The organism is Massilia sp. 2TAF26 (assembly GCF_052115005.1).
In the GTDB taxonomy this organism is placed as follows: Bacteria; Pseudomonadota; Gammaproteobacteria; order Burkholderiales; family Burkholderiaceae_D; genus Telluria.
In genome coordinates this window covers 1-57,671 of the sequence record NZ_JBFRFV010000032.1, presented here as the reverse complement: position 1 = coordinate 57,671, position 57,671 = coordinate 1, and the positions used below count along the sequence as shown (strand labels likewise).

46 protein-coding genes and 1 tRNA gene (1 of these 47 running past the window's edge) are annotated in these 57,671 nt (G+C 64.8%); 7 read left to right on the top strand and 40 right to left on the bottom strand.

Annotated elements, in window-relative coordinates; genetic code table 11:
* The 22 genes from AB4Z32_RS23795 to AB4Z32_RS23690 all read right to left on the bottom strand — a co-directional run.
* On the bottom strand, positions 1-1,462 hold the 5' portion of the coding sequence (locus AB4Z32_RS23795; protein WP_442124346.1) for an alginate lyase family protein. Its footprint begins 521 nt before the window's first position; 1,462 of the gene's 1,983 nt are visible here — the first part of the coding sequence; it begins with the start codon at positions 1,460-1,462; the stop codon falls past the left edge of the window.
* Positions 1,462-2,535, bottom strand: a complete 1,074-nt coding sequence (locus AB4Z32_RS23790; protein ID WP_442124345.1) for a glycosyltransferase family 4 protein — start codon at positions 2,533-2,535, stop codon at positions 1,462-1,464. Before AB4Z32_RS23790 ends, AB4Z32_RS23795 begins: the two co-directional genes overlap by 1 nt.
* An 84-nt stretch (positions 2,536-2,619) precedes the next feature.
* Positions 2,620-3,942, bottom strand: a complete 1,323-nt coding sequence (locus AB4Z32_RS23785) for a phenylacetate--CoA ligase family protein (RefSeq protein WP_442124344.1) — start codon at positions 3,940-3,942, stop codon at positions 2,620-2,622.
* 9 nt (positions 3,943-3,951) lie between these two features.
* Positions 3,952-5,199: a glycosyltransferase gene (locus AB4Z32_RS23780; RefSeq protein WP_442124343.1), complete on the bottom strand. Its 1,248-nt coding sequence runs from the start codon at positions 5,197-5,199 to the stop codon at positions 3,952-3,954.
* 45 nt (positions 5,200-5,244) lie between these two features.
* Positions 5,245-6,099, bottom strand: a complete 855-nt coding sequence (locus tag AB4Z32_RS23775; protein WP_442124342.1) for a beta-1,6-N-acetylglucosaminyltransferase — start codon at positions 6,097-6,099, stop codon at positions 5,245-5,247.
* 109 nt (positions 6,100-6,208) lie between these two features.
* Positions 6,209-8,440, bottom strand: coding sequence for a DUF4962 domain-containing protein (locus tag AB4Z32_RS23770; RefSeq protein ID WP_442124341.1), 2,232 nt, complete (start codon positions 8,438-8,440; stop codon positions 6,209-6,211).
* A gap of 317 nt (positions 8,441-8,757) precedes the next feature.
* Positions 8,758-9,516, bottom strand: a complete 759-nt coding sequence (locus tag AB4Z32_RS23765) for a glycosyltransferase family 2 protein (RefSeq protein WP_442124340.1) — start codon at positions 9,514-9,516, stop codon at positions 8,758-8,760.
* A gap of 2 nt (positions 9,517-9,518) precedes the next feature.
* A complete protein-coding gene (locus tag AB4Z32_RS23760) occupies positions 9,519-10,730 on the bottom strand; it encodes a glycosyltransferase family 4 protein (RefSeq protein WP_442124339.1) in 1,212 nt (403 codons plus the stop codon).
* A complete protein-coding gene (locus AB4Z32_RS23755; RefSeq protein WP_442124338.1) occupies positions 10,727-12,244 on the bottom strand; it encodes an oligosaccharide flippase family protein in 1,518 nt (505 codons plus the stop codon). Before AB4Z32_RS23755 ends, AB4Z32_RS23760 begins: the two co-directional genes overlap by 4 nt.
* A gap of 1 nt (position 12,245) precedes the next feature.
* Positions 12,246-13,715 carry an O-antigen ligase family protein gene (locus AB4Z32_RS23750; protein WP_442124337.1) on the bottom strand — a complete coding sequence of 490 codons (1,470 nt, stop codon included), beginning with the start codon at positions 13,713-13,715 and terminating at the stop codon, positions 12,246-12,248.
* 9 nt (positions 13,716-13,724) lie between these two features.
* Complete coding sequence (epsI, locus tag AB4Z32_RS23745) at positions 13,725-14,417, bottom strand: exosortase-associated protein EpsI, B-type (protein ID WP_442124336.1); 693 nt, start codon at positions 14,415-14,417, stop codon at positions 13,725-13,727.
* Complete coding sequence (gene xrtB, locus AB4Z32_RS23740; protein ID WP_442124335.1) at positions 14,414-15,319, bottom strand: exosortase B; 906 nt, start codon at positions 15,317-15,319, stop codon at positions 14,414-14,416. The genes epsI and xrtB overlap by 4 nt, the downstream gene beginning before the upstream one ends.
* Position 15,320: 1 nt before the next feature.
* Entirely contained in the window at positions 15,321-16,190 is an 870-nt protein-coding gene (gene epsG / locus AB4Z32_RS23735) for a chain length determinant protein tyrosine kinase EpsG (protein ID WP_442124334.1), read from the bottom strand.
* 13 nt (positions 16,191-16,203) lie between these two features.
* Positions 16,204-17,610, bottom strand: a complete 1,407-nt coding sequence (gene epsF, locus AB4Z32_RS23730) for a chain length determinant protein EpsF (protein WP_442124333.1) — start codon at positions 17,608-17,610, stop codon at positions 16,204-16,206.
* A 57-nt stretch (positions 17,611-17,667) separates the two neighbouring features.
* Positions 17,668-18,456: a polysaccharide export protein EpsE gene (gene epsE / locus AB4Z32_RS23725; RefSeq protein WP_442124332.1), complete on the bottom strand. Its 789-nt coding sequence runs from the start codon at positions 18,454-18,456 to the stop codon at positions 17,668-17,670.
* A 33-nt stretch (positions 18,457-18,489) separates the two neighbouring features.
* The gene (locus AB4Z32_RS23720; RefSeq protein WP_442124331.1) at positions 18,490-19,554 is read right to left on the bottom strand and encodes an EpsD family peptidyl-prolyl cis-trans isomerase; all 1,065 of its coding nucleotides are present in this window, start codon (positions 19,552-19,554) and stop codon (positions 18,490-18,492) included.
* A gap of 146 nt (positions 19,555-19,700) precedes the next feature.
* Complete coding sequence (fcl, locus tag AB4Z32_RS23715) at positions 19,701-20,681, bottom strand: GDP-L-fucose synthase (RefSeq protein ID WP_442124330.1); 981 nt, start codon at positions 20,679-20,681, stop codon at positions 19,701-19,703.
* A 3-nt stretch (positions 20,682-20,684) separates the two neighbouring features.
* Positions 20,685-21,800, bottom strand: a complete 1,116-nt coding sequence (gene gmd, locus AB4Z32_RS23710) for a GDP-mannose 4,6-dehydratase (RefSeq protein WP_442124329.1) — start codon at positions 21,798-21,800, stop codon at positions 20,685-20,687.
* 164 nt (positions 21,801-21,964) lie between these two features.
* On the bottom strand, positions 21,965-23,344 hold the full coding sequence (locus tag AB4Z32_RS23705; RefSeq protein ID WP_442124328.1) for an undecaprenyl-phosphate glucose phosphotransferase: 1,380 nt from the start codon (positions 23,342-23,344) through the stop codon (positions 21,965-21,967).
* 20 nt (positions 23,345-23,364) lie between these two features.
* The gene (gene epsL, locus AB4Z32_RS23700) at positions 23,365-24,573 is read right to left on the bottom strand and encodes an XrtB/PEP-CTERM-associated polysaccharide biosynthesis outer membrane protein EpsL (protein ID WP_442124327.1); all 1,209 of its coding nucleotides are present in this window, start codon (positions 24,571-24,573) and stop codon (positions 23,365-23,367) included.
* A gap of 39 nt (positions 24,574-24,612) precedes the next feature.
* Positions 24,613-25,338 (bottom strand): CAAX prenyl protease-related protein, encoded by a 726-nt coding sequence (locus AB4Z32_RS23695; RefSeq protein WP_442124326.1) that lies wholly within the window; start codon positions 25,336-25,338, stop codon positions 24,613-24,615.
* Between the two features lie 50 nt (positions 25,339-25,388).
* The gene (locus AB4Z32_RS23690; protein WP_442124325.1) at positions 25,389-27,305 is read right to left on the bottom strand and encodes an ATP-binding cassette domain-containing protein; all 1,917 of its coding nucleotides are present in this window, start codon (positions 27,303-27,305) and stop codon (positions 25,389-25,391) included.
* A gap of 144 nt (positions 27,306-27,449) precedes the next feature.
* Here AB4Z32_RS23690 and AB4Z32_RS23685 point away from each other — a divergent pair.
* Positions 27,450-27,524, top strand: a tRNA-Arg gene (locus AB4Z32_RS23685).
* A gap of 136 nt (positions 27,525-27,660) precedes the next feature.
* On the opposite strand, the gene AB4Z32_RS23680 is transcribed toward AB4Z32_RS23685, so the two are convergent.
* Both AB4Z32_RS23680 and AB4Z32_RS23675 read right to left on the bottom strand, forming a co-directional pair.
* Complete coding sequence (locus tag AB4Z32_RS23680) at positions 27,661-28,470, bottom strand: LuxR C-terminal-related transcriptional regulator (RefSeq protein WP_442124324.1); 810 nt, start codon at positions 28,468-28,470, stop codon at positions 27,661-27,663.
* 785 nt (positions 28,471-29,255) lie between these two features.
* Positions 29,256-30,707 (bottom strand): tyrosinase family protein, encoded by a 1,452-nt coding sequence (locus tag AB4Z32_RS23675; RefSeq protein WP_442124323.1) that lies wholly within the window; start codon positions 30,705-30,707, stop codon positions 29,256-29,258.
* A gap of 161 nt (positions 30,708-30,868) precedes the next feature.
* Here AB4Z32_RS23675 and AB4Z32_RS23670 point away from each other — a divergent pair, with 161 nt between their 5' ends.
* Positions 30,869-31,168 (top strand): hypothetical protein, encoded by a 300-nt coding sequence (locus AB4Z32_RS23670; protein ID WP_442124322.1) that lies wholly within the window; start codon positions 30,869-30,871, stop codon positions 31,166-31,168.
* Here the strand turns inward: AB4Z32_RS23670 and AB4Z32_RS23665 are convergent, their stop codons facing one another.
* The 7 genes from AB4Z32_RS23665 to AB4Z32_RS23635 all read right to left on the bottom strand — a co-directional run bounded on the left by AB4Z32_RS23665 (position 31,169) and on the right by AB4Z32_RS23635 (position 42,541).
* Positions 31,169-33,280, bottom strand: coding sequence for a PAS domain-containing protein (locus AB4Z32_RS23665; RefSeq protein ID WP_442124321.1), 2,112 nt, complete (start codon positions 33,278-33,280; stop codon positions 31,169-31,171).
* 109 nt (positions 33,281-33,389) lie between these two features.
* Positions 33,390-34,094, bottom strand: a complete 705-nt coding sequence (locus AB4Z32_RS23660) for a response regulator (RefSeq protein ID WP_442124320.1) — start codon at positions 34,092-34,094, stop codon at positions 33,390-33,392.
* A 56-nt stretch (positions 34,095-34,150) separates the two neighbouring features.
* Positions 34,151-38,467 (bottom strand): two-component regulator propeller domain-containing protein, encoded by a 4,317-nt coding sequence (locus AB4Z32_RS23655; protein ID WP_442124319.1) that lies wholly within the window; start codon positions 38,465-38,467, stop codon positions 34,151-34,153.
* Positions 38,468-38,527: 60 nt separating this feature from the next.
* Positions 38,528-40,309 carry a gamma-glutamyltransferase gene (gene ggt, locus AB4Z32_RS23650; RefSeq protein ID WP_442124318.1) on the bottom strand — a complete coding sequence of 594 codons (1,782 nt, stop codon included), beginning with the start codon at positions 40,307-40,309 and terminating at the stop codon, positions 38,528-38,530.
* A 131-nt stretch (positions 40,310-40,440) separates the two neighbouring features.
* Positions 40,441-41,208, bottom strand: a complete 768-nt coding sequence (locus tag AB4Z32_RS23645) for a 3-hydroxyacyl-CoA dehydrogenase (protein ID WP_442124317.1) — start codon at positions 41,206-41,208, stop codon at positions 40,441-40,443.
* A 93-nt stretch (positions 41,209-41,301) separates the two neighbouring features.
* Entirely contained in the window at positions 41,302-42,078 is a 777-nt protein-coding gene (locus AB4Z32_RS23640) for a hypothetical protein (protein ID WP_442124316.1), read from the bottom strand.
* A gap of 76 nt (positions 42,079-42,154) precedes the next feature.
* The gene (locus AB4Z32_RS23635) at positions 42,155-42,541 is read right to left on the bottom strand and encodes a VOC family protein (protein WP_442124315.1); all 387 of its coding nucleotides are present in this window, start codon (positions 42,539-42,541) and stop codon (positions 42,155-42,157) included.
* A 136-nt stretch (positions 42,542-42,677) separates the two neighbouring features.
* Here AB4Z32_RS23635 and AB4Z32_RS23630 point away from each other — a divergent pair, with 136 nt between their 5' ends.
* The gene (locus tag AB4Z32_RS23630; protein WP_442124314.1) at positions 42,678-43,976 is read left to right on the top strand and encodes an acetyl-CoA hydrolase/transferase family protein; all 1,299 of its coding nucleotides are present in this window, start codon (positions 42,678-42,680) and stop codon (positions 43,974-43,976) included.
* Between the two features lie 90 nt (positions 43,977-44,066).
* Complete coding sequence (locus tag AB4Z32_RS23625; protein ID WP_442124313.1) at positions 44,067-44,591, top strand: DsbA family protein; 525 nt, start codon at positions 44,067-44,069, stop codon at positions 44,589-44,591.
* Here AB4Z32_RS23625 and AB4Z32_RS23620 read toward each other — a convergent pair.
* From AB4Z32_RS23620 to AB4Z32_RS23585, 8 genes are all read right to left on the bottom strand, one after another.
* Complete coding sequence (locus tag AB4Z32_RS23620; RefSeq protein ID WP_442124312.1) at positions 44,515-46,689, bottom strand: sodium-translocating pyrophosphatase; 2,175 nt, start codon at positions 46,687-46,689, stop codon at positions 44,515-44,517. The two genes, AB4Z32_RS23625 and AB4Z32_RS23620, sit on opposite strands and share 77 nt — an antisense overlap.
* Before the next feature lie 147 nt (positions 46,690-46,836).
* Entirely contained in the window at positions 46,837-47,493 is a 657-nt protein-coding gene (gene adk / locus AB4Z32_RS23615; RefSeq protein WP_442124311.1) for an adenylate kinase, read from the bottom strand.
* A 180-nt stretch (positions 47,494-47,673) separates the two neighbouring features.
* Entirely contained in the window at positions 47,674-48,426 is a 753-nt protein-coding gene (gene kdsB, locus AB4Z32_RS23610) for a 3-deoxy-manno-octulosonate cytidylyltransferase (RefSeq protein ID WP_442124310.1), read from the bottom strand.
* A gap of 8 nt (positions 48,427-48,434) precedes the next feature.
* Positions 48,435-48,608: a Trm112 family protein gene (locus AB4Z32_RS23605; RefSeq protein WP_442124309.1), complete on the bottom strand. Its 174-nt coding sequence runs from the start codon at positions 48,606-48,608 to the stop codon at positions 48,435-48,437.
* Entirely contained in the window at positions 48,589-49,632 is a 1,044-nt protein-coding gene (gene lpxK / locus AB4Z32_RS23600) for a tetraacyldisaccharide 4'-kinase (RefSeq protein ID WP_442124308.1), read from the bottom strand. Before lpxK ends, AB4Z32_RS23605 begins: the two co-directional genes overlap by 20 nt.
* 74 nt (positions 49,633-49,706) lie before the next feature.
* Positions 49,707-50,159: an ExbD/TolR family protein gene (locus tag AB4Z32_RS23595; protein WP_442124349.1), complete on the bottom strand. Its 453-nt coding sequence runs from the start codon at positions 50,157-50,159 to the stop codon at positions 49,707-49,709.
* Positions 50,159-50,764 (bottom strand): MotA/TolQ/ExbB proton channel family protein, encoded by a 606-nt coding sequence (locus AB4Z32_RS23590; protein ID WP_442124307.1) that lies wholly within the window; start codon positions 50,762-50,764, stop codon positions 50,159-50,161. The genes AB4Z32_RS23595 and AB4Z32_RS23590 overlap by 1 nt, the downstream gene beginning before the upstream one ends.
* Positions 50,765-50,812: 48 nt before the next feature.
* A complete protein-coding gene (locus AB4Z32_RS23585; RefSeq protein WP_442124306.1) occupies positions 50,813-51,277 on the bottom strand; it encodes a hypothetical protein in 465 nt (154 codons plus the stop codon).
* A 737-nt stretch (positions 51,278-52,014) separates the two neighbouring features.
* Between AB4Z32_RS23585 and xseA the strand changes: the two genes are divergently transcribed.
* Both xseA and AB4Z32_RS23575 read left to right on the top strand, forming a co-directional pair.
* Positions 52,015-53,376 (top strand): exodeoxyribonuclease VII large subunit, encoded by a 1,362-nt coding sequence (gene xseA / locus AB4Z32_RS23580; protein WP_442124305.1) that lies wholly within the window; start codon positions 52,015-52,017, stop codon positions 53,374-53,376.
* An 81-nt stretch (positions 53,377-53,457) separates the two neighbouring features.
* A complete protein-coding gene (locus tag AB4Z32_RS23575) occupies positions 53,458-54,036 on the top strand; it encodes a superoxide dismutase (RefSeq protein ID WP_442124304.1) in 579 nt (192 codons plus the stop codon).
* On the opposite strand, the gene glpD is transcribed toward AB4Z32_RS23575, so the two are convergent.
* Complete coding sequence (gene glpD, locus AB4Z32_RS23570) at positions 54,037-55,611, bottom strand: glycerol-3-phosphate dehydrogenase (protein ID WP_442124303.1); 1,575 nt, start codon at positions 55,609-55,611, stop codon at positions 54,037-54,039.
* A 531-nt stretch (positions 55,612-56,142) separates the two neighbouring features.
* Between glpD and AB4Z32_RS23565 the strand changes: the two genes are divergently transcribed.
* On the top strand, positions 56,143-57,671 hold a 1,529-nt coding region (locus AB4Z32_RS23565), incomplete at its 3' end, for a polysaccharide biosynthesis protein (protein ID WP_442124302.1).

Here is a 57,671-nt window from a genome sequence, read left to right as displayed (position 1 = left end):
CGCGGAAGTAGTCTCGCCACTTGTGCTCCTGCCAGTAGGAATAGGTGCCGGGGTCGACCAGGCATTCCTCGCCGCCGACCGACAGGTTCAGCGCCAGCGCGTCGGCGTGGCCGTGGGCGGCGATCCCGAGGTAGCCGAGCGGCCCGCAGTCGACCATGCCCTTGATCTCGTTGGCTTCGCCGAAGTGGGAGCCGAACAGCAGGTAGCCGCCGTCCGGGAAGGCCCAGCCGGTCTCGGATTCGTGCGGATCGGTTTCCGGGCGCTTGCCCGGCAGGGTGTGCAGCAGCCAGCGCACGCCCGGATGCTCGCTCGCATACGCGCTGTCGTGGCGCCGCAGCACGGCGTCGCCCAGGGCCAGCAGCTGGGCCGCGCGGTCGCTGCCCGGGGCGTCCAGGCGGAACACGATGCCGTCGTCGGCGTCGCCCACCATCGGCACGTTGCCGCCGACGTCGCGCAGCGACCGTAAGAATCGTAATGCGCGCTGCAGGCTGGCCCAGTAGGCGCGCGAAAAAGGCTGACTGCGGGGATGGCCGCAGGCCTGGCCGACCAGGCCGGCGACGAACAGGAACTCGGACGAGAAGATGTGGTAGGCGAAGGCCTGCTCGCGGTTCACGCCGTCGCGCGAGAACTGGGCCTGGGCCTCGTGTTCGAGTTCGCGCCTGGCTTGCTCGAGCCAGGCCCCGGACGACTTCCAGCAGGGCCAGATCGAGGCGCCCACATACAGGCCGGCGAGTTCGCCGATCAGGTGGTTGTTGGCCGAGGAATGGCGCGACAGGTGGCGCGCGATCGCGCTGCAGTGGGCGTGGATGGAATCGAGCCAGTCGGCGCGCAGGCGCTCGCCGTCCTCGCCGGCGAACAGGCCGCTGCCCTCGCCGCCGATCAATTGCCAGACCAGGCTCCAGTTGATCAGGCGGATGCCCAGTTCCAGCGAGCTGGTCCAGTTGGGGCCGACCAGCGGCGGACACTGGTCGAGCCAGCTGCGCAGCTGGTGGTGCAGGGCGTGCAGCCAGGCCACGTCGTTGGTCGCGGCCCAGGCCTGGCCCAGGCGCACGAGGTGCAGGTGGCGGTTCAGTTCCCAGACATGCTTGATGTCGCCGACCTGGTCGCGGTTGGTGATGGCGATGTCGCCGGCGTAGATGGCCGGTCCGGTCACGCCGCTTTCGGGATCGCGGTTCCACAGCGGCGGCATGCCGACGTCGAAGCGGCGTTCGGCGAACAGGACCACGTGGCCGGCGCAAATGCTATCGGCGTCGGCCAGCAGGGCTTCGCGCTCGGCCGCGCTCAAGGCGGGCGCGCCATGGATGGCGAAGGTGCGGGCGCGCGGCAGCGGCGGCGCGGCGCGCTGCCTGAGCCGTTTCGCCACCCCTTTCGCCGCCGCCTGCTGGATCCGGTAGCCGACCTCGGCCACCGACATGCAGCGCAAACGGTTCACCAGCCAGACCATGCCTGTCGCTTCGCTCATCATTGTGTCCCCGCCAAGTCACGGTAGATCGCGGACAATTGCCCGCACACTACCTCGGTTGAGTAATGCTGCTCGATGGTTGCGCGCGCCCGCTCCGCCAGCCGTGCACGCAGGGCGTCGTCGCCCAATACCCGCTGCAGCGCCCCGGCCAGCGCCGCCTCGTCGCGCGGCGGCACCAGCAGGCCGTTGTTGCCGTCGACGAGGGTTTCCGGAATCCCGCCCACGCTGCTGGCGACCACCGCCCGGCCGGCCGCCATCGCTTCCAGCATCGACATCGGCAATCCCTCGGCATGCGAAGGCAGGCAGAATACGGCGGCGCGCGCCAGCTGCCCGTCGCGTTCGCGCGGGCCGAGCCAGCCGGGCAGTTCGATGCGCTCCAGGATGCCGAGCTCGGACGCGCGGCGGCGCAATGCTTCCGCATCGCCCTCGCCGCCGAACACCAGGCGCAGGTCCGGGAAGCGCGTCGCCAGCCGGGCGCCGGCGCCGAGCAGTTCGAACACGCCCTTGGTTTCCTCGATGCGGCCGAGGAAGAGGACGCGCTGCGCTTCGCCGCGAATGCCGGAGGGCGCCGGCAGCGGCACCGAATTCGGCACCACCGCCACCCTGGCCTTCGGCGCAAAGGCGCGCACGAAGTCGGCCCAGCCGGCCGACAGCGTGATCACGACGGAACTGGCTTCCAGCGTGTGGCGGATCCAGCGCCGCATCAGGGTGCCGGCCTCGACGGTGGCGAACTGGCGGAAGCCGCCGCCATGCAGATGAAAAATCGTCTTGCAGCCCGCCAGGCGGGCGATCAGCAACACGATGGACTTGCGCACGAAGCTGGCGCGCGAGGCCGCATGGACGTGCACCACGGCCGGATGCTGGCTCACACAGGCCAGCACGGTCTGCCAGAAACCGGACAGCGCGCCCTTCGCCTTCTCGGCTTTCGAACCCTCGCGGTGGGTGGCGACGTAGCGCACCCGCTCGCGCTCGAACAAGCCATGCTGGCGCAGCACGGATACCACCGCCGCCACCCCGCCCCTGCCTTCCAGGGCGGTACCGACCATCAGGATGCGCGGCGCGGGCGGTTTCACGCGCACGTCTCCCCGGCTATTCCCTGCATGGTCGGTGGCTGTTTCAACAAAATACACGCTCTTATTAAACGGGCAATATTTCGATCATACATCATGAATTTCCCGTGGTGCGCACGGTTCGTCTTCCTCATCGACAATAACGAACTCGAACTTGCCCCGCGGTCCGCGCGGAATCGCCTCGATCCGCGCGACGCTCACCTCGACGCCGGGCACGCGCAGCAGGAATTTGTCGACCATCGCGCGCGCGTCCGCCTCGCTCCAGGCCTCGGTGGCCACCACCCGCAACAGGAAGCGGCCGTGGCCGCGATACACCACCTGGCCTTCGACCAGGTGGCGGTCGTGGCCCTGGAAGATGCGGTCCAGGCGGCCGATCATGCGGCCGTCCGGCAGGGTGAGGACTTTTTCCTGGCGTCCAAGGATGGTCTTGACGGTCGGGAACACGCGGCCGCAGGCGCAGGCTTCGCCGCCCGGGATCACGGTGTCGCCGGTGCGGTAGCGGACCAGCGGCATCGCCAGGTTGTTCAGGCCGGTGCCGACCAGCTCGCATGCCTCCGGCTGGTCGGTGTCGAGCAGGGTCACGCTGCCGTAGTCGGTCAGCACGTGGTAGCTGCCGTGCTCGCAGGTGCCGATCGCGGCCACCCGTTCGGACTGGCCGTACCAGTCGAACACGCGCACGCCGAAAGCCTGTTCGACCGCCGCCCTCACCTCCGGCTCCATGGTTTCCGACGAGGTCATCACGCCCTTCAGCGCCCTGCCTTCGTAGCGTCGTCCGCGCGCGTTCAGCCAGGCCGCCAGCGCCGCGATCGAGGATGGATAGGCGTGGATCACGACCGGATCGACCCCTTCGAGGGCAGCGACGTAGGCGTCGATCGTGTCATTCGACAGGTGGTAGGAGGACATCATCAGCATGTTGCCGACCCAGTCGCGGCACCAGTAGCGGCCGTCCTTCGGCTGGTCGGCGCAGACGATGTCGCCGCGAATCCAGGCGCGCGGCTGGCCGGGGCGCCAGCCGATCCAGCGCAGCTGGCGGTAGACGAAGCCCTCCTCGCGCACCATATTGCCGAGCGACTGGACGATGGTCAGCGGCGTACCGGAGGTGCCGCTGGTCTTGATGGTGGTGCGGATCAGGGAGCCGAAGCGGCGCGGGCGCAGCAGGCGTTCGGGATGCTGGCGCAGCTCCTGCTTGGTCAGCAGCGGGGTGCCGGGCGCCAGGCGCGGCAGGCTGAAAGGATCGCCGTCGAGCGGCACGCCGACCCTGGCGGCACGCCTGGCCACATAGCGGGCCAGGGTCTCGCGCGAGCGCTCGTTCCTTGCCAGGGCCGGGTAGACCAGCAGACGCCCCCAGATGTTGCGGACCAGTTCACGCCCGAGAGAACGCAGGGAGAACTTGAGCGAATGGGTCCACATCGTGCAGGGCTACTCCATCAGGATCTTTTTATAAGTTCTTGCAACATTTCGGCCGAGAATATCATAGGTACGATGGGCTTTTACGTACGCTGGACCACGCATGGCAAACCGCCGGGCTTGCTCAGGATTGTTCAATAACTCGCGGACGGCAGCCGCGAAAGCCTGCGCTTCCATCGGCACGCACAGGCCCGCGCCGCTCTGCGCCAGGACCAGCTGCTGGTCGGGAATGTCGGTGGCGACGGTGGGAATGCCGAGCGCCATGTATTCGATCACCTTGGTCGGCGACATGGTGTCGCCCAGCACCCCGCGCGGCATCGGCGCCAGGCCGACCTCGGCCCGCACCGCATAGCCGAGCGCCGTCCGTTGGGGCAGCCAGCCGGTCAGCAGCACGTGTTGTTCGAGCCCGCGCGCGGCGATCTCGCGCCGCATCCACGCCATCTCGTCGTTCGAGGGCGCATCGCCGGCGATCACCAGCAGGACCTCGGGACATTCGCGCCGCAGTTCTTCGGTGACGTCCAGCAGGAAATCGGACCTGCGCGACTGCGCGATGCGGCCCAGGTAGAGCACCACCCGGCGGCCGTCCAGGCGCGGATCGGCGACGGGCTCGACCGTCGCGCGGTCGAACAGGGCGGCGTCCACGCCCATCGGCACCGCCGTCATGCGCTCGCGTGGAAAACCCTTGCCGGCCAGCCAGTCGGCCATCGCATCGCTCTGCACGAAGATGTGGCGCGCGCCCGGCAGCACCAGGCGGTAGATGACATGCCAGGACGCCCAGGCGCGCAGCGCGTGCGCCGCCCATTTGAGGCGGCCGACGGGGCCGCGCTGGTGGCGCGCGATGTCGTCGCGGCGCACCGCATAGCCTTCGACGATGGGGAAGGACATCCAGTAGACGAAGGGCACGCGCAGCAGCGCGGCCGCCACGCGGCCCAGCACGCCGCTGGCGATCTTGTCGCGCACCTGCAGGCAGTCCGGGCGCCGACCCTGCGTCAGGCCGCGCAAGCCGCCGAGGGCGCGCCACAGGCCCAGGAGGTCCCACAGCGGCGAGCAGACACTGGCGAGCGGCGAGTGAAGACGCCCCACCACGTGCATGCCGCCGGCCGGCCATCCGGGCGCGCCGGCTTCCTGCCCGCCCTGCCCCACCAGCTCGGTATGCACGCCGTAGCGCGGCATCTCGATACCGAACAGGGTCAGCACATCGGCACGGGTCGGAGGGAGCGGATCGCGAAGGATGCAGGCAATCGATAACTGGGTCGGCATGAATTTATTCTAACGCAGCCGTACCGACGCACGATTGCGCGGTATTCAGCCTGCCCGCAGCGCTTCGAGGCGTTGCAGGAGCGCGGCACTGGTCCGGCTGTCGATCTTGCGGCAGAAATGGGCGTTCGAGGCGGCGATGCGCTCGAAGTCGTGCTCGTCGAGGATCTTTGGATTGCGCGCGCCGCGCTGCGGCCACTGGACGTAGCGGAAATTTTCCGACAGCACGCGTTCCCTGAAGCGCGAATTCATCACCAGGGTCTGGAAGAACAGCTCGTCGGCGCAGGACACGCTGCGGAAGAAACGCAGGAGGCCGGGCTCGCGGCGGATCCGCGCCAGCACATCACGCACGCAGTCGCGCGACAGCGCCCACCATGACGAGCCGCCATGGGGCTGCAGGCCGTTCGGCATGCGCCGCGTGAGGCCGCAGGCGCGCATCGCGCGGTTCGCCAGCGAGCAGGCCAGGCGCAGCGCCGGCCCCGCGTCCGGGCGGTAGAAATACTGGTAGCGGTAGGCGGCCGCCCACTGTCCCGGTCCGCGGCCGATCGGCGCGGTGTCCAGCAGCTCGTGCCCGCGCAATGCCGCCAGCGCCGACTTCAGTGCGGCGTTCGACAGCAGCGGGAAGTCCTGGGCGCTGAGGAACAGCAGCTTGTCGAACTCGGGCACCTCGGCCACGATCTGCGCCAGCGAATTGAGGGTGGCCTCGACCTGGCTGAAGCAACCCCAGTGCACGGCGACGCGCTGGCCGACCAGGCGCGCGCCTGGGTGGACTTCGGCGGGTTGGATGGCACCCTTGGCGTCGAGGTGGACGTAGATCAGGAAGTCCTCGTCGCGCAGGCGTTCGACCAGCGCGTTCAGCTGGGCGGGATCCTTGTGGGCGGCGATGAGGAAGACCTGCTTCATGATGAGCTACCGGCGAAAAAAAAATCCTTCGCGGCGCCTTGCCTGCGAAGGATTCCGGCCCGCGCGCCGAGTGTAGCACGGCGCTTCGGGAACTCGACGGACGCTTGGATCAGTTGAGATTCACGGTCTGGGTACCGATGGTGAAGGTACGGGTGCTGCCGGAGGCGCCGATCTTGACGGTCGGACGCTTGCAGCCGACGTCCATCAGGACCAGGAATTCGCCGACCGACTTGCCGTCGTTCTTCAGGTAGAAGGCGCCGTGCGCTTCGGTCACGCCGGCCTTCGCCGCCGGGCCGGTCCAGGTCGCGAACGGGGCGTTGCCGTTCAGGTCGCGCAGGCAGACCGACTGGCCGCCCGCCGTGATCTTCACGCTCGACGGGCTCTCCACCGTGAACGCCACCGGGGCGTGGAGGTTGAACTCGTAGGTGTGCGGAACCACGGCCGACAGCTTGTCGCGCACCAGCATCGCATCCTGGGCCTTGAAGTACCAGATCTGGCGCTTGGCCATCGTCAGCTGGCCGCCGTAGGCCGGGGTCGCATCGCCTTCGGCGTAGTCGTAGTTCGGATTCACCGCCCACGCGGTGATCTTGCCGTTACGCTGCAGCTGCTCGCGGTAGCCGTCGACCAGCTGGCCCTTGCCGCCGTCGAAGGTGATCGCGTTCTGCGACCTGGTCTGGTGGTACCAGTCGCTCCACTGCGGCGAGCCGTACCAGTCGTACCAGCCCGACTTGATCAGCAGCGGCTGGCCGGCCACCGACAGCAGCAGGCCGTTCTGGTCGCCGTGGCTGTGGTTGAAGGAACCGTATGGGCTCGACTTGAAGTAGAACGAGCTGCGGTTGGTGTTGCCGATATCGCTGTGGATCGCGACCCAGCCGATGCTCGGGTAATACGACTCGTTCGACGGCGCCGCGAACACGGTGTTGCCGGCGATCGGCATCGGGTACGGCGCTTCCAGCACCTGCATGCCGTCTTCGATGCCGCCCAGTTTGGATTGGTACCAGTTGGCGCGCGGGTTGACTAGGCGCTGGGCGAAGGCGTGGAACACGCGCGGATCCGGCTTGGTCTCGGAACCGTCGCCGAAGGCGTGGACCTTCGAGCCCGGCGGCGTCAGCATCATGGCGAAGTCGAGGAAGCCGAGGGTCCAGGGCTTGGCGTACATGTTGACGCCGGTGGCCTGGTTGATCGAATCCCACAGCGCGACCATGTAGCCGGCCGCGTACTCGGCGTAGGCGGTGCCGTTGGCGTAGCCGCCTTCCGGACCGGACCACGGCGACGGCGTATTCACGTAGGCGCGGAAGGTGAAGTCGAACCACTTCTGCGCATCCGGGATGTCGCCCAGCGACAGGCTCGAGATCAGCGACATGAAGATCATCAGGGTGTTGCCGTGCGAGTCGAACGGGAACTGGTCCAGGCGGCCGTTGTCGCCGGCCAGGTTGCTGAACATCTCGTTGGTGCGCACGCGCACGACGTCCAGCCAGCGGTTGCGGCGGGTGGCGTCGAGGTCACCCGGCAGCAGGTCGATGGCCTTGATCAGCGACAGCGCGATCTGGCGGGTGGCCTGGTCCTGGTTGGCGTAGCTGGTCGGGCCGGTCGGGGTCAGGGAGGCGAGCTGGTCGCCGCGCTTGATCGCCTCGTTCAGGTAGATCGGGTCCTTGCGGATGCGCCACAGCAGGGCCGCGGCTTCCATCTGACGGGTGGCTTCGTTGATCCTGTTGCGCACGTCGACCTGCTGGGCGGCCATCTGCGCCGTCAGCGGGGCGCCGATGGTGATCGGCCACGTTGCATCGCTCAGGTTGGGCAGCGCACCCATCTGCAGCTTGACTTCGTTGGTGAGGCGGCTCAGGTAAGGATCGAGCTCGGCCTTCTTGGCGGTATTCCAGGTCGAGTAAGGCGTGGTGGTCGCCGGCAGCGAGCGCGGGCGAGCCTTGGCCAGGATGCGGGCGCGCAGGGTGGCGTTGTCGGGCACTTCAAACACGGCCGATTTGCTGGTGATCGCGAAGGAACGCGGGGCCGACCAGTCGGACGAATTCGCCGGGCGCACGCGCCAGATGTAGTTGCCGAGCGCCATGGCCTTGGTCGGCAGATACCAGTTACGGTTGACAGTGGCCGTCACCGGTGCGCCGCCGGCCGGCGTGATCTCGATCACGTAGCTGGCCGGACCGGAGGCATAGCGCGCCCAGGCGAAGCCGGGCGGGTTCTGGGCCTGCACCTGTCCGTTGGCCGGGGCCGGTTGGACGACGAGGGGATCGGTGGATTGCGCCCAGTCGGCACGCGCGCTGAACGAGCAGAACAGCGACATCAGGGCGACCGCGAGGACGATTCCTTTCCGATGAAATTTCATGTGGGAGCTCCGAGAATATTAACTAAGACTTACAAGGGATGGCTCGTCGGCATGGCGCCAGACGTATTCGGCGACGCGCGCTTTTTGTGAGTGAAAAACGCTGTCCGGTTCCAAATAATAGTACCGCACATCAATTGATCTGCGGCAAAATTCCCTTAGAAATCAAAGATTTTTCTCGCCCATCGCGAAAATCCAACGTGTGTACGGACAACTTTGCAGAAGGAATATTTTCAATAACACCAGCCTCGTTTTTCAACTGAAAAGACAGTCTGGAAACTCCGAGAGCAATTCTGCAAACTTGCCTTAAAAACCACAAGTCAAAACGCCTCTTCCGCGCGCAGGGTCCGCATGCGTTTCATGTAGCGCAGGCAGTAGATACCAAAAGCCAATGGCGCCTGCGTCAGGTAGCGCCGCCGGACCGCGAATTCTTCCTGGCGCGCCTTGATCCGGTTGGCCGAGGACAGGCTGCCGGCATGGTCGCGGAACACCGCCAGCGGGCGGTCGACGGTCGACGGCCGCGCCACCCGGCCCAGGCGCAGCCAGAGGTCGACGTCCATCGCGTACTTCAGCTGTTCGTCGAACATGCCGACCCGGCCGAAGGCGCTGCGGCGGATGAAGACGGCCGGATGCGGCACCCAGGCGCGGCCGGCGGCGAAGGAATCGAAGCTGAACGGCAGCATCGGATAAGGCGGCACCAGGGCCCCGTTCTTGAGCACCTGCACGTTGCCGAACACCCAATCCGTCCCTTCCCTGGCGAAGCGCTCGGCAACCGTCTCCAGCACGTCGTCGCCGGCGTAGTAATCGTCCGAGTGCAGGTGGGCCACGTATTCGCCGGTGGCCGCTTCGATGCCCTGGTTCATGGCGCGGCTGACGCCGCCGCCGACGTCGCGCAGCACGCGCTTGCGGCCCGGGTAGGCGGCGATCATCTCCAGCGTGCCGTCGGTCGAGCCGCCGTCGACGAAGATGTGTTCGAAGTCCTGGCAGGTCTGGCGCTGCACCGAGGCAAGGGTATCGGGCAAGGTGGCGGCGCTGTTCCAGGTGCAGGTGACGATCGAGAAGGTGGGTTTGCTGGTCATGGTCATTTGGCGTAGAGATCGAGTAGTTGAGGGATGGCGCGCGACACGTCCATCGCGAAGGAATCCGGGAGCGGCACCGTCACTGGCGCACGTCCCAGCATGCCGACCAGCCGCTCCACCAGCCGCGGCATGGTCTCGGCCAGCTGCAGCTGGCCGTCGTAATATTGGTAGGCGGCCAGCTCCGGCGTGCCGCCGCGCGCCAGCGCCACGCACTGCTTGCCGAGCGCCAGCGCTTCCAGCACGGTGGTGGAGCAGGCTTCCTCGCACACCGACGGCACCACCAGCACGTGGCTGCGCGCCGACAGCTTGATGACCTCGCCATAGGGCTGCCAGCCGAGGAAGCGCACCTGCGGACCGGCGTAGCGGCTCTCGAGCTGCTCGCGCAGCGGGCCGTCGCCGACGATGGTGACCCGCGCATGCGGCGGCAGCCAGCCGGCGACCTGGCCCAGGAATTCGCCGAAGCCCTTGCCGGTATCGATGCGTCCCACCAGCAGCACCTCCCCTGCCCGGAGCTCGCCGGCTTGAGCCGCGAGCTCGCGCAGGAAGGGATAGCGGATGAAGTTGTGGATCACGCAAGCGCGCGACAGGTCGGCGTCCGGCACCGAGCGCAGGAAGGCGCGGCGCAGGAAGTCGGACACGAACACCGTCTTGTGGCGCGCGAAGGACTCGGCCGTTTCGGAACGGTAGCGCTGTACGGCAAAGCCAGAAACGGTCCGGCGTAGCGAATTCGGCGCCGGATGGATACAGGCGGCGCAGTCGCGCCGGTCGCGCGTCTCGCACACATGCCCTTCCTTGAAGCGCAGGTGGGTCACGCATTCGCTGCCCTGGTCGTGCCGGGTCTGGACGAAGTTCATCGTCGGCGGCACGTAGCGCCCCACCATCGGCAGGTGGCCGTGGTAGTGCACCACGTCGTACTGGCCGGCCTCGCGCATCAGCGCGCGCGCCACCCGCCGCGCGAACCAGGGGCGCTTGACCGGGTTGAAGAAGCCCAGCTGGGACTCCTTCCAGCCGGGCCGCGCAAACGCGAAGCCGGGCAGCAGCCGGCCGTGGAAGCCGATCTCGCGAGCAGCCTCGGCATGGAAGCGGTCGCTGCGTCCCATGATGTCGACTTCATGTCCCTGCTCCAGCAGGGCGTTGGACAGGGTGACGACATGCTTGCCCAGGCCGCCGATCTGGGTGCCCGGCAAATCCTCCGATACCATCAGGATCTTCAAACTGCTTTCCTCATCGACAATAAACCTTTGACTCTGGACCAGGCGAGAATCTTGTCGTCCTTTTCGATCACGAACAGCGCGCCCCAGGCGAACAGCAGCGCCACCGTCAGCAGCACCAGCAGCACGAGGTCGAGCGGACCGCCGTCGAACAGGCGATTGCCGGCGTCGGCGAGCACGGCCACCAGGCCAACCCCGAACACGCTCGGCAGGTAGGCATGGCGCACCAGGTCCTTCATCCGCGCCGGCACGGTGCGGCCGTGTACCGCCGCCAGGAAGATGCAGGTCATCAGCACCGATGCAATCAGGTGGCCCCAGGCGGCGCCGACGATGCCCCAGCCATCCACGCCGAACCACACCACGACCAGGCCGAAGGCAGCGCGCACCAGCGCGAACATGCCGCTGACACGCGGATGCCCCATGCCGTCGTTGACCAGCGACGGCAGGCTGGTGAGCGAATCGATGAACTGCGACAGCGCCATCACCGCCAGCACCACCTGGCCGGCGCGCGCGAACTGCGGATTCATCCAGTAATACAGGATCTGGTAGGAGAACACGGCCACCAGCACCAGCACCGAGGCGTTGATGAACACGACATAGCGGCTGGCCTTCAGGTAGAGGGCGCGCAGGCGCTCCAGCTCGCCGCGCGCGGCCAGGGCGCTGGCGGCCGGGAACAGCACGCCCGACAGGCGGAAGGTCAGGCTGAGGATGCGGTTCGCCAGGGTCGAGGCCACCGTGAAATACGCCAGCCCGGTCACCCCCACCAGGGCGCCGATGATCAGCTTGTCCGCATAGGCATACGACAGACCGGCGAAACGGCTGAGGAAGGAATAGGCGGAAAAGCCCAGCAGCTCGCGCCGGATCTGGGCGCCCGGCCGGCGCCAGGCGAGTTCCGGCAGCAGGCGGCGGATGCAGCGCCACAGCACCACGCAGTTGATCGCGCTGGCGACGACGCGCAGCAGGATCACCTCGAACAGGCCATGGCCCAGCATCAACACGGCCACCGTCAGCAGCGGCACGCCGGTGCCGAACACCATCTCGATCCGGCCGGCGATGTCGTAGCGCATCAGCGATTGCGGGATGCTCTGCAGATAGCTCTGCAGCTGGCCGAGGAAGAAACCGAGCGCCGCCAGCTTCAGGGTGGCGGCGGCCTCGCCCACCAGCTGCGGCGGCACCGAGAACACGCGGGTGACGAAGAAGTGGGCGCCGCCATACAGCCCGATGGCGCCAAGGAGGCCCAGCAGCGAATAGACGGCCAGGCCGAAGAACACGGTCTCGTCGATGCGCTTCTGGTCCTGGCGTGCATTGAATTCGGCGATGTACTTGACCGAGCCGGCGGTGACGTTGATGTCGATGACGGCGAAATAGCCGACGATGGCGGTGACCAGCGAATACACGCCGTAGTTCGCATCGCCCAGGCCCTTGACCACCAGCGGTACGGTGCCCAGGGCGACCAGCGCGGGAATGACGGCGCCGAGCAGGTTGGAGAAGGCGTTGCGAACCAGGCTCGGAGTCATCTCACAGCCGGGCTTGCGCCGGCACCAGGTTGACGTGGCCGCGCTTGTTCGTCTCCCTTACCGGCTGGACGGCAGCTTCGCGGCACACGGCCATCGCCACATAAGGCAGGGCCAGGCAGATCGCCAGCATCTGGGTCGTGCGCACCTGCGGGAACGGCGTGCCGACCAGCAGGTCGGGCAGCATGAAGGCCAGCCCGGCGGCGCCGGCGGTCGCCACCCCGAGCACCTCCGGCGACACGGTCCGCAGCGCGCGGCGCGCGAAGGCGGCGAAGGCGAAGATGGTGCCGCCCAGCAGGACCAGCCCGGGCAGGCCGGCTTTCAGGGCGATGTGCAGCACGCCGCTGTGCAGGAACAGGCCGCCGTCCGGATTGGCCTGCCACGAAATGTGCTGGTAGCCCGTGTAGCGGCCCCAGGTGCCGATGCCGGTGAGCGGATGCGACAGGAAGTCGCCCATCGCGAACTTCAGCTCCAGCACCCGTTCGCTCTCGCTGCCGAAACGCTTCGACTGCATGTCGAAGAACAGGCTGGACAGGCCATGCGCGCCCTTGGTCTGGCCGAGACGCTTGAACGCGGCGTACAGCAATCCCACTCCCACCACCGGCGTGCCCAGCACCATCAGCTGGAGGCGGCGCTGCATCGGGAAGCGCATCATGACGATCAGGCCGGCCAGCACGAAGCCGATCCAGGCGGTGCGGCGGTAGGACAGCACCACGCACATGGCGGTCACGCACAGGGTGGCCCATTCGACCAGGTGCCAGAAACTGCCGCGCCTGGTTTTCACGATCTGGAACAGGTTGACGGCGGCGATCGCAAACGCGATCGTGCACAGCAGGCTGTCGTTGATGTCGAAGAAGGTCAGCTTGATCTTCAGGCCGTTCATGTTGGCATAGACGTTGTTCGGGTCGCCCTTGAAGATCGCCCAGCGCACCAGGCCGAACAGCGCACGGCCCAGGCCCGCCAGCATGATGAAGCGCGACAGTTCCACCACATCGTCGCGGGTACGGAAGGACAGCAGCAGCAGCGAGACCAGCGGCGCCATCCAGATGATGTTGGAGAAGCCGGCCACCGTCAGGATGTCCTGCAGCTTGACGTCCATGAACAGGCCCACCGCGACGTGGCCGCAGAGCAGCAGGAACCAGGCGAGGAACCAGGGCCGCAGGTTGCACGGCGGGGTCGGAAAACGCTGGAAGTTGGCCGACACGCGGGCGCAGCACCAGAACGCGAACATCATCCAGAACAGCAGCGGGAACAGCAGCACGCCGGAACCGCGGGTGTAGATGCCGGGCGAGCCCGCGGTCGACAGCGAGCCGTAGGTGGTCGAGTTCATGCAGAAGAACACCAGCATGTAGGCATACGCCAGCCAGCGCGGCCGCACCATCCCGATGCCGGCACCGACCACCGCCAGCAGGCACAGCAGTGCGACGATGATGAAAGGCAGAGAGGTGTAGACGTAGAGGATGAAGTTCTGCATCGAAGACCGCTATCCGTGGTTGGTGGCCGCGCCCAGCAGGCGGCTGCGCGCCTGCGGGTCGAGCGCACCGAGCATCTGGTTGACGAAGCGGTCCTGGACCTTGTAGGCGTTGCCCTCGTCGGCCTCGATGGTCGAGACGCGCACCAGCATGCCGTCCGGGATGCGGCCCGACAGGCCGTACATGAAGCGCTGCAGCTTCTGGTCGAGGCCCGACATCACGGCCTTGTCGCCGATCGTGACCCAGTAGGTGATCGGCTCGTTGCGCGCGTTCTGGCGCGCCACCAGGCGCTTGACCGGCAACTTGCCGAAGCCGGTCGCCAGCTCGTCGCGGCGGTCCTTGAGCATGTCGAAGCCCTGCGCCACGTAGCAAACCTCGGGCAGGTGCAATTGCAGCTGCTTGCTCTGGTCGCCGCCGTAGGCAATCGACAGCATCACGCGCTGTCCCTGGGCGTTGATATAGGTGCGCGACAGGGTCTGGTCGTAGAGCGCGGCGATCAGTTCCTTCTGGTTCGGATCGGGTGTCAGCGGCACCACGCTGTTGTCGATGGTCCAACCGGCGAAGCTCTTCGGGATCATCGTGTCGAGATTGAAGTTGGCGCGGGCGTCGGCCACCTTCTGGGTCGGCGTCAGGGCGCCGGTCAGGGCCGAGGTGCCGGCCATCGCCACGCCCAGGATCACGCTGGCGGCAAATTTGCGGTTCATGCGGCCTCCCTGGTGCGCAGCGGCGCGTTCTTCGCCTCCCTGCGGCGGATGGTCCACTGCAGGGCCGAGTCGATCGACAGGATCAGCACCAGCGCGGTCACGAACAGCACCATGCCGGCAAAGCCGTGCAGGAAGCCCTGCCCCGCCGCGTCGCCGTAGTAATAGGTGATCAGGGTCAGCACGATCACGCGGATCACGTTGGCCGAGAACGAGATCGGGATGATGAACAGGGCCAGGCCGACGTTGCGGAAGGCCGAGGGGTGGCGCATCAGGTTCAGGTAGAACAGGCCCAGCGCCTCCAGCGTGAGCAGGGTCTGCAGGCCGGCGCAGGCATCGGCCACCAGCAACTGGTACTGGCCGATCTGCAGGATCACGCCGGAGCGGCTGATCGGGTAACCGAAGGCGAACAGGATGTGCTCGGTGCCCCAGGAGACCGCCATCTTCATCGGCATCGTCACCGCCGCCACGAATTCGCTGGGCAGCGGCACCATGAAGATCATGAAGAAGAACGGGAACCACAGCACGCGCATGGAGCGCCCGCCGCGCTTGATCAAGAGCACCGACATCATCACCAGGATGATCGACAGCACTTCGAGCATCAGGATCTTCTGCGAGCGCCCCAGCATGTGGGTCAGCAGGCCGATCGCCAGGATGGGCCAGCCGGTCCAGCTGGCGCGCGGCGGCGTGGTCGCTTCCAGCATCTCCGGCCACTTGCGGTAGATCAGCCACAAGGCCAGGCCGAAGATGATCGGGCCATGGCCCTGCTCTTCGCCGACCCAGGCCCCGGTGAACAGGTCGTAGAAAGTCGGGACGAACAGCACGGCCAGGCCGAGCAGTACCGGCCACCATTCGGGCAGCGCGGCACGGAAAGAGCGCATCGAGCGAATGGCCAGCGTGTTCATTTCAGAACTCCATCACCACCGAACCGAGGATCTCGCAGCCGGCGTCGACCAGGTGTTCGGCGGTGCGGCCGATGTGCGAAATACGGGTGTAGTTCTTGCGCGTGACCAGCAGCGCGCCGCCGGCACGGCTGGCGACCGCGATCGCGTCGACCCCGACATGGAAGGGCGGCACGTCGTACAGCACCACGTCGTAGCGGCTCTCGAGCATGGTGTTGAGGTTGCGGAAGCCCTCGCGCGCCAGCAGTTCCTGGGGGTTCGGCGGCAGCGTCCCGGCCGGCATCACCGACAGGTCGACGAAGGCCGGCACCCGTGCGATGACGTCGAGGTCGGCGCGTCCGGCCAGCAGGTCGGACAGGCCGGCGCGCGGCTTGATCGCGAACGCATCCTGCTGGCGCGGGGCGCGCAGGTTGGCGTCCACCAGCAGGGTTTGCTCGCCGAGCTGGGAGAACACGATCGCCAGGTTGGCCGCGAATAGCGCGGCGCCGTCGTCCTGGTCGACGCCGACGATGGCCAGGGCGCGCCGTCCGCGTGCGAACCAGCGCAGCATCAGCTGGCTGCGGATCGCGCGCAGCGACTCGACCTGCGGCGAGAACGGTTCATAAGCGGCGATCAGCTTGGGCGACAGCCCGGCCTGCCCTTTCTGCAGATAGGGATAGGAGAACTGGCGCGCCAGCACCTGCTGGATGTCGTCCTCGCTCACCAGGCCCAGGCGCACGGCCGCTTCGCCGAAGCGGATGCCGGTTTCCTTCTGCATGCGCAGCACGCGTTCGGCGTCTTCCGGATTGAGCTTGCCCGAATCGAGCAGGAGGGCGCCCATGCTCATTTCGGCGGCGTGGTCGGCGTGGACGGCGGATAGCATCGGAGAATTCATGGTCTGTCCTCGATCAGTTCAGGCGCAGCAGGCGGCGCGGTGCCAGGGAGCGGATACCGCCGAGACGGCCGCGCGCCGGTTTCCATTCGATGGTGCCGAGCACCGGGATGCCCAGCATGTCCTTGACGTCGCTGGGCGAGCGCACCGGGCGGTTCAGCAGTTCCAGCAGCAGGGCCAGGCCGACGCCCAGCACGGTGCCGGCCAGGATGCCGATCAGGGTGTTCAGCAGCACGCGCGGGCCGGACGGCTCGGTCGGCGCCACGGCCGGGTTCAGCAGCGAGATGTCGGACTGCTCGGACTGGGCTTCGATACGGGTCTGCGAGAAGCGCTGCGAAGCGGCGTCGAAGGCGCGCTGGGCGCTGTCGAGATCCTTCAGCAGCACGCCGAGTTCGTCGCGGGCGCGGTTCAGTTCCAGCACCTTGGCCTTCTGCTGGGCGACGGCTTCGCGCAGCTCGGATTCGCGGGCACGCAGCACCTGGGCATTCGCGCCGACGCTGCGGGAGACGGTGCCGAGGGCGGCGTTCAGCTCGCCGCGCACCTTGTCCAGCTCGGCCTTGGCGGCCTGGTACTGCGGATGGTTCTTGCCGTAGCGCTGGGAGGTGTCGGCGAACTTGCCTTCGGCGGTTGCCAGGTTGGCGCGCATCTGCTGGATCAGGGCATTGTTGGCGACGTCCGGCGAGGTCAGGGCCGAACCGGCGGCGGCCTGGCGCGAGTTGCCTTCCATCGCGGCGGTCTGTGCCTGGACCAGCTGGCCGGACAGGTCGTTCAGGCGCGACAGTTCGACGTCGACGCGGTTGTTGTCGAGGCTGACGATGCCCTTCTCCTGCTGGTATTTGGAGAGGCGGGCCTGGGCGGCTTCGAGGTTGTCGCGCAGCTGCTTGGTCTGTTCATTGAAGTACGACGAGGCTTTCTTGGCCGGCTCGGTCTTGAGCTGGACGGTGATCTTCTGGTACTCGTCGGCGAAGGCGTTGGCGACCGCCGCCGCGAAGGCCGGGTCGGCGCCCTTGAAACTGATCTCGACCACCGAGGATTCGCGCGAGGGCACGATCTCGAGCTTCTTCAGCAGCAGGTCGGCCAGCCAGTCGCGCACCGAGCCACGGCCTTCGGTGGCTTCGTTGAACTGCTGGATCACGGCCGGGCTGCTGGCCAGGTGCAGCGCATCGACCACCCGCAGCGCCACGTTCTTGCTGCTGATGATGTCGATCTGGGTGGCCATATAGCCCGGCAGCAGCTGACCCGGCATGGTCAGTCCGGTCAGCGGATCCACCCCCTTGTAGTTCAACAGAACGGATGCTGTCGCCTTGTACGTCTTGGATTGGATCAGGCTGAACCCGAGGGCCAGCGCGACCGTGACCAGCAGGGTCGTCAGGATGATCTTCTTCCGTGCAAGCAAGATCAGCAGGAATTGATGGACGTTCATGATGAACCTTTTTCAAAACGGGGTGGAACAGGAAACCGGGACTGCCTTACACAAAAATCAGAACCACGATTCGCGCACCGTGATGACGTCGTCGGTCTGCACCAGGTCGTCGTTCTTCACGTCGATCGTATGCGCCACGCCGCTCGCATCCTTGCGGGTCACGCGCAGGCCGCGCTGGGTGCCGCGCTGGGTCAGGCCGCCGCCGGCCGAGACGGCCTGCTGCACGGTCATCGCGCGCTCGATGCGGAACGGACCCGGACGGTTCACTTCGCCGGAGATGTAGGCGCGCGGTGCGCGTTCGACGAAGATGATGTCGCCGCCGGCCACTTCGTAGTCGCGGTCCAGTTCACCCTTGCGCACCATGTCGACGATGTCGATGGTTTCGCGGGTGGTCTTGCCGTTACGGTTGCGTACCAGGCTGACCATGTCGCCTCCATCCTGACTGATGCCGCCGGCGATCGCCAGCAAATCGAGCACCTTGCGCTTGCCCTCGATCGGATAGCGTCCCGGGCGGTTGACCTGGCCCAGCACCGACACCTGCTGGCTGGCCAGGGTGGTGATCAACAGGTTGACCTGGGCCTTCTTCAGGTAGCCGCCCTTCTCCAGCAGGCCGCCGATCTTCTTCTCGGCCTGCTGCGTGGTCAGGCCGCCGACCTGCACCTCACCCAGCAGCGGGAAGGTCATGCTGCCGGCTTCGGAGACGCGGGTCTCGGTGGCCAGGTCCGGGCTGCCGTAGACCGTTGCCTTGACCACATCGCCCGGGCCCAGCACCACTTCGGCGGCGCTGGTAAAACCGGCGGCCAATGCCAGGGTTGCTGCGATCATCCAGTGTACGAGTCGTTTCATTTTGTTCCCTCTTTTTGATCAATGTTGAACGTGTCACTTCAGTCCGGCGACGCCGCGGTCGAGCGCTGCCTTGTCGGCATTGTTTTCCGATGCCGGCGCCGGTGTCGCGGCGGCACCGTTGGCCGGTACGCCGCCCTGCTGGTCGGCAACCGGCACCCCGTTGGTCCTCGCCACCGCGCTGGTCGGCGCACCGCCAGCCGGCAGCGTCGGCGCCGATTTCGGGTCGGGCATCAGCGATTTGTTCAGGTACTCGATCTTGGCGTCGGCACGCAGGCGCTGCAACTCGGCCGTAGCCAGCTCCTTGTTTTTCTTGTTGACCAGGAACTGCTCGATCTGCGGCGAGGCAACCGCCAGCGTGACCGGTGCGTCCTTGACTTCGGTCACCGAAATGAACATCGCACGTGAACCTTCCTTGACCACGAACAGCTGCCCCTTCGGCATGCCGAGCAGTTTCGACGACAGCTCAGGCGGCACGTCGGCGGTGCTGCGGGTGACCTGGGTGCGTCCATACTTGAGCTTGTGGGCATCCAGCCAGACCGCGACTTCCTCCAGCGACTTGGCGCTGTCGGCGGCGGCCCGTACTTCCGGCGTCAGGTCGTTGGCACCGATCACGATTTCGCTCATGCTGAACTGCTTGCGGTTGGAGAAGAATTCCGGATGGGCATTGAAGTAATCCTCGACCTCTTTCGGCGTCGGCTTGGTCACGTTGCCGACCCGCTTCTGCAGATAGGCCTGGGCGATGATCAGCGACTTGGCGCGGTCGATCGCCTGCATGACCTTGGGATCGCGGTCCAGGTTTTCCTTGGCCGCTGCCTCCTCCAGCAACTGGCGGTCGATCAGGACCTGAAGCAATTGCTTGCTGGCGGTGTCCTGCTGGGCCGCCGAGACGCCTGCCCGCTGCAGCTCCTCGTTCAGCTGCAGCACCGTGACTTCTTCGCCGTTGACGCTGGCCAGCGCTTGTCCCGGTTTCTTTTCCTTGGCCTTGTCGCCGCACGCGCTCAAGGTTGCCGCAACGAGGATCAGCGCGGCGCACAGCACGCGTTTCGGAGTGGAGGGGGCATGGCTCGTTTTCATGGCCGCCAGGTGGTGTGTGTTCACTTTAGTTTCCTTGGGTTGGTGGGAACTCTTTTTATGACGAAGATGTCTCACATTTCAGTCTGCTACTGATGCATTCTGGGTGCCGCACGCTTGGGGCTCTGTTCGTCGGCTAACACTCAACCTTCGCCTTGCGTACGCTTCACGTGTCAGGCCGCGGCCCGGTTCTCCTGCGCTTCCATCAGCTCGACGAAAGCGGCATAGGCGCGGCGCAGGCCCTCCGGCAGCGGGGTCGTGGCCTGCCAGCCGAGCTGCCTGAGCTTCGAGACGTCCAGCAGCTTGCGCGGCGTGCCGTCCGGCTTGCTGGTATCGAAGCCGATGCGTCCCTTGTAGCCGACCACCTCGCCCACCAGCCGCGCCAGCTCGGCGATGGTGACGTCCTCGCCGGTGCCGACGTTGATGTGCGAATGCATCGGATCGGTGAGCTTCGCATAGGTGTCGTGGTCGAGGTTCATCACATGGACGCAGGCGGCCGCCATGTCGTCGACATAGAGGAATTCGCGCATCGGCTTGCCGCTGCCCCAGATCACGACTTCCGGCGCATTCGCCAGCTTGGCTTCGTGGAAGCGCCGCATCAGGGCCGGGATCACGTGGCTGTTTTCCGGGTGGTAGTTGTCGCCCGGACCGTAGAGATTGGTCGGCATCACGCTGCGGTAGTCGGTGCCGTACTGGCGGTTGTAGCTCTCGCACAGCTTGATTCCGGCAATCTTGGCCATGGCGTAGGGTTCGTTGGTCGGCTCCAGCGTGCCGCTCATCAGGTACTCTTCCTTGATCGGCTGCGGCGCCATGCGCGGGTAGATGCAGGACGAGCCCAGGAACAGCAGCTTTTGCACCCCGTTGACCCTGGCTTCGTGCACGACATTGGCCTGCACCATCATGTTGTCGTAGATGAAGTCCGCCGGGTAGCTATTGTTGGCGTGGATGCCGCCGACCTTCGCGGCCGCCAGGTAGACCTGGTCGATGGCTTCGTTACGGAAGAATTGGCGGACCTGCTCCTGGTCCGTCAGCTCCAGTTCCTGGTGGCTGCGGGTAATGATATTCGTATGGCCTTGCGCGCGCAGGGCGCGCACGATGGCCGAGCCGACCAGGCCGTTATGGCCGGCGACGTAGATGCGAGGCTGAGTATTCAACGTTCACTCCATTGAAATTGCAACGTTGTAACCATGCGATGCCAGCAGTTTGTGGCGGCGCGCCGTGTCCAGATCGGACGCCACCATTTCCTGCACCATCGCCGCGAAAGGGGTGCGCGGTTCCCAGCCGAGGCGTTCGCGCGCCTTGCCCGGATCGCCCAGCAGCGTGTCGACCTCCGTCGGACGGAAATATTGGGGATCGACCGCAACGATCGGCTGCCCCATCACCACCCCCGGCGCCTTGTCGCCGCTGAGGGAAGCGACGACGCCGCGCTCGTTCACGCCCTCGCCCTGCCAGGCGATTTCCATGCCCAGCTCGCGCGCGGCGAGCTCGACGAAGGTACGCACCGAGTACTGGCGGCCGGTGGCGATCACGTAGTCCTCGGGCTTGTCCTGCTGCAGCATCAGCCATTGCATCTCGACATAGTCGCGCGCGTGGCCCCAGTCGCGCATGGCGTCCAGGTTGCCGAGAAAGAGTTGCTGCTCCAGGCCCTGGGCGATGTTGGCGAGGCCGCGCGTGATCTTGCGGGTGACGAAGGTCTCGCCGCGGCGCGGAGATTCGTGGTTGAACAGGATGCCGTTGCAGGCATACATGCCATAGGCTTCGCGGTAATTAACCGTGATCCAGTAGGCATACAGCTTGGCGACCGCGTAGGGGCTGCGCGGATAGAAAGGCGTGGTCTCGCGCTGCGGGGTTTCCTGCACCAGGCCGTAAAGCTCGGAGGTCGATGCCTGGTAGAAGCGGGTCTTCTTTTCCAGGCCCAGGAAGCGGATCGCTTCCAGCAGGCGCAGGGTGCCGATGCCGTCGACGTCGGCCGTGTATTCCGGCGACTCGAAGGACACCGCCACATGGCTCATGGCGCCCAGGTTGTAGACCTCGTCCGGCTTGACTTCGCACATGATGCGATTCAGGTTCGAGGTGTCCGACAGATCGCCGTAGTGCAGGAAGAAATTCTTGTTTTCGACGTGGGGATCCTGGTAGATGTGGTCGATGCGCCCGGTATTGAACAGCGAAGCGCGCCGCTTGATCCCGTGTACCTCGTAACCCTTCGAGAGCAGCAGTTCGGCGAGGTACGAGCCGTCCTGTCCGGTCACTCCTGTGATCAGCGCTTTTTTCATGTTCTTGCTTGCCTTTCAGGTAGCAGTCCACATGGGTCTGCCCCTTAAATATTGCAATCTCATCAATTATTCTACGCAGCTCAATCGAGCCCGCAAGCGCCGATCCGATTGAACCCACCCCTTTAAGTCAACCTTAAGTAGACTTAATTTCCGACAAAACACACTTAAAATGCGTTTTCTCGCGTCAATACGACCTTCACCGTCCTGAGCACGATCCACAGATCCAGCCACAGCGACCAGTTGCGCAGGTAATCGAGGTCGTACTGGATGCGCGCTTCCATCTTGTCCAGCGTGGCGGTTTCACCACGCAGGCCGTTGACCTGGGCCCAACCCGTGATGCCCGGCTTGACCTTGTGGCGCAACATGTAGCCCTTGATCACCTTGCGGTACTGCTCGTTGTGCGCGACCGCGTGCGGGCGCGGGCCGACGATGCTCATGCGGCCCTGCAAGACATTGACAAATTGCGGCAACTCATCCAGCGAGGTGCGGCGCAGGAAGCCGCCGATCTTCGTGATCCGGCCGTCGTTGCGCTGGGCCTGGGTGACGGTCGCGCCGTTTTCCATCACGCTCATCGAGCGGAACTTGTAGACGATGATCTCCTCGCCATACAGGCCGTAGCGGCGCTGGCGGAAGATCACCGGTCCCGGCGAACTCAGCTTCACGGCAATGGCGACCACCAGCATCAGCGGCGCCAGCAGCAGCAGGATCAGCGCGGCCAGCGCGACGTCGGAGGCGCGCTTGATGGTGCTGTTCAGGCCCATGAAAGGGGTCTCGCAGATGGCGATCACCGGCATGCCGCCGACGTTGTCGAAGCGCGCCTGCATCAGGTCGAAGATGTAGACGTCGGGCAGGAAATAGACCGAGGCCGTGGTGTCCTGCAGTTCGTCGATCAGCTTGCGGATGCGCGGCTGGGCCGAAATCGGCTGGCTGATGAAAATCATCTTGATGCCGTGCTCGCGCACGTACTGCGCCAGCTCGCCGGTCTTGCCCAGCATCGGGTGATGCATGCCGGCCGGGATGCGGTCGTCGGTGCGGTCGTCGAAAAAGCCGCGCACCGCCATGAAGAGGTTCGGATGCTTCTCGACCACGCCGGCGAACTTCAGGCCGACGTCGTTGGCGCCCACCACCACCACCGAGCGCACCTCCTTGCTGCGGTTCGGCGAATTCGCCAGGCGCGCGGCGATGTGGCTGGTCAGCAGGATCGCGGGCGTCGCGATCGCCCAGGTGGCCAGCACGCGGGCGTCGTAGAAGTACTTCAGGCCGCTCGACGAACCGAGGAACCACAGCACGGCCAGGGTCACGGCCCAGCCGAACACGGTATCGCGCGCATAGGCCCACATGCGTCCGCTGCGCCAGGTGCGGTAGGGATCGATGTGCTGGTACACGGCCGACGAAATGAAGAAGGCCAGGATCATCAGCACCAGCATGTAGCCCGAGAACGGTTCGTGGAACAGCAGCGCGGACAGGTACAGCGTTCCCATGATGATCAGGGGATCGAGCACCCGCTGGAAAAACGAGATCAGTGGTATGTCATTGACCGTCATAGGAACCTGTTGGAACTGCCTCAGAACTGGGCGTTGGCCGTCAGCGTCACGCTGTTCGACTTGAAGCTGCCAGTACCGAGGACCACGGAGCCGCTGCGCGACTGGTGCGCCACCCCGCCCTGCACCTGCAGCAGGGGGCGTGGATGCCAGGTCGCGCGCAGGCTGGTCGTGCGGATCGCATCGCGGAGGTTGTCCGAGCCGGCAAAGTCGCGGCGCGGGTTGTAGTTGCGGCGTTCATAGGTGGCGTCGGCGTTAACCGAGATCTTGGCGGTCGCATCCCACTGGGCGCCGACGCTGGCGCCGGTGTTCTGGGTATAGCTGACCACCGTGCTTTCGAGCGGGGCGAAATCGCGCCACACCGCCGCCGTGTAGGTCATCTTGCCGCGCGGCTGGTAGGTCGCGTTGATCTTGCCGGCGAATCCGCTGGTCCGGCCTTCGCCGAAGGAAGGCTGGTTGCGGCGTGTGTAGCCGACCAGGGCATCCAGCGTGGTCGAACCGGTTGCCAGCCATCGCACGCGCGCCTTCAACTCGTCCTGGGTAAAGTTGTCGTTGAAGGCGAAGGGACCGACCGGGCGCGGGACAGGATACTTGCCCTTCACATGGCGCGCCACCAGGCCGACCGTGCTGCCGCTGCGCGCCAGGTAGTCGAGTTCGAGTTCGGAAGCGTCCTCGGTCCGGTTGTTGTAGCGGTTGCTGAGGGCTTCGTAGCTGTACTTGTCGCGCTGGAAGCCGGCCCGCACCCTCCAGGCCGAATGGAAGCGCCAGGCGCCTTCGGCGTAGCTGCTTCGGGTGCGGCGCAGGTTGCGCTCCGTGCTGGCGAAATCGGTGTACGGGGCCAGCACCTGCTCCAGCGAGGTGCCGATCTTGCCTTCGAGGTGATTTCCGAGTTGCCAATTCCAGTTCGCTTGCAAGTCCTTGCCGTCGTAGTCGAGCTGCTTGAAGTGATCGAAGCTGGTCTTCGACAGCTTGGCGACGAGCGTGATGCGCTGCCGGCTGTAGGTCTTATCGAAGATCAAGCCAGCTTCACGCGTCCACCACGAATCGCCGCGCGTGTTGTCAAAGGCGGGCTGGTCCTCGGGAACGCGCAGCAGGTTGTCGTCGTGACCGTAAGCCACGCCGCCATAGACATGCAGCGCATCGTTGGGCCCGGCGCCGGCCGGCACGGCCGGGATCGCAGCGAAGGCGGAGCAAATCAGCAGGGCAAGGGGACGCACGCGGGAATTCAACATGATTGTTTGTCTTCTTAAGGTTAAACGCGCTGGACGGATTTACCAGTACGACCAGTTACCGGTACGGACGACCCAGATCCCCAGCAGGCCGTTGGTGACGGCGTGCGCCAGGATCGGCGACCACAAGCTGCGGTGACGCATGTACAGCAGGCTGTAGGCGGCGCCCGCGACGATGCCGGCCAGCCACAGGTTATGCTCGAAGCCGAACAGCAGGACGGTGATGATGAAGCTCTTGGGACCGAGTTGAGATGGCTCAACCGAGTCGAAATTGGGGGCAGCAACCCAGCGCATCAGGAAGGAGCGCCAGAACAATTCTTCCATCACTGGCACGACCAGGGCCGCGCCGAGGATGCGGATGGCGACCAGCAGCCAGTCGATCCGGCCCTCGCTGCGCGGATCGAAACCCGCAGGCGAGCCGAAGATCATCCAGCCGGCGTCCAGGCTGACCCACAGCACCAGCACCACGACGCCGGTGGCGAGCGCGGTCAGGACCGCGGGCGTGGAAAGGCGGAAATGCCTGAGTTCGGAATAGTGGCGCCAGAACAGCGCCAGCAGCAGCACGACGGCTGCGATCTTGGCGGGATACAGCCACAGCAGCGCGGAGGAGGCGACGCCCAGGCGTTCGAGGACGTCGCCGGCGACGATGAAGAACAGATAGGCCGCGAACGGCAGGATGCGGACCCAGGCCGCACGGCTGAACATGGGTGCATCGGCCGGATGTGTCGCCGCGGCGGGTGGAGCGATGCGTTCGTCATGTTCAGTCATGTCTCTCCATCATCGGCAGGCACTTGGCCTGCGCTCTCTAGCGAGCCATGCTACTCCCCCCTGACGCGCGCCTCGAGGCGCTCCCAGCGTTCCAGGGCATCAAGCAGCAAGTCCTCGATCTCCGCGAAACGGCCGTTGATTCTGCGCGCATCGGCGGGATTGGTCTTGTAAAAGTCTGGCGCGTTCAGTTGGGCCGTGATCGCCGACTGCTCGTCTTCAAGGCTGGCGATGAGCTGAGGGAGCTCCTCCAGCTCTCGCTGTTCCTTGTAGCTCAACTTTACCTTCTTGCCAGACGCGTTCTGTGCGCTGGATGACATTTCGTTCGCTTTAACCGGGCTGGTCTTCGCGGCCGCAGCCGGCGCCTTGGCAGCCTCGGTTTTCACGCGCTCCCAGTCGCTGTAGCCACCGACGTATTCGCGCCACATCCCCTGCCCTTCGGAAACGATTACCTCGGTGACGACGTTGTCGAGGAAGGTACGGTCGTGGCTGACCAGGAAGACCGTGCCGCTGTACTCGGCCAGCAGCTCTTCCAGCAGCTCCAGGGTGTCGATGTCGAGGTCGTTGGTCGGCTCGTCCAGCACCAGGCAATTGGCCGGCTTGGCGAACAGGCGGGCCAGCAGCAGGCGGTTGCGCTCGCCGCCGGACAGCGACTTGACCGGCGAGCGGGCACGCTCCGGCGCGAACAGGAAGTCGCCCAGGTAGCTCATCACGTGCTTGCGCTGGCCGTTGACCTCGACCCAGTCGCTGCCCGGCGAGATGGTGTCGGCCAGCGACGCCTCCTCATTGAGCTGCGCGCGCATCTGGTCGAAGTAGGCCACGTTCAGCTTGGTACCGAGCTTGACCGTACCGCTGTCGGCCGTTTCCTCGCCAAGGATAATCCTGAGCAAGGTGGTCTTGCCGGCGCCGTTCGGACCGATCAGGCCGACCTTGTCGCCACGCAGCACGATGCCGGAGAAGCCTTCGATGATCACTTTCTCGCCGTAGGACTTGGAGACGTTTTCCAGCTCCGCCACGATCTTGCCGGAGCGTTCGCCGGAGCCGACGTCGAGCCGCACCTGGCCCTGCTGGTCGCGGCGCGCGGCGCGCTCCAGGCGCAGGGCTTCGAGGCGGCGCACGCGGCCTTCGTCGCGGGTGCGGCGCGCCTGCACGCCCTTGCGGATCCACACCTCTTCCTGGGCCAGCACCTTGTCGAACTTGGCATTCTCGATTTCCTCGATCGCCAGCAATTCCTTCTTGCGCTCCTGGTACTTGCTGAAGTTGCCCGGGAAGGACAGCAGGCGGCCACGGTCGAGCTCGATGATGCGGGTGGCGACGTTGTCGAGGAAGCGGCGGTCGTGGGTGATGAACAGCACCGAGCCGCGGTACTCGCGCAGCAGGCCCTCCAGCCACTGGATCGAGCTGAAGTCGAGGTGGTTGGTCGGCTCGTCCAGCAGCAGCACGTCCGGCGCAGATACGAGCGCCACCGCCAGCGCGACCCGCTTCTGCATCCCGCCGGACAGCGTGCCCATCTGCGCATCGCCCTTCAGGCCGAGGCGGTCCAGGGTCGTCTCGACCTTGTTGCCGATGTTCCAGGCATCGCTTGCATCGAGCTTGTGCTGCAACTCGTGCATGCGCTCCATGAGCGCGTCGTCGTTGCCCTGGCCGAACTGTCCGGTCAGCGATTCATACTCGGCCAGCATCGCCTGTTGCTCGCCCATGCCGCCGGCGACGGCATCGAACACGGTCATGGCCGGATCGAACACCGGCTCCTGTTCGACGTAGGCGATCTTGAGGCCCTGCTGCATGACCAGCAGGCCGTCGTCGAGTTTCGAGCGCCCGGAAATGATCTTCAGCAGCGAGGATTTACCGGTGCCGTTGCGGCCGATGAGACCGACGCGCTCGCCGGCCTCCAGGGAAAAATCGGCATGGTCGAGCAGGGCGACGTGGCCGAAGGCCAGTTGCGCGGAAGTGAGGGAGATGACAGCCATGATCGTGTGCAGCAATGAGGGAAAGACGCATTGTACCGACTGGCGGGACCGAACTTCCAATATTGTCTGGATCATCGGCTATAATTGCGGTCGGTTCACGATTCCGGCCTGTTTCTCAGGGTCCGCTCGCCGAACCGCTGAGTCCTCCCCGTAGTACAATGGATAGTACGCGCGCCTCCTAAGCGTGAGATACAGGTTCGATTCCTGTCGGGGGGACCATCTTCACGTATCCGGATGCTCCATCATCTTCTTGATGGCTGCTCTCATCAACGCTGTCGAGCGATCCCCTTGTTTATCTGGTTTGCGTTTTGCAAAAAATACCAGCAGAAGCAGGGATTGCGTCAGAACATAGCGTTCACGAATCGACTTCGGGTCCGGATACACTCCCGATACGATGTCGTCGATGAGTTCTTGTACCGGACTCGATTTCATGACAGTCCTTCGTGAAGATCACGCTTTGCCCTATGGCGTTCATGCCATTTCTGAATTGTGTCCTCTTGGCGACTGTCTTTTTACGTTTAGTGTGATCGACTAATAGATCGAACAGATCGTTTTCCATGGCATACAGAACCAGTTCCGAGTCGGATGTCAGGGCCAGCTTATCCAAAATATTTGCCTTGTGCGAACTCACTGTCTTTGAACTGATTCCCAATTCCCGACCGATCGTCGACATTCTTCTGCCGATCGCAATACGCTTTAGTATTTCCAACTCACGTTGTGTCAAGTGAACGAAGGCATTCATTGCACTGAACGACTTCAAATTTGTCGCAATGAGTGTTGCTATTTCTTTTGCGACATAAAACTGATTCTCTGCCACGATACGGATAGCATTCAAAATATTATCCGGCGTGCAACTTTTATATAAGATTCCCCTGGCCCCCATCTGCAGGGCCGCTTGCACCGTAACAATGTCATCTCCCAAGGTCACAGTGATCAGACGCCGATGCTTCCATTCGGAGGAGGCCAGCGCTGCACTATTTTCATCACGATACTGCAAGGGTGCCAGGATGACTGCAACGCCATTCTTAACGGCCGCATCGGCTGCCAAGGCGTCTTCCATATAAGCAACTTCCGCAGCCACTCGTATGTCCTTATGTCGTAAAAGAAGCGATTTCATGCCCTCACGAAGCAAGGACAGGCTACTTGCCACGACTACATTAATCATTTTCAGGAGCCTTTCTTTTTTATTTCTTCTGAACAGTTCTTTACACCGCAATAGCAACTGATCGGCGGCCTCACTTATCTCACATAAATTTCACCATGATAAATAAGCTTCCCGTTCAACTACCACTAGTCAAATAGCGGACTCAACTGATAATGTAATCGATCGCACCCTTGGTGTGTCAATAAAAACACTGTTGTTTTATAGGCCCATATTTTTACACTTCTTTCCTTTCAATATTGAACAACACACCATAAATAATGAACAAGCAAGACAATCGTCATATTTGGCGTTTGCGTGATTTAACTGCCGATCCAGTTCAAAAGATTTCCGCATGCATTGCCCTAATCCATCCGCATCCCCGATTACGACATTCCGTTTATTATTTTTACCTGGAAAACCGAATTCACACCCACTCATTCGTATAGCTAACCTTATTCGCCAACGTTTATTTATTTACAATGAAATAAACAAGAACCGAGCGGCCAGGGACCCTGCTTCCGCACCGCGCCCCTGGACGATAGAGAACCTTGCGGCGTCGTTCTTATTCCAGAATACACTGCGATAAGAACCATATCGACATTACGAATATTGGGCGTTGGATACTCGGGACTCGAAACATGGACGCAGCTTTATCAAGCATGGCATTGAATGTATCGAGTCCACCTTTTATTCGCGCAATCCTCATTTGATTGCCGCGTTGTTCACTTCCGAAGCACATGATTTACGGAGCCACTCCTGCACTTGAGCAAAGTGCCGGAACTGCTGGATCCAGCCTTATGCCGGCATTAAGAATCGTCGTCGTCGGCTTCCACCCGCACTTCCCCAATGCCGATCGCTCCGCCGTTCTTGGTATCACTGCCGCTAACCCGCACGAACGATAGCGACATCATGCCGATCTCGGTGACTGTAGCGCCGCCGATTGCCTGCTTTATCTTGTAGCGAAGACGCACAGGACCATGTCCGCTGCCGTGATGAGTCGCAGCATGAATCTCGAAAGCGCCAAGCGTACCGAGGTAGACGCTGCGCGTATTGCCAGACGAGCGATTGCTTGAAGGAATGTTCAAATAGATCTTGTAGAAATAGCCACCCTTCTCTCCCAATTCGGACAGTTCGATGGCATCCAGCACGATATGCGCCGACCGGTAAGTCTTCGCTACCCCGGCGATGCGTGCCGGGTTCCCTTTTGCGATGTCGGCCAGTGCCCGGCCGTGTTCCGCGCTGACAGGTAACTGTACGCTCACCGAACGCTCGGCGAGCCCGACATCCAGCGCACCGCCCAGCGCGAAGCTCGTGTCGCTGGTCTGGTGCGGCGGGGAAATCCGAAACGAACCCACGGATGGCATCGTGGCGGGCAGGCTATCCATGGTTGCCTGCACGCGGAACAGCCGTGCATTCTGCCTGTCGCTTTCCACCTGGGCCAGAGGCAGCTTGGTCGGCATGGTTTCGTTCTGATAGCGGTAGGCCAGTGTGGTTCGAGTACTGTAGGTTTGTGTCCTGAGCATGCTCAGGGAACTCGTATACACGTGCTTCCCCGACCAATAGGAATTGGTCAGCGCCGGCATCTTGCGCCCACCGCCGGCAGCGACCCATGACACCCATATTCTGTCGACGTTCGCGTGGTGGAGCCAGAAAATGGGATCGTTGGGCGAAACCATGTCCGCCATCGCGTTGCCGATGAGGTTATGGAGTTGATTGTGCGGAGCACTCTCGAAGATCGGTTCGAATGCCTGCGACTTACCTTCCTGGAAATTAGTCACCGTGCTGTCAAAGGCCGCCATGCTCAAAGCCTGCAGGACATTCGTGTTCACCCGCTCGACATAAAGAGGATTATCGGTGCTCGGGTTCGTGAACTCGGCCGGAAGTTGGGCATAGGTATAATAATCCCAGTATGGGAGGACCAGCTTGCTGTCTCCGGAAACGGCGCGCAATTGGCGCTCGAAATAGTAAATGTAGCCGCGATGCCATGCAAGGAAATAGGGAAGACTGTGCGGGCATTTACTAACGTGAATATTGGTCCAATACGTCCAGCTATTCGGACTGCCGGCATTCGTATTTGCTTTCATCAGCCTGACGGCTTTCAACAACGAGTCATATTGTGGCGTAATCTTAAATGCCTGCCACTCGGGACGAACCGCCAGAAGGGTCTGGCCGAACAACTCGATCGGCGCAGCGGCCGCGCCCAGGGCGAGCGCAGAGCGCTCCAGAAACGCTCTTCTGCTCATATTTGCATGATCCATCTCAAACTCCTTAGTAGCTTTGTCCTACCTCAAGAACTACGCGGCCAATTGTGCTAAGCAGCCCGAAGCGTAGTTCTTGACGATATTGCAGCGTACGTAGGGGGCGTTGATCTATCTCATATGAATTGCTGTTTCCCTTAAAAGCAACCCTGCCGTTCAAGTTGCTTTCCTCGAAACCCATAGGCCATGAATGGAAGAAGTTCTTCAGCAGCACGCCGCGCGCGTTCATCGAGATGGTCGCCAAAGCACCGATGCCGGCCGAGGAGACCTTCTCCAACGTCCGCATCGACACCGATGGCGAAGTCGCCCAGGTGTGGTTCGATTACAGCTTCCTGGACGGCAGCTACCGCCGCAACTGGGGCAAGGAAAGCTGGCAGCTGGTGCGCACAGAGAAGGGCTGGAAGATCGCCGCCGTGGTCTGGTCGCAGGAAATCAATCCGGTGCCGCCGCCGAAGAAGTAATCAGGCTGGCACCTCATCGGCGGCGCCGGAGTTCGCGCCGCTGCTGACACTGGCGCCGGTCCCCGCCCCCAGCATGGCGCCCACTTTCTTGACCAGCGCCGTCATCGCGAAGGGCTTGGTCAGGAGTTCCATCTGCGCCGGCAGGGTGTCGTTGCGCATCACCGTGCTTTCCGCGTAACCGGTCACCAGCAGCACCGGGATCTGCGGCCACAGCATGCGTACCTGGTCGGCCAGCTGGCGGCCGTTCATGCCGTTCGGCAGGCCGATGTCGGTCACCAGCATGTCCGGGCGCCCGCCGCGGCCGCGCTCCTGCAGCTGGCGCAGGGCCTGGGGCGCATCGGCCGCTTCCATCACCGTATAGCCCTGCAGGCGCAGGACTTCTGCCATCACGCAGCGGATCTCGGCCTCGTCGTCGACCACCAGCACCGTGCCCTTGCGACTGGCGGCCGGCAGCGGGGCATCGCCATCCGCCACTTCGGGCTGCGGCGCTTCGGCGACCAGGCGCGGCAGCAGCATGCGCACCTCGGTACCCTTCCCCGGCATGGAATCGATGCGCACATGGCCGCCCGACTGGCGGGCGAAGCCATACACCATCGACAGCCCGAGTCCGGTTCCCTGCCCCATCGGCTTGGTGGTGAAGAAAGGATCGAAGGCGCGCGCCAGCACGTCCGGCGGCATGCCGGCGCCGCTGTCGCGCACCGTCACCAGCACGTATTCGCCGGCCTTCAGGTCGCCGTAGCGGCCCGCCTGCAGTGGCGAGATCACCGCATTCTCGGTCTCGATCACGATCACCCCGCCTTCCGGCATGGCGTCGCGCGCGTTGTTGGCCAGGTTCAGCAGCGCGCTCTCCAGCTGGTTCGGGTCGCACAGCGTGGTCCACGGGGCCGAATGCAGCTGGGTGCGCAGGGTGATCGAGGGTCCTGACGAGCGCTTGACCAGGTCGACCATCGACATCACCAGGGCGTTCACGCTGGTCGGCTTCGGGTCGAGGGCCTGGCGGCGCGAGAAGGCCAGCAGGCGGTGCGTGAGCGAGGCCGCGCGCTGGGTCACGCCGAGGGCGGCGTCGATGCGCGCCGGCAGGTCGCCGGTCTGGCCCATGCGCAGGCGCAGCTTCATCAGCTCCAGGTGGCCGGCCACGCCCGCCAGCATATTGTTGAAGTCGTGCGCCAGGCCGCCGGTCAGCTGGCCCACCGCTTCCATCTTCTGCGACTGGCGCAGCGCCTCCTCGGCCTGGCGCAGGGCGTCGGCCTGCTGCTTCTCGGCCGTGATGTCGCGCGCCACGCCGTACAGCAGCTCGCCCTCCGGCGAGAGCGTCCACTGCACCCAGCGATGCGAGCCGTTCTTGTGCAGCACCCGTGTCTGGTAACCGACCAGGGGCGTGCCCTGGGCCAGGATGCCCATGTGGACGGCGACGTCCTCGCGGTCGTCCGGATGCACCATCTCCATGAAGGGCCGGGTGATCGCCTCCTCGGCGCTCCAGCCGAAGGCTTCGGTGAAGGCCGGGTTGACGGTCAGGAAGCGCCCGGTCGCCAGCGAGGCCGCCGCCATCACGTCCGGCGAGATCCGCCACAGGCGGTCGCGGTCGGCGGCATGGGCGGCTACCTGGTGGCTCAGGCTGTCGTTCAGGCGCCGCAGCTCGTCGATCGCGCGCACCTTGCCGGTGGTTTCGATCACCGTGCACAGGATGCCGGCCACCTGGCCGTCCTCGTCGCGCACCGGGCTGTACGAAAAGCTGTAGTGATGCTGGGCCGGATAGCCGAGGCGGGTGCTGGTCACCGGCAGGTCTTCGAAATAGCAGGCTTCGCCCGCCCAGGCGCGCTCGGCGATCGGACCGACCGTGTCCCAGGCTTCGCCCCAGACCTCGCGGAAAGGGCGTCCGAGCGCCGTCTTCAGGCCCAGGATGGGAAGGTAGGCGTCGTTATGGAAACTGATGAGCTCAGGGCCCCAGCACAGGAAATTCGGGAACTTGGAATTGAGGACGCTGCCCAGCGCGATGCGCAGGGCGGACGGCCAGGACGGTATCGGTCCCAGCGGCGTCGCCGACCAGTCGTGCGCGGCTATGTGTTCGCCCATCAGGCCGCCGCCCGTGAGGAAGCCGAAAGAAGAAGTCACCGTCCTGTCCATCTTGAAGCGCTCATCCGGCCGATTGTAATAAGAAACAATGGCCGGGCGGCGCGCAATTGGCACAGGCTTGCGGTCTCGCTCTGTGCGGTGACGCCCCTTACAGGGGAGCGAAGCGGCGCGCCGCCTCGATCTTGCGCTGCACCGCGGCGCCGGCAGTTGCGAGTTCGCGTGCGAGGGCGGCGCCCGCCAGCGGCAGTGCGGCCTGGGTCTCCAGCGCGGCGGCGGCGTGCAGCAGGCCGAGGGTGCGGCAGCCTTCGGCCAGGCGCGCGAGGTGGGCGCGGACGGCGTCGAACTGGCCGGCGCCCAGCAGGCGCTCGACCTCGGCGCCGGCGCTCGCCAGCTGGCGCTGCAGGCCGCCCAGGTAGAGCAGCAGGCGGGAGGCGTCGATGCCCAGCCTTTCCATGGTGGCGTCCGGGCTTTCGTGCGCCTGCTCTTGCTGCCGGGCCAGGCTGTCCAGGTAGCCGCGCACCTTGCCGGCGTCGAAGGGCTTGACGATGTAGCCGTCGGCGCCCAGGCCGATCGCCTGTTCCATGGTGGCGCCGTCGCCGGCGGCCGAGACCAGCACGAAAGGCAGGCCGGCAAAGCGCTCGTCGGCCTTGACCCGGGCCAGCAGCTCCATGCCGGACAGGCGCGGCATGCGCAGGTCGCAGAACAGCATCGCCGGATCGACGCCGGCGTCGAGCTGGCGCCAGGCGTCCTCGCCGTCCTCGGCTTCCAGCACCTCGTAGCTGCCGGCGCTGTCGATCATGTGCATCAGCATCATGCGCGACACCACGTCGTCATCGACAATCAAGACCTTCATCGCGTCTCCGCTATTGTTCTTAAGCAAATTATACCCAGTGCCCGGGCGCGCACGATTCACGCCGTGGTTTCCTCGAAACGCGCCAGCACGGCCAGCAGCTCGGGCAGGCGCGCCCTCACCTCGTCCAGGCGGCCGGCGTCGGCTTCGCTCTCGAGCTCGGTGCACAGCCGGTGCAGCTCGGCCTCGCCCAGGTAGCCGGCGCTGCCGCGCATGCCGTGCAGCAAACGGCCGCAGGCTTCGGTGTCGCCGGCTTCCAGCGCCGCGTCGAGCTCGCTGCGCCGGCGCGGCAGGTCGGCGGCGAAGGCGGTGCGCATCTTGCCCATCATGTCGCCGGCACGGCGGCCGAACTTCGGCGAGATGCCGACCGGCGCCGAAGGGTCCGGCAGCGCCGGCCCGCTGGACACGCCGAACATGGCGTCCAGCTCGGCCGTGGTCGGCTTGGCGGCCGGCGCGCGCACCTCGGGCGGCACCATCGGCTGCAGCTCGATCCCGCGCTGCAACTGGCGCTCGATCGCGCGGCTCAGGTGGAAGTGCAGCTGGATGTCGTCGATCGGCTTGGTGAGGAAGGCGTCCATGCCGCAGGCCAGGTAGCGCGAGCGGTCTTCCTCGCTGGCGTTGGCGGTGAGGGCGACGATCATCAGGTGCTGGTCGAGCACCGGCGCCTCCATCGGGCCGCCGGCGCGGATCAGGCGGGTGGCGGTGGCGCCGTCCATATCTGGCATGCGGCCATCCATCAGGATCAGGTCGTAGCGGGTGCGGGCGCAGGCCGCCACCGCCAGCAGCCCGTTCTCGACCACGTCGACCTGGTGGCCCAGCTCTTCCAGCATCATGCGCGCGATGATCTGGTTGGTCGGGTAATCCTCGGCGCACAGCACGCGCAGGCGGTGGGTATGCGGCTCGCGCGCCACCTGCGCCACCACCGGTGGCTGCACGCCATCGGCCAGCGGCAGCACGAAGCTGAAGGTCGAGCCCCTGCCCGGCGTGCTGGCGGCGCCGATCGTCCCGTCCATCAGTTCGACCAGCTGGCGGCAGATCGCCAGTCCCAGGCCGGTGCCGCCGTAGCGCCGGGTGGTGCCGGCATCGGCCTGCTCGAATTTCTGGAACAGGCGCGGCAGCGCATCGGCCTCGATGCCGATGCCGGTGTCCTCGACCGAGAAGCGGATCATGTTGCGTCCCGGCGCGTCGACCTGGTCCTCGGGACGGCGCTCGACCCGCACGGTCACGGTGCCGCTCTCGGTGAACTTGAAGGCGTTGCCGACCAGGTTGACCAGGATCTGGCGCAGCCGGGTCGGATCGCCCACCACGAAGCGCGGCAGGTCGTCGTCCAGGCGGACCGCGAAGCCCACGCTGTGGGCGCCGGCCTGCTCCTCGAACAGGGTGACCACGTGGCCAATGGTTTCGTCGAGGGCGAAGTCGATGTTCTCGGTGGTCAGCTTGCCGGCCTCGATCTTCGAGAAATCCAGCAGGTCGTTGATGATCGCCAGCAGCGACTGGGCATTGGCCTGGCCGCGCAGGATCTGTTCGCGGGTCGTGTCCTTCAGCTGGCCGTCGCGCAAGGCGAAGCCGAGCATGCCGATCACGCCGGCCAGCGGAGTGCGCATCTCGTGGCTCATGTTCGCCAGGAACTCGGACTTCTGGCGCGTGGCGTCCTCGGCGCGCTGCTTGGCCAGATAGAGGCGCTCCTCGTTCTCCTGCAGGGCGCCGTTGGCGCGCGCCAGCTCGTCGGTGCGGCGGCGGACCTGGCGCTGCTGCTCGCGCAGCTCGGCGGTCTGGCGCTCCAGCTGGCGGTTCTGCTGTTCGATGCGCTCGGTACGCGCGCTGACCTGCAGCTCAAGCAGCTCCTTCTGGCGCCGCAGGCCGTCCACGCGGATGCGGAACACGCCATAGCCGATGCCCAGCACCAGCAGGACCACCACGCCGCGGAACCACCAGGTCTTCCAGTACGGCGGCAGCACCGTGATCTTGAAGGAGGCAGGGGCGTCGCTCCAGACCCCGTCCTTGTTGGCGGCGCGCACCTGGAAGGTGTACTCGCCCGGGTCGAGGTTGGTGTAGGTGGCGAAGCGCTTGCCGGCATCGGCGGCGATCCAGTCGTGGTCGAAGCCGAGCAGGCGGTAGGCGAAGCGGTTGCGCTGCGGGGCCGCGAAGTGCAGCGCCGAGAACTCCAGCGTGAACACGGTGTCTTCCGCGGTCAGCGTGATGCCTTTCGCGCTTTCCAGCGGCCAGGACGCCAGGCCCGGATGGCTCTTGTGCACCGGCGCGCCGAAGATCTGCATGCCGGTGATCACGGCGCGCGGCGCGATCAGGTTGTCGTGCAGGGCGCGCGGGTGGAAGGCGGTGATGCCGTTGTTGCCGCCGAAGTAGAGGGTGCCGTCGGGCGCGCGCAGGGCCGAGGCGTCGAAATAGGCGCCCTCGATGGTGCCGTCGGCGGCGTCGTAGTTGCGCCAGCTGCCGCTGACCGGATCCAGGCGCGCGATATTGCTCGAGGTGCTGACCCAGATCTGGCCGTCCTGGTCTTCCAGCATGGCCGCCACGGCGTCGTCGTGCATGCCGTCGCGGCTGGTGTAGCGCTGGAAGCGCGGGGTGCCGTCGCTGCCCACCACCATCTTGTTCAGGCCGACCGCGGTGCCGACCCACAGGTCGCCCAGGTGGTCTTCCAGCAGGTAATGCACCTCGTCGTGGCTGAGGCTGGTGATGTCGGCCGGATCGTGGCGGAAGTGACGGAACTTGCCGGTCGCGCGGTCGAGCAGGTCGAGGCCGTCGAAGGTGCCGACCCACATCCGGCCCTGGCGGTCCTCGAGCATCGGCCGCACGATGTTGTCGGCCAGGCTGGCGCCCTCGGCCGGGTTGTGCTGGTAGGTGACCAGCTTGCCGCTCTTCGGATCCAGCCGGTGCAGGCCGCCGCGGGTGGCGATCCACAGCACGCCGTCTCGCGCCACCATCAGGTTGCGCACGAAGTTGGCGTTGGCGTCGCTGGCGGACAGCGTGCGCCGCGTCAGGCGGCCGCTCTTCGGGTCCAGGTGGACCAGGCCGTTGCGGGCGCCGATCCACAGGCTGCCGTCGCGGTCGACGGCCACCGCGGTGGCCATCGCGTTACCCGACAGCCCGGCCTCGCCCGGCGCCAGGCGCCAGGTCTTTTCCTGGCGGGTGAGCGGATCGAAGTGGTGCAGACCGCCGTTACTGGCCAGCCACAGCTTGCCGCCGGCGTCGGCGACGATGCCGCGCACCTTGTTGTCGTTGAGGGTGATCGGCAGGTCGGGACCGCGCACGATGCGCGCGAAACCGCCGCCGCCGAGGTCGGCGCGCGAGACCCCGCCATACCAGGTGCCGGTCCAGAAGGTGCCGACGCGGTCGCTGTACAGGGCCGACACCTGGTTGTCGCCCAGGCTGAAGTTGTCGGTAATGCGGTGCGGATGGTTCTCGAAGCGGCCGGCCGCCGGCAGCCAGCGGTACAGGCCACTATCGTGGGTGCCGACCCAGACCTGGCGCTCGCCGTCCTGGTAGAGCGCGCTGACCTCGCCAGGCGGCATGCCGTTCGCCACGCCGAACAGGGTGAGCGCTTCCGCCCCGCCCTGCCCCTGGCCCTTGGAATCCAGTGCGCGGCGTTCCAGGCCGCCCATGCTGCCGATCCACAGGCGGTGGCTGGCGTCCAGCAGCAGGGCCTGGACCACGTCGAACTTGCCGCCCTGCGGCGAGCGGTGGTGGTTGAAGCGCATCAGGTCCGGCTCGATGCTGTCCAGCCCGTTCGCCGTGCCGACCCATAGCCGGCCGCCGGGATCCAGCGCCAGCGAGCTCAGATTGTCGGATGCCAGGCTGTCGGCCACGCCGGGCACGTGGTGCCAGGTGGCGAAGCGCTTGCTGGCGATGTCGAAGTGCTGCAGGCCGTCGCTGGTGGCCAGCCACAAGCCTTCCTTGCCGTCGTCGGCAATGGCGCGGATGTGGCGGTTGCCGTTGCCGCGCTTGGCCGGCTCGTCCGGCAGATAGCTGGAAAAGCTGCCGCTGTCCGGATGGTAGAGGGCGAGGCCGCCGTCGGTGCCGATCCACAGCCGCCCCTTGTGGTCGACGTAGAGCACGCGCACCCAGTTGTTGACCAGCGAGCTCGGATCGCCAACCACGTTGCGGAAGTTGGTGAAGCGGTAGCCGTCGTAGCGGGACAGGCCGGACTGGGTGCCGAACCACATGAAGCCGTCGCGGTCCTGGACGATGGCCAGCACCGATTCCTGGGCCAGCCCGTCGTCCACCGACAGGTGTTCGAAGCGCAAGGTCGGGGTCGGCGCAGCGAACGCCGTCCCGCCCAGCAGGCAGGCCAGCGTCAGCAGCAGCAACGCGCAAAGGCGCTGCAGCGAGCGCCCTACCAGGTCATGTTTAGTATCCACAAAGCAAGGGTAGCAAAGTCTGCCGCCCCTTTGTTGGATAAATACACTTTTGCTATCGTTTTAGTCGCCTTTTGCCACACCTTCGCGGCGCGGGTCGGCGCCGCCGAACCACAGCGGCACGCCATGGATGTCCATGCGTTCGATGCCGTGCAGGCCGGAGTTCTGGTCGAACACGCGGACCGTGTGGCCGCGCGCCTTCAGCTGCTCGATCGTGGCAAGCGGGAAGCGCCCCGCTTCGAGCTCGGTCGGGCCGTTGCGGCTGCCGAAGTTCGGCAAGGCGATCGCCTCCTGCACGTTGAGACCCCAGTCGAGGGTGCCGACCAGGACCTTGGCCACATAGTTGATGATCAGCGGTCCCCCAGGCGAACCGATCGCCTCGACGAAGCGGCCGGTCTTCTTGTCGAAGACGATGGTCGGGCTCATCGCGCTGCGCGGACGCTTGCCCGGCTCGACCCGGTTGGCGATCGGACCGCTGGCGTCACGCGAATCGAAGGAGAAGTCGGTCAGCTGGTTGTTGAGGATGAAGCCGTCGACCATCTGGCGCGAGCCGAAGGCATCCTCGACGCTGGTGGTCATCGACAGACCGGCGCCATACTGGTCGACGGCCACGATATGCGAGGTCGAATGCGCCTCGATCGAATTGTCCAGGCCCCAGTTCCAGGCCATTTCCACGCCCGGCGGATTGCCCGCCTCGGCCTTGCCCATCGAGCGTGGCCCGATCAGGCTTGCGCGTTTGCCCAGGTAGTTCTTGTCCAGCAGGGCCGGAATGCCTCGGCCCGGCAGCGGCACGAAGTCGGTGTCGGCGGCGTAGCGGTCGCGGTCGGCATAGGCCAGGCGTCCGACTTCCGATAACAGGTGCACCGCGTCGGCGTTCGGGATGCCGTTGGTGGGTGCCAGCGCCTTCATGTCGCGGGTTTCGAACATGCCCAGCATCTGGGCCACGGCGATGCCGCCCGAGGATGGCGGCGGCATGCCGCAGACCGTGTAGGCGCGGTAGTCGCTGCAGACCGGCTCGCGCAACTTGGGCTGGTAGGCGGCGATGTCGGCGGCGGTGAGCAGGCCCGGATTGGTCGGGTGGCTCTTGACCTTGGCTTCGATGTCGCGCGCGATGCGCCCCTGGTAGAAGACGTCGGCGCCGCCCTCGGCGATCTCGCGCAGGGTGCGTGCCAGCGCCGGATTCTTGAGGACGTGGCCGACCGGCCAGGGTTTGCCGTCCGGGCCGTAGAAATAGGCGCGCGCGGCCGCATCCTTGCGAATCCAGGCGTCGCCGGCCAGCAGCTGGTGCAGGCGCGGGCTGACCTTGAAACCGTTCTCGGACAGGCGGATCGCCGGCCCGAACAGGGTCTTCCAGGGCAGCTTGCCATGCTGCTTGTGGGCCAGGGCCAGCATGCGCAGCACGCCCGGCGCGCCGGTCGAACGGCCGCCGACGATGCCCTCGGTGCGCGACAGGGGGCTGCCGTCCGGGTGCTGGAACAGGTGCTCGTCGGCTTTCGATGGCGCGGTCTCGCGGCCGTCGAAGGCCTGCACCTTCTTGCCGTCGTAGTACATCAGGAAGGCGCCGCCGCCGATGCCGGAAGATTGCGGCTCGACCAGGGTCAGCACCAGCTGGGTCGCGATGCCGGCGTCGATCGCCGTGCCGCCCTGCTTCAGCATCTCGTAGCCGGCCTCGACCGCCAGCGGATTGGCGGCCGCGACCATGTAATTGCGCGCGGCCCAGCCGGACTTCTGCTGGTAGCCGGTGGCGGCTTCGGGGGCGCGCTGGAGTGAATCCTGAGCGAGGACAGGGAATTGGATGCTGGCCAGGACGGCCGCGAGGACGATCAGCTTCGACTTCAACTTCATTCGGTTCTCCGGAAAAAAACAGGGCGTGCAGCCGAAGGTGTTGTCGACCCGCACGCCCGATATCACGGAGCATCCTACATCAAATAAGCAAGTTGCTCACGTCAAGTCCGCGCCTGACTATCCTCTGCCGATTATTTCGGCTGCATCCGGATCGCGCCATCCAGGCGGATCGTCTCGCCATTCAGCATGGTGTTTTCGATGATGGTCCTGGCCAGGTGGGCGTACTCGCCCGGCATGCCGAGACGCTGCGGGAACGGCACCATCTTGCCCAGCGCATCGCGCACTTCCTGCGGCATGCCCATCAGCATCGGGGTCTCGAAGATGCCCGGGGCGATGGTCATCACGCGGATGCCGCTGCGCGACAGGTCGCGCGCCATCGGCAAGGTCATGCCGGCCACGCCGGCCTTCGAGGCGCCGTAGGCAGCCTGGCCGATCTGGCCGTCGAAGGCCGCGACCGAGGCGGTGTTGATGATGACGCCGCGCTCGCCGTGCTCCAGAGCGTCGGTCTTGCCCATGGCGTCGGCCGCCAGGCGGCACATATTGAAGGTGCCGACCAGGTTGATGTTGATCGCGCGCTGGAAGGCGTCCAGCGGGTGCGGGCCGTCCTTGCCGACGGTCTTGATGGCGGGCGCCACGCCGGCGCAGTTGACCAGGCCGCGGACCGTGCCCATCGCGGTGGCGGCCTCGACGACGGCCATGCCGTCCGCCTCAAGGGTCACGTCGCACTTCACGAAGCGCGCCTTGCCATTGCCGAGTTCGGCGGCCAGCTTCTCGCCGGCGTCAAGCTGCACGTCGGCCAGCACGACCATGCCGCCGGCTTCCACGATCATGCGCGCAGTCGCGGCGCCCAGGCCGGACGCGCCGCCGGTCACGATGAATACATTGTTCTGAATCTGCATGCTGCTGTCTCCTCCAGTTTCGAGTAAATCGAGTAACGTTTACGTAAACGTCAACTCCTGGATTGTAGCGAGCTTCAGCGATCAGCGCCATGTTTATAAGCATTGAACGGTCGTGCCGATGCGGGTGCAGGGGCGCCCACTGCTGCTGACGCCGGCGCCGGTGGGGCCGAGGTTGTAGGTGCCGCCGGCGGCGTCGCGGCAGGCTCCGCCGACGCAGGAATTCAGCGGCGCCGAACTCGGCACCACGGGCTCGGGCGCCATGGCGGGCGCCGGCACCGGCACCGCGCCATAGCCGATCGCCGCCGCCTCGCCGCCATCCAGCGGACGCGGCGCCAGCGGACCGGCCGGCTGCCAGGCTTCGCGGCGGCGCTGGGTCCGGCTCGACTGCTTCTGCTGCTTCTGGCGCGGCTGCTGCGACTGCTGGGGCGGGGCCTGGCGGGTCAGGCTGTCGGTCTCGTCATGCACCTCGGCCGGGTCCTTGCGCGTGGGATCGGCGGTCTGCGGCTGGCGCGGGTTCAGGACTGGACCGTAGCTGGGTCCCTGGTTACCGCTCGGCAGCGTCGAGGGCGGCGCCGCGTTCGGAGTCGTACTGCGCGCGGGCCGGGCGGCATCGCTGTGGCCGGCCGCCTCGTCGGCCACGCCGGCATCCTGGTTGGCCCGGTCGGTGCTCTGGGTCCGGGCCCCGGTGGCGGCGCTCTCCTCCTTGCGCAAATAGGATTCGGCCTGCTGCCTGGCTTCCTGGGCCTGCCGCGTCTGCTGCGGACTCTCGACCTGGGGCTGGACTTGGGACTGGCGCGCCTGGGCCGCCGGGACCGTGCCTACAAGCAGCGCGGACAGCGCCAACGCGCCGCATATTCCGATCTGATTCATGGCTCACCTCGATTGGCTGGATGAGGCCATTATCGGCGCGCGCAGTGACGGCAGGCGCGCGCCTGCATGACAGGAATTACTGGCCGGGCGGCGGCTCCCACAGCTCGACCTTGTTGCCCTCGGGATCGATGACCCAGCCGAACTTGCCGTACTCGCCGTCCTCGGTCTTGTCGAGCACCTGGCAGCCCTCGTCGCGCAGGGCCTGCAGCAGCGCGGCCAGCTCATGAACCCGGTAATTGATCATGAAGGGCGCAGTGCTGGGCGCGTACAGCGTGGTGTCCGATGCGTTGATCGACCAGACCGTCATGCCGCCGGTCGGCTTGCCCTCTTCGTCGCTCCAGCTGAAGGCCGTGCCGCCCCAGTCCATGACGTCGATGCCGAGGTGTTGCTTGTACCAGGCACGCAAGCTCACCGGGTCCTTTGCGTTAAAGAAAATGCCACCGATGCCAGTTACCCGTTTCATGCGCTCTCCGTCTCCAAAAATTGTCGAATTAAAACTCTTTCACTGTAGCAGGCCGTCAACTCCCTGTCAGCATCCGGGCCTAGCCTGCTATGCTGGACAGGAATACGGCACCACAGGATAACGACAGGAGACGGCAATGCAGACTCTGCAGGAGATGTACCAGTCGAAACGCGGCAGCGCCCTCGACGCCCTCGATCACTTGCTCGACGGTGACATGATCATCGTGCCCACCGGGGTCGGCGAGCCCCCTTCCCTGCTGCACGCGCTATCCGAACAGTACCGGCGCTTCAACGACGTCAAGGTCGCGCAGATCCTGGCGATGCGCAAGTACGGCTACTTCGAGAAAGCGTGCCGGCCGCACGTGCGCCACGCGGCGCTGTTCTTCGGCGGCGCCTCGCGCGCCGGCGGCCAGGGCGGCTGGTGCGACTTCATCCCGAACTATTTTTCCGAGATCCCGACCCTGATCGAACGTGGCCTGATGCCGGCCGACGTCGTGTTCGCCATGGCCTCACCGATGAGCGCCTCCGGCCACTTCGCCCTCAGCCTGGGCGCCGACTACACGATGGCGGCGGTGGCCAAGGCGCGCGCGGTGGTGCTCGAGGTGAATCCGAACGTGCCCTTCACCCATGGCCAGTGCCACGTCCATCTGTCGCAGGTGACGGCGATCGTCGAGAGTGACGACCCGATCATGGAAGTCGGCCTGCCGAAGATCGGCCCGGTGCAGGAAGCCATCGGGCTTCTCGTGGCCGAACACATCGAGGACGGTTCGACCCTGCAGATCGGCTACGGCGGCATCCCGGACGCGGTGGTGATGCAACTGACCGGCAAACGCGACCTCGGCATCCACACCGAGATGATCGGCGACGGCATCCTGACCCTGGTCGAATCCGGCGCCGTCAACAACAGCAGGAAGACCCTGTTGCCGGGCAAGATGGTGGCCACTTTCGCGCTCGGCTCGCGCAAGCTCTACGAGTTCATGCACCACAACCCGATGCTGGAGATGCATCCGTCGAACTTCACCAACGACCCGTATATCGCCGGCCAGAACGACAAGCTGGTGACGATCAACGCCAGCCTGCAGGTCGACCTGCTCGGGCAATGCGGCAGCGAAAGCATCGGCCACCTGCCCTACTCAGGCACCGGCGGCCAGGTCGACTTCGTGCGCGCCGCCAACCGCTCGCGCGGCGGCAAGTCCTTCATCGTGCTGCCTTCGACCGCCAAGGACGGCACGGTGTCGCGCATCGCGCCGACGCTCTCGCCCGGCACCCACGCCACCACCAGCAAGAACGACGTCAACTATGTGGTGACGGAATGGGGCGTGGCCCAGCTGCGCGGCAAGTCGGCCAAGCAGCGCGCCCAGGCGTTGATTGCGATTGCGCATCCGGATTTCAGGCCGTGGCTGAGAGAAGAAGCCGACAAGATGTGCGTGTTTTGATTCGACGCTCCTCTTGATTCCTTCCCGAAACTCACGGCGGCGATCCTGAGCGCATGCCATGATGCCGCCATCGCAAGCACAGGAGGATCGATGAACCGAGTAGACGACATCGGCACGGACGAACACGTGCGCGGCCCGCAGGATGCCGCGCTGACCTTGATCGAATATGGCGATTTCCAGTGCCCCTACTGCGCGCGGGCACATGCCGGCCTGACCGCCCTGACGGACGAGGTCGGCAGCATCCGCCTGGTGTACCGCCACCTGCCGCTGGCCGGCTTCCACCCGCTGGCCGAACTCGCGGCGGAAGCGGCCGAGGCCGCCGGCAGCCAGGGCAAGTTCTGGGACATGCACGACCTGCTGTTCGAACAGCAGCGCACGGTCATGGACAAGCAGGACCTGGCCGTGCTGGCCGAAAGCCTGGACCTCGACATCGAGCGCTTCCGCATCGAAGTGCTGGAGCGCCGCCATCGCCCGCGCGTCCAGCAGGATCTCGCGCGGGCCCACCATGACGGCGCCACCGGCACGCCGACCTTCTTCATTAACGGCGTGCGCTATCGCGGTGATTCGGATCGCGATTCGCTGCGACGGGCCCTGGAAGAGGCGCTGGGACGCTGACGGCGCGTTCGGCCACGGCGGCCGCCGGGTGCATCAGGCCGGGCTCCGTCACCGCCAGCCAGCCGCCGCCCGCCGGCAGCAGCGGCACCAGCAGCAGCGCGACGATGTTGATGATCTTGATCAGCGGGTTCACCGCCGGCCCGGCCGTGTCCTTGTAGGGGTCGCCGACCGTATCGCCGGTGACGGCCGCCTTGTGGGCATCGGAACCCTTGCCGCCGAAGTGATTGTCCTCGATGTACTTCTTGGCGTTGTCCCAGGCGCCGCCGCCGGTGGTCATCGAGATCGCCACGAACAGGCCGGTGACAATGGTCCCCATCAGCATGCCGCCCAGGGCGATCGGACCCAGCAGCATGCCGACCGCCACCGGCACCACCACCGGCAGCAGGGAGGGCAGGACCATCTCGCGGATCGCCGAGGCGGTCAGCATGTCGACGGCCTTGTCGTATTCCGGCTTGCCGGTACCGGCCATGATGCCGACGATCTCGCGGAACTGGCGCCTGACCTCGACCACGACGGCGCCGGCGGCCCGCCCCACCGCCTCCATCGCCAGCGCCCCGAACAGGTAGGGCACCAGGCCGCCGATGAAGAGGCCGACGATCACCATCGGATTCGACAGCTCGAAGCTGATGCGGGTGCCGCCCGCCTCCAGCGCATGCGTGTAGTCGGCGAACAGCACCAGCGCCGCCAGCCCGGCCGAGCCGATCGCATAGCCCTTGGTGACGGCCTTGGTGGTGTTGCCGACGGCATCGAGCGGATCGGTGACGGCGCGCACGCTGTCCGGCAGGCCGCTCATCTCGGCGATGCCGCCGGCGTTGTCGGTGATCGGCCCGTAGGCGTCCAGGGCGACGATGATGCCGGCCATCGACAGCATGGCGGTGGCGGCGATGGCGATGCCGTACAGCCCCGCCATCGCAAAGGCCAGCAGGATCGCGGCGCAGACCGCCAGCACCGGATAGGCGGTCGCCTTCATCGAGACGCCCAGGCCGGCGATGATGTTGGTGCCGTGGCCGGTGGTGGAGGCTTCGGCGATGTGGCGCACCGGGCGGAACTCGGTGCCGGTGTAGTACTCGGTGATGTAGACCATCGAACCGGTCAGCAGGATGCCGACCAGGGCGCAGCCCAGCATGCGCCAGCGCATGGCGTCGTCCGGCCACACCAGCCAGGTGACCACGGCAAAGCCGATCAGCGACAGCCCGGCCGACCACCATAGCCCCGTGTACAGGGCCGACATGATCTTGTGCCCGGGCCGGTTCTTGACCAGCGAGCAGCCGATGATCGAGGAGATGATCGACACCGCGCCCAGCAGCATCGGGTAGATCACCGCCGTCCCGCCCATCGTCGGCACCATGAGGGCGCCGAGCAGCATGGTCGCCACCAGCGTCACGACATAGGTCTCGAACAGGTCGGCCGCCATGCCGGCGCAGTCGCCGACGTTGTCGCCCACGTTGTCGGCGATGACGGCGGGATTGCGCGGATCGTCCTCGGGAATGCCGGCCTCGACCTTGCCGACGAGGTCGGCGCCGACGTCGGCGCCCTTGGTGAAGATGCCGCCGCCCAGGCGCGCGAAGATCGAGATCAGCGAGGCGCCGAAGGCCAGCCCGACCAGGGGCTGGATGGTGTCATGCAGAGACAGCGCCGGGTCGGCGCGCGCCACCAGGAGCCAGTAGAACAGCGAGACCCCGAGCAAGCCGAGGCCGACCACCAGCATGCCGGTGATGGCGCCGCCGCGGAAGGCCACGTGCAGGGCCTGGTCCAGTCCGAGTGAGGCGGCCTGGGCGGTGCGGACGTTGGCGCGCACCGAGACGTTCATGCCGATGAAGCCGCAGGCGCCGGAAAGCACGGCGCCGGCCAGGAAACCGGCCGCGGTCAGACCGCCGAGAAGAAAGAAGATGAGCACCAGCAGGATCACGCCGACGATGGCGATGGTGCGGTACTGGCGCGCCAGGTAGGCCGACGCGCCCTGCTGGATGGCCAGCGAGATTTCCTGCATGCGGCCGTTGCCGGGATCCTGTTGCAGGACCCAGCTGCGCGACCACAGCCCGTAAAGTACCGCGATGACGCCGCATGCGACGGCGAAGCCCAGCTGTGTGGATGCCATATCGTCCCTCCCCCATTGTCCTTCGATCAAGTACTACTATTACTTACGCGAGTAATGCGAACTTTGATCCAAAAACCTGGACGGATGGCACGACGTCATCCGGAGCCAACGGGCGGCCGCGTTCTGCGGGCGCGCCCGGATAAGCGATTATTCAGCCAGTGCGGCGAAGGCGGCCTCGCGCACCTGCTCGACCGGGCCCACGCCCGAGATCTTGCGGTACTTGGGCGCACCCGGCAGGCCCGACTGCGCCCACTTGTTGTAGTAGCCGAGCAGGACTTCGGTCTGGTTGTGGTAGACGGCCAGACGCTTCTTGACGGTTTCTTCCTGGTCGTCGTCACGCTGGACCAGCGGCTCGCCGGTGACGTCGTCCAGGCCTTCCACCTTCGGCGGATTGAACTTGACGTGGTACACGCGGCCCGAAGGCTGGTGGGTGCGGCGGCCGGTCATGCGCTCGACGATCATCTCGTCCGGCACGTCGATTTCCAGCACGTAGTCGATGTTCACGCCGCTTTCCTTCATCGCGTCCGCCTGCGCGATGGTGCGCGGGAAGCCGTCGAACAGGTAACCGTTGGCGCAGTCCGCCTCCTTCAGGCGCTCCTTCACCAGGCCGATGATGATGTCGTCCGACACCAGCTGGCCCGCGTCCATCACCTTCTTCGCCGCCAGGCCCAGCTCGGTGCCGGCCTTGATGGCTGCACGCAGCATGTCGCCGGTGGAGATCTGGGGAATATTGTATTTTTCTTTAATGTAATTCGCCTGAGTGCCTTTACCGGCGCCGGGGGCTCCTAACAGAATGAGACGCATGAAGGATTTCCTAAAAGGTGTTGAAGACGGTCATCATTTCTGATGGCCGAGTTTGATGCATATTTGACTAGCTTGATCCGAAAGTTACCACAAAAGCAGGCCCCGACGCCACTGCCGGAGGGCCATCGCAGGGTCTGCTTGACATGGCGCAGACCGCTAGCGCCATGGTTTCCATCAGGATCAAGATGCGAAGTAAGAACGTACCCGCGCCAGGTCTTCCGGGGTGTCTACCCCAGCCGCAGGGGCGCTGTCGGTGACGTGGACCGCGATCGGCACGCCATGCCAGAGCACGCGCAACTGTTCCAGCGCTTCGATCGTTTCGAGCGGGGAGGGTTCCAGTTGCGGATACTGCTGCAGGAAAGCGTTGCTGTAAGCATACAAACCGATGTGGCGCAGCGGCACGTAGCCGCCCGGCAAGGCGTCGCGGTTCTGGGCGAAACCGTCGCGGTGCCAGGGGATGGTGGCGCGCGAGAAGTAGAGGGCGCGGCCGAGCTTGTCCAGCACGACCTTGACCACGTTCGGATTGAAGGCGTCCGCCGCGTCGTGCAGCGGATGGGCGCAGGTGGCCATCGGCACCTCGGCGCCGATGCGGGCCGCGCAGGCGGACAGCAGGGCCGGGTCGATCAGCGGCTCGTCGCCCTGCAGGTTGACCACGACGGCATCGGCGGGCAGGCCGAGGGTGCGCGCCACTTCGGCGATGCGGTCGGTGCCCGACGGATGGCTTGCTTCGGTCATGCAGGCTTCGACGCCATGCGCGGCGCAGGCGGCGAGGATGTCGGCGTGGTCGGTGGCGACCACGATGCGCGCGGCGCCGGACGCTTTGGCGCGCTCGGCCACGCGCACCACCATGGGCTTGCCACCGAGGTCGGCCAGCGGCTTGTTCGGCAGCCGGGTCGAAGCCAGGCGCGCCGGGATGATGACGATGAAGCTCATGAGGCGATTCAGACGGCCGGTTCGACCTTGCGGGCCTGGTCGGCCCACATGATCGGGATGCCGTCGCGGATCGGATAGGCCAGGCGGTCCGGGCGGCAGATCAGCTCCTGCGCTTTCTTGTCATATTCGAGCGGGCCTTTGCACAGAGGGCAGACCAGGATATCAAGCAGTCGGGCGTCCACGACATTTCTCCACGATTTGAGCGGCCAGCGCAGGGTCGATCTGCGCCGTGACCGGGACGACCCACAGGCGCGGGTCGTTGTTCAGGTGTTCAAGTTGCCGACATTTTACTGCATCCTTCTCGGTAATCAGGATGAGCCCGGCGCCCAGGTCCTGGAAAGGATCGTCCAGGAAGTCGTGGTGGTCGGGCAGCGGCAGCTCCTGCGGCGCCAGGCCGGCATTCCGCAGCATGGCGAAGAAGCGTCCCGGATTGCCGATGCCGGCCGCGGCCACGACGCGCTTGCCGGCCGCAACGCCGGCCAGCTCGGCCAGCGGCAGGCGCCGCGCCGGATCGCAGAGCTGCTCGGCATGATCGCCCGCCAGCCGCATCTGGTAAGGCCGGCCGCCCACCGCCAGCGCCAGCGCCGGCGTCAGCTCGGGCGTATTGACCACCGTAAAATCTCGGCGGCGCGAAGGCGGCTCGCGCAGCGGCCCGGCCGGAAGTAGCCAGCCGTTGCCGACGCCGCGACCGTCGAACAGCACCAGCTCGACGTCGCGCCGCAGCGCGTAATGCTGGAGCCCGTCGTCCGTCACCAGCACGTCGACCCCGGGATGGCGCGCCAGCAGATGGCGGCCCGCCTCGGCGCGGCGGCGCCCCACCACCACCGGGCAGCCGGTGCGGGCGGCGATCAGCAGCGGTTCGTCGCCGACTTCGCGCGCGCTTGATCCGGCCAGCACCTCGCGCGGACCGCTGTCGGCATCGCCGCCATGGCCGCGCGAGATCACGCCCGGGCTCAGGCCGGCTGCGCGCAGCTGCTCGACCAGCCAGATGGTCAGCGGGGTTTTACCCGTACCGCCGATGAAGATATTGCCGACCACGATGACGGGCACCGGCAGGCCTTCGGATGGCAGGATGCCAAGGCGGAACAGGCCCGCGCGCAGGGCCGCCAGCAGGCGGAACAGCAGGGACAGCGGCCACAGCGCCAGGGCCAGCGGGCCGCGCCGCAGCCAGGCGCGGGTGAGGGTTGATTCGAGGGAGGATGCCATATCAGGAACGATACGCGTTACCGCATAAACGTCGTTCCCGCGAAAGCGGGGACGACGGTAGCTTGGCGCCGTGTTTACTTCTGCCCGCCCGTCTGCGCCGCGAACGTCAGCTTGTCATACCCCGCCATGCGCGCCGCTTCCAGCACATTGATCACCATCTGGTGCATGGCAAACTGGTCGGCATTCACGATGATCACCGGGTCCTTGACCGGATTGGCCAGCGGCTGGCCGTCCGCGCCGGTGCTTGCCGCGCGCTTGAGGTCGTCGGCGAGGCCGGCCACGCCGTGGAAGGACACCGGCAGGTTATTCACAGTGTAATTACCCTTGGCATCGACGGTGACGTTGATCTCGAAGGGCTTGTCGATCGCCTTCTCGGCGTCGGCGGTCGGCAGGGTGATCTGCAGCTCGGTGAACTTGCTGTAGGTGGTGGTGACCATCAGGAAGATCAGCACCACCAGCAGCACGTCGATGAACGGGATCAGGTTGATCTCCGGATCCTCGCGCTTGCGGCCGCGGCGGAAGTCCATCATTTGCGGGCACCGTGGACGACGTCGACGAATTTCACGGCCTTCAGCTCCATATCCATGATGAAGCTGTCGACCAGGGCGCGGAAGTGGCGGTAGAACACCAGGGCCGGCATCGCGATCGCCAGGCCGAAGCCGGTGTTGTACAGGGCCACCGAGATGCCGTGGGCCAGCTGGGCCGGATTGGTACCGGACGCATTCTGGGCGCCGAAGATCTCGATCATGCCGACCACGGTGCCGAACAGGCCCATCAGCGGCGCCAGCGAGGCGATCGTGCCCAGGGTGGTCAGGAAACGCTCCAGCACATGGGCCACGCCCCTGCCCGCCTCTTCGATCGACTCCTTCATCACGTCGCGCGGGGCGTCGACGTTGCGCAGGGCCGCGGCCAGCACGGCGCCGAGCGGCGAGTTGGTCTGCAGCTTGTCGATGATGTCCGGCGTAACCTTGCCGCTGCGATAAACCTGAATGACTTCGTCGAGCAGCTGGCGCGGCAGGATTTTTTCGCGGCGCAAGTAGATCAGGCGTTCGATGATCAGCGCCAGTGCGATGATCGAGGCAATCAGCAACAACCAGATGGGCCAGCCGGCGGCTTGGAGAATGGCGAGCAAAAGGAACTCCTGGGTGAATGGAAAACGGTGCGTATGTGTATAGAAAAACTATACGTGAACGAATTCCGCAATGTAACGTGTTGCCCGCTTTGCGGCAAGTAGAGTTCTGCACACTTTCTGTGGATAAAAGTGTGCGCAAGCCTGCCACCGACAGGCAAGTTCTTTGATTCTTAAAGGATATTTTTCCATGCGTAAAAACATGGCACCCTGATCGAGGGATTTCCAATACGCAACAAAGTCCTCTTGCGACAAGGACACTTGCCCACAATTTCTGTGGATAAATTTGTGTGAAATAGCCTTTCCACAAGGTAAGTTATTGATTTTAATCAGGTAAATTTTCCCGATGAAAAATTTAGCAGGGCGGCGACCGGATTCCGCCCCTTCAGCCGAGTCTGTTTCTTCACATTTTTTGTGGACAAAATTGTGCGCAAGAGCAAATACCCGCCGTAAAGCCTTTGATTCATAAGGAAAAAATGGCCGAGCCCGTTTTTTGGGCAGGATGGGGTTCTCCACACCGCCCCGGTCTTTGCACACAAATTGTGGAAAACGATGTGAGCAAGGCCACTCAATCAAGCCTAAGCGTTTGAATTCAAAGGAAATAGCTCGTTGAGCCTAAAATTTAGGCAGAACCGGGGGCTTCCCAGTGCTGGTATAGTCCCATCCCTGACGATGCCAGGGCCGGAATGCCGTGACATCGGTCCGATACCGCCGACGCGACGAAGCGAAACAGTGGACATCCCCAGGCAGGCAGGATTCTTCACAAATTTTGTGGAAAAGATTGTGAGCAAGGCGCTTGATCGATATCAAAGTATTTGAATTTAAAGGATAATTTATCTCTGCAGAATTTTTAGGCAGGCGCCGGCTTGTGCACAACACCCTGCCCTGGCCGCCCGGATAGCCCGGGTGTGCACATAAATTGTGGAAAACGATGTGAGCAAGGCCCTGAACAGCAGCCTAAGTACTTGATTGCCTTAAGAAAACATATGCATGCCTTATTTTTATGCAAGCGGGATCGCCGAAGCGCTTATCCACTTCCTCACAGATTCTGTGGATAAGATTGTGGCCAAGTGCCGGCCGGACTCGACAAGTCTTTGATCCGTAAGGAAATTTTGTTTCTGCATCGAAATCAGGCAGCCAAAATAAACATTAAAAATCAACTGTTTACAAAAACAATTTGTTGTACACCCTGAGATATGGCGCCCGTATCGGGCCGCCCTATTTTTGTGGACAGTTCCATTTAGCTCATCCATATGCTGACTTCCTCCGACGCCGATCAGGCCTACGCCGCCCCGCCCGTCCTCACCGTCACCGCGCTCAACCAGCAGGTCGCGCGCCTGCTGGAACGCTCGTTTCCGCTGGTGTGGATCGGCGGCGAAATCTCGAACTTCACCCGCGCGGCGTCCGGACACTGGTATTTCACGCTGAAGGATGACGCCGCCCAGGTACGCGCCGTGATGTTCCGCGGCCGTGCCCAGTACGCCGGCTTCACGCCGCGCGAAGGCGACAAGGTCGAGGTGCGCGCCCTGGTCACCCTGTACGGCGCACGCGGCGACTACCAGATCAACGTGGAGGCGATCCGGCGCGCCGGCGTCGGCGCCCTCTACGAAGCCTTCATGCGCCTGAAGGACAAGCTGTCGAACGAAGGCCTGTTCGACCAGGAGCGCAAGCGTCCGCTGCCGCTGTTCACGCGCGCCATCGGCATCGTCACCAGTCCCCAGGCAGCGGCCCTGCGCGACGTTCTCACCGCGCTGCGGCGCCGCGCCCCGCATGTGCGGGTGGTGCTCTACCCCGCCCCCGTGCAGGGCCAGGGCGCGGCCGAGAAGATCGCCGAGGCCATCGCCACCGCTTCCCGCCGGCGGGAAGTCGACGTGCTGCTGGTCTGCCGCGGCGGCGGTTCGATCGAGGATCTCTGGAGCTTCAACGAGGAAGTGGTGGCGCGCGCCATCAACGCCGCCGCGATGCCGGTGATCTCGGGCGTGGGCCACGAGACCGACTTCACCATCGCCGACTTTGCCGCCGACCTGCGCGCGGCGACGCCGACCGCCGCCGCCGAGCTGGCCGCCACCGCGCGCGACGAGTGGATGAGCTCGCTGGAAGCGGATGCGGACGACCTGCGCCGCGCCATGGACCGCATCCTGTCCGAGGCCAACCAGGGCCTGGACAAGCTCAGCAGCCGGATGATCAGCCCCTCCGACCGCATCGCCAACCAGCGCCTGACACTCCTGGGCATGGCCAGCGGTCTGACGCATGCGGTGCGCGCGCCCATCAACCGGAATGGCGTGCTGCTGGCCCAGCTGCAGCAGCGCTGGGCCCGCCACCTGCCGGACCTGCGCTCGCTGCGTACCCTGCTGGCGTCGGAGCGGCGCCAGCTGGTGTCCGGCATGACGGGCCAGCTGCGCCAGCGCCGCGAAGCGCTGGCCGCGCTGTCCGCCCAGCTGGAGCTGCTGAACCCGCAGCGCACGCTCGAGCGCGGCTATGCGATCGTCCGCAATGCCAAGGGCAAGGTGCTGCATTCGCCTGGCCAGATCAAGCCGCGCGACACCATCATGGTGCGCCTGGCCGAGGGCAGCGCCGAGGTCGGCGTGGCAAGCGTGCAAGATCTGCTAGAGTAATCTGCAACCTTTTCGCATCCGGTTTAGAATAGCGACCGTTTCGGAAGAACGACCCGTTTCCAACCAATCAAGGAATAAGACATGGAACATACTCTGCCGCCGCTGCCGTACGCCAAGGATGCCCTCCAGCCGACCATGTCGGCTGAAACCCTGGAATTCCACTATGGCAAGCACCACCAGGCCTACGTGACCAACCTGAACAACCTGATCAAGGGCACCGAGTTCGAAAACCTGTCCCTGGAAGAAATCATCAAGAAATCGCAGGGCGGCGTGTTCAACAATTCCGCCCAGGTGTGGAACCACACCTTCTTCTGGAACTGCATGGCCCCGAACGCCGGCGGCGCCCCGACCGGTCCGGTCGCCGACGCGATCAACGCCAAGTGGGGTTCCTTCGACAAGTTCAAGGAAGAGTTCCAGAAATCGGCCGTGGGTAACTTCGGTTCGGGCTGGACCTGGCTGGTCAAGAAGCCGGACGGCACCGTCGACATCGTCAACACCTCGAACGCCGGCACCCCGCTGACCACCGAGAACAAGGCCCTGCTGACCGTCGACGTCTGGGAGCACGCCTACTACATCGACTACCGCAACGCCCGTCCGAAGTTCGTCGAGTCGTGGTGGAACATCGTCAACTGGGACTTCGTGAACAAGAACTTCGCGTAATCACCTCAGCCGCTCAGGCTTGGCGCCCAGCCAAGCCTCCAGGCGCCGCACGCCGGCTACATGCATTTGCGCTTGCATGTGCAAACCGAGCTTGGTGCGGCGCCACAGAATATCTTCCGCCGTCTGCGCCCATTCCTGCCTGACCAGCCAGTCCGCCTCGACTTCGAATAGACCTGGCACGATTTCTTCTCCCAGATCCGCGCGGCTGCGGCAATGGCCGAGCATGGCGCTCAACCTGGTACCGTAGGCGCTCGCATAGCGGGCTACCAGCGTTCGCGGCAAGCCGGCATACTGCTGCTGGCGCGCTTGAATCCATGCCTTGGCCTCCCGCACTGCGCGGGCACTGGGCTGGCGCCCGAACAGGTCGCCGCCCGGCAGGCAGGCTTTGTCGGTCCAGCCCGGCACATGGCGGCCCAGCGCAGGCGCGATCCAGTCCACCGCCTGCTCGGCCAGCTTGCGGAAGGTTGTGACCTTGCCGCCGAAAACGGACAGCAGGGGTGCGCCGTCCAGGCAGGTCTCCAGCCTGTAGTCGCGGCTGGCGCTCTGCGCGCTCATTGCTCTGCTACCGCCCTCCTCCCCGATCAGCGGCCTGACACCGGCATAGCTCCATACCACGTCCTTCGGTGCGATCGGCTGCGCAAAAACCCGGTTGATGGCTGCGCACAGGTAATCGATCTCCGCAGCCTCGACGGCCACACGGTCGAGGTCGCCCCGGTAGTCGGCGTCGGTGGTACCGACCAGGGTGAACTGGCCTTCGTAGGGAATGGCGAACACGATGCGGCCATCCGGCTGCTGCAGAATGTAGGCGCTGTCGTGCTCGAACAGGCGCGGCAGCACGATATGGCTGCCCTTGATCAGGCGTAGCGGGCGCGGGCGCGCGCCCGTGCCGGCCAGGCCAAGGAAGCTCGCGGCCCAGGGACCGGCGGCGTTGACCAGGCAGCGTGCCTTGACACGGATCTCGATGTCCTTTCCCAGTAGCGTGGCCACCCAGCGCTGCGGCTCGCGCACCAGGGCGGTACAGCGAGTGCGCGTGAGGACGGTGGCGCCGCGCTCGCTTGCATCGACGGCAGCCAGCACGACCAGCCGGGCATCATCGACCCAGGCATCGGAATAAGCGAAGGCATGCGTGTAGCGCGGCTGCAATGGCGCCCCGGCCGAGTGCTCGTGCAGGGCAATCATTTCCGAACCTGGCAGAAAATCACGATGCGCAAGGTGGTCATAGAGGAACAGGCCAGCGCGGACCAGCCAGGCCGGACGCTGGCCGGCCCCACCGCCGCCAGCAGCATGCGGCATAAGGAATCGCAGCGGACGCATGATGTGCGGACCGCTCTTCAGCAAGACCTCGCGCTCAGCCAGCGCCTTGCGCACCAGGCCGAATTGATATTGCTCCAGATAGCGCAAACCACCATGGATCAGCTTGCTCGACGCCGACGAGGTGTGCTGGGCCAGGTCATCCTTTTCGCACAGTACTACCCGCAGCCCACGCCCGCTGGCATCGCGCGCGATGCCGGCACCATTGATGCCGCCGCCCACCACCAGCACGTCGCAATCGATGCATCGTGAACGTTCGCTCATGTTCCATTCTCGTTTTGCAGGATATGGAAATTCTGGATGCCATTTTACGTATGGCAAAAGCTGTGCAAGAAAACGACAAATAGAGTTTATATCGTTGAGTAAATCTTCGCACTAAACCCGTCACCGCCGAACAACGATCTAGTCATGCATATCAAGATTAATTTCTTGGCCTGCCGAAATAAATTATGTAGCTCCAGCTTCAGAGGCCACATCCTGGCGCGTGAGGACAGCGCGATATCCCGACATCTTGTCGATCATATATCCAAAGCTGTCGACACCCAAGTTTTCCTTCCTCTTCCGTAAATTTTCATTCCATTCGGTCACTCATCACTAAGACAGATATTCTTCTGCAGCCTTGAGCCTGATCAAATCGCGAAAACGCTACCTGCGCAAATAATCAACAAATAGAGAAATAGATTTCACGCATTAGCTCTAAAGATATTTTTTCTTGGAATAAATTTAATTTCATAAAAAAAATTTACTTAATTAAATTTATAGAGCAATTCTGAACCCAACATAAGATCCGTCATCATGCCAAGATTAAATAGCGCCAACAATCATATTGGAATCAAGCACTTGTGTTCAAAGTTGGTTTCATTGCATCGGACAAAGAAAATGGCTTTGATGATCATGGCAGACCTGATCGCACTGCCAGTCTGCTTTCTCATTGCCCTGTTACTGCAGGGTGGCGACCAGAAGCTTCTCTTCAGTTTCGGCCCGGGCTCCTATGCATTGATTGCTGCAATTACAATTGCCACGTTTTCCGTGTCAGATCTTTATCGCGCCGTCATCCGCTTTATTGAACATCGCCTGCTTGGCATCACAGGGATATCACTGGCCATCGCTATCCTCTGTGTCTATATTGTTATGGCTTTTATTCACGAGGAAAGCTTTCCACGTAGTACCCTGGCCATTTACTGGTTCATCGTGTTTTCCTATGTTATTGCCTCCCGCGTCGGCGTACGGAATCTCCTGCGTCATCAACATGCACATACGGGGTCAGATCCCGAGTTGGTGGCAATCTATGGTGCCGGCGAAGCCGGAGCCAAATTGGCTACCACCATGCGCACCAGCGAGGAATACCGTCCGGTCTGCTTCTTCGATGACAAGCACGCACTGAACGAACGTAAGATCGGCGGCTTACGCGTCTTTAATACCGAGCGCCTGGCGGAAGTCGTCAACACCATGCACATCCGCTCGATCGTCATCGCGATTCCGTCGGTGTCTCAGGAGCGCCTGCGCGACATCATGCAGCGCATGGCCCAGACTGGCGTCAGCACCAAGATCCTGAGCCGCCTGGTCGACCTGGCGGACGACAGGGTCAGCTCGCACAAAGCCATCCGCGAACTGAAGTTCGAAGACCTGCTCGGCCGGCCGCCGGTGCCGCCGCGCATCGACCTGTTCGCCCGCTGCGTGCGCGGCAAGTCCGTGCTCGTGACCGGCGCCGGCGGCTCCATCGGCAGCGAGCTATGCCGCCAGATCGTGACCGTCGCGCCGAGCCGCCTGCACCTGCTCGACCACTCCGAGTTCGCGCTCTACACGATCCGCCAGGAGCTGGCCACCCGCTTTCCCGACATCCCCATCGAAGCCCACCTCGGCTCGGTATGCAATGCCGACCTTGTCGAGCGCATCCTGCGCGACGGCAAGGTCGACACCATCTACCACGCCGCCGCCTACAAGCACGTGCCCCTGGTCGAGACCAATATCGTCGAGGGCCTGCGCAACAACGTGGTCGGCGCCCAGGTTGTCGCCTCCCAGGCCGCCAAGCACCGCATCGAGACCTGCGTGCTGATTTCCAGCGACAAGGCGGTGCGCCCGACCAACATCATGGGCGCCAGCAAGCGCATCGCCGAACTCATCTTCCAAGCGGCCGCGGCGAGGCACGGCAGCAATACCACCTTCTGCATGGTTCGCTTCGGCAACGTGCTCGGTTCGTCCGGCTCGGTGATCCCGCTGTTCCAGCGCCAGATCGCACGCGGCGGTCCGCTGACCATCACCCACCCGGAAGTGTCGCGCTACTTCATGCTGATCCCCGAGGCCGCCCAGCTGGTGATCCAGGC

Bases quoted from the DNA above. Each gene is read 5' to 3' on its own strand.
- xrtB (WP_442124335.1), bottom strand. From the start codon at position 15,319: ATGAACACGCTGGCCATTCGCTCGATGCGCTCTTTCCGTGCCGCGCTG.
- epsG (WP_442124334.1), bottom strand. From the start codon at position 16,190: ATGAATTCTCCGATGCTATCCGCCGTCCACGCCGACCACGCCGCCGAA.
- AB4Z32_RS23640 (WP_442124316.1), bottom strand. From the start codon at position 42,078: ATGAATCAGATCGGAATATGCGGCGCGTTGGCGCTGTCCGCGCTGCTT.
- kdsB (WP_442124310.1), bottom strand. From the start codon at position 48,426: ATGAGCTTCATCGTCATCATCCCGGCGCGCCTGGCTTCGACCCGGCTG.
- gmd (WP_442124329.1), bottom strand. From the start codon at position 21,800: ATGAAAAAAGCGCTGATCACAGGAGTGACCGGACAGGACGGCTCGTAC.
- ggt (WP_442124318.1), bottom strand. From the start codon at position 40,309: ATGAAGTTGAAGTCGAAGCTGATCGTCCTCGCGGCCGTCCTGGCCAGC.
- AB4Z32_RS23690 (WP_442124325.1), bottom strand. From the start codon at position 27,305: ATGGCTGTCATCTCCCTCACTTCCGCGCAACTGGCCTTCGGCCACGTC.
- epsL (WP_442124327.1), bottom strand. From the start codon at position 24,573: ATGTTGAATTCCCGCGTGCGTCCCCTTGCCCTGCTGATTTGCTCCGCC.
- AB4Z32_RS23780 (WP_442124343.1), bottom strand. From the start codon at position 5,199: ATGCCGACCCAGTTATCGATTGCCTGCATCCTTCGCGATCCGCTCCCT.
- AB4Z32_RS23595 (WP_442124349.1), bottom strand. From the start codon at position 50,159: ATGGACTTCCGCCGCGGCCGCAAGCGCGAGGATCCGGAGATCAACCTG.
- AB4Z32_RS23630 (WP_442124314.1), top strand. From the start codon at position 42,678: ATGCAGACTCTGCAGGAGATGTACCAGTCGAAACGCGGCAGCGCCCTC.
- AB4Z32_RS23625 (WP_442124313.1), top strand. From the start codon at position 44,067: ATGAACCGAGTAGACGACATCGGCACGGACGAACACGTGCGCGGCCCG.
- epsF (WP_442124333.1), bottom strand. From the start codon at position 17,610: ATGAACGTCCATCAATTCCTGCTGATCTTGCTTGCACGGAAGAAGATC.
- glpD (WP_442124303.1), bottom strand. From the start codon at position 55,611: ATGAGCGAACGTTCACGATGCATCGATTGCGACGTGCTGGTGGTGGGC.
- AB4Z32_RS23765 (WP_442124340.1), bottom strand. From the start codon at position 9,516: ATGACCAGCAAACCCACCTTCTCGATCGTCACCTGCACCTGGAACAGC.
- AB4Z32_RS23750 (WP_442124337.1), bottom strand. From the start codon at position 13,715: ATGCAGAACTTCATCCTCTACGTCTACACCTCTCTGCCTTTCATCATC.
- AB4Z32_RS23775 (WP_442124342.1), bottom strand. From the start codon at position 6,099: ATGAAGCAGGTCTTCCTCATCGCCGCCCACAAGGATCCCGCCCAGCTG.
- AB4Z32_RS23675 (WP_442124323.1), bottom strand. From the start codon at position 30,707: ATGGATCATGCAAATATGAGCAGAAGAGCGTTTCTGGAGCGCTCTGCG.
- xseA (WP_442124305.1), top strand. From the start codon at position 52,015: ATGCTGACTTCCTCCGACGCCGATCAGGCCTACGCCGCCCCGCCCGTC.
- AB4Z32_RS23755 (WP_442124338.1), bottom strand. From the start codon at position 12,244: ATGACTCCGAGCCTGGTTCGCAACGCCTTCTCCAACCTGCTCGGCGCC.
- AB4Z32_RS23680 (WP_442124324.1), bottom strand. From the start codon at position 28,470: ATGATTAATGTAGTCGTGGCAAGTAGCCTGTCCTTGCTTCGTGAGGGC.
- lpxK (WP_442124308.1), bottom strand. From the start codon at position 49,632: ATGGCATCCTCCCTCGAATCAACCCTCACCCGCGCCTGGCTGCGGCGC.
- AB4Z32_RS23695 (WP_442124326.1), bottom strand. From the start codon at position 25,338: ATGACTGAACATGACGAACGCATCGCTCCACCCGCCGCGGCGACACAT.
- AB4Z32_RS23705 (WP_442124328.1), bottom strand. From the start codon at position 23,344: ATGACGGTCAATGACATACCACTGATCTCGTTTTTCCAGCGGGTGCTC.
- AB4Z32_RS23645 (WP_442124317.1), bottom strand. From the start codon at position 41,208: ATGCAGATTCAGAACAATGTATTCATCGTGACCGGCGGCGCGTCCGGC.
- AB4Z32_RS23660 (WP_442124320.1), bottom strand. From the start codon at position 34,094: ATGAAGGTCTTGATTGTCGATGACGACGTGGTGTCGCGCATGATGCTG.
- AB4Z32_RS23635 (WP_442124315.1), bottom strand. From the start codon at position 42,541: ATGAAACGGGTAACTGGCATCGGTGGCATTTTCTTTAACGCAAAGGAC.
- epsI (WP_442124336.1), bottom strand. From the start codon at position 14,417: ATGAACCGCAAATTTGCCGCCAGCGTGATCCTGGGCGTGGCGATGGCC.
- AB4Z32_RS23770 (WP_442124341.1), bottom strand. From the start codon at position 8,440: ATGAAATTTCATCGGAAAGGAATCGTCCTCGCGGTCGCCCTGATGTCG.
- AB4Z32_RS23575 (WP_442124304.1), top strand. From the start codon at position 53,458: ATGGAACATACTCTGCCGCCGCTGCCGTACGCCAAGGATGCCCTCCAG.
- AB4Z32_RS23785 (WP_442124344.1), bottom strand. From the start codon at position 3,942: ATGTGGACCCATTCGCTCAAGTTCTCCCTGCGTTCTCTCGGGCGTGAA.
- epsE (WP_442124332.1), bottom strand. From the start codon at position 18,456: ATGAAACGACTCGTACACTGGATGATCGCAGCAACCCTGGCATTGGCC.
- AB4Z32_RS23620 (WP_442124312.1), bottom strand. From the start codon at position 46,689: ATGGCATCCACACAGCTGGGCTTCGCCGTCGCATGCGGCGTCATCGCG.
- adk (WP_442124311.1), bottom strand. From the start codon at position 47,493: ATGCGTCTCATTCTGTTAGGAGCCCCCGGCGCCGGTAAAGGCACTCAG.